The organism is Aeromicrobium panaciterrae (assembly GCF_039537165.1).
Classification (GTDB): Bacteria; Actinomycetota; Actinomycetes; order Propionibacteriales; family Nocardioidaceae; genus Aeromicrobium; species Aeromicrobium panaciterrae.
The window spans coordinates 1-49,591 of the sequence record NZ_BAAAZZ010000001.1 but is presented as its reverse complement, the minus strand read 5'-3'; the positions used below and the strand labels follow the sequence as shown (position 1 = coordinate 49,591).

Below are 49,591 nucleotides of genomic sequence, written 5' to 3'. Positions count from 1 at the left end.
TCTTGCTCCCCCGATTGGACTCGAACCAATAACCTGCCGATTAACAGTCAGACGGTTTACCGCTACCATGGGACCGGGAGATGTTCGCAGATCGCAGAGTTTCCACCCTGAAACCAGAGGAAATACTGGGACTTGACAGTACGAATATCTTCGCAGGTGCGTAGGATGTTCACGCACCTGCATGTGTGTACCTATGTGTGTACCTGACGAACGGAGAAGCCATGGAGACCCCGGCGCCGACGCTGACGTTGGCTGAGTTTCTGCTCGCACGCATCGCGGATGACGAGGAGGCTGCACAGAAAACGATCGCCGACTTCCGCTACGAGCCTGACGACCAGGCGTGGTTGGCGGGAGAAATGAGCGGCACCCCCATCGTCGCCGTGTCGGCCGAGCGCGCCCTCGCTGAGTGCAAGGCGAAGCGGGCAATCGTGGAGCTGCATGACGAGACGGGCCGGAGCCGCGCCGCACTTGATGACGCGCAGGGAGACCCCGACCTTGACGCGGTGATGGGCCCCCTTCGTGACGCTCTACGCGCTGTTGCAGGCGTCTATGCGGACCACCGTGACTACCAACCTGAGTGGTCGAAGCATGCCTAAAAAGCGTAGCCACGGCGACGGTGGCCTGTACTGGATCGCCAGCAAAGGATTGTGGCGTGGAACGATCGAGCTCGGCCGTGACGAGACAGGCAAGCGGATCACGAAGCACGTCCACTCCAAGTCACAGAAGGCGTGTCGCGAGAAGCTCGATGCCATCAAGGCTGAGATCGCTGCCCACGGTGCACCGCTCGACACGACGGCCACCGTCGGCGACTGGGCCGACAAGTGGTTGATCGAGTACAAGAAGCCGCACGTCGACCCTAAGACGTACACCGGGTACGCATCGTGCGTGAAGGTGTGGATCAAGCCCGAGATCGGCGAGAAGCGCGTCTCCGCTCTCAAGCCGTCTGACATTCTCGCCGTCCATGGTCGGGTCCGTGCTGCTGGCATGTCGTCGACTACCGCGCTCGGTGTGCACCGGGTGATGAACATGCTGCTCGAGGACGCCCGCAAGCAAGGACTATGCGCCCGCAATGTCGCCACTGACGTCACGAAGCCGCAGAAGGCCGCGTCGACCCGTGACTCCATTCCCCTCCCCCAGGCAACCGAACTGCTCACCGTCGCCGCCGGCCACGACCTCGGCGCGATGTGGTGGTTCAAGCTGCTCGGCGGTCCCCGCCAGGGCGAGATACTCGGCGCCACCCTCGAGAGCCTCGACCTCGTGAACAACCTCTACCGGGTCAACTGGTCCCTCGAGGAGGTCCCCAAGGAGCACGGGTGTGGACCGAAGACAGAGACCGGTTGGCCGTGCGGGAAGAAGCAGGGCGCGGCGTGCAGCGATTGGCGTTGGCGCATCCCCGACGGGTTCGAGATGATCCACCTGTTCGGCCGCTACTGCCTGACGCGCCCGAAGTCGATGACCGGTCGCGTCGTCCCGTTGTTCCCCCAGATGGCGGACATGATCGCCGACTACCTTGAGCGTCATGAAGACACCCCGAACCCGTACGGACTGATCTTCCGAAAAGACGACGGCACCCCGTACACCGCCACGGAGGATGCGCAGGCGTGGCGCGATCTACTGTTCGAGGCGGGGGTCATCGGCAAGGACGAATTGGCGCCGGGGAAATCCGAGATCACCGGGCACTGGGCACGGCACACCACGATCACATTGCTCGCGTCGCTGGGTGTCGACGCGCAACTGATCGGTGAGATCGTCGGCCACTCGTCAGAGGAAGTGACTCGGATCTACCGGCACGCGCACGCCGACGAGAAGGCTCACGCGATGGCCAAACTGGGCAACCTCATGCTGGCCTTGCCAGCCGGTTCTGCTTCCGCTCGTCCCTGATCCGGCGCAACCGGTTCACCGCGGTTGGCTTGTACGCGAGCGCAGCCTCGGTGTCGATGAGGCGGTTCACGATCTGTGTGGCGCCGGTCAAGGACAGGCCAGTGGCTTCACGGACCGCGGTCTCCTTCGGACCCATGTATCTCCACGTCTTCGAGAAGATGTCGATCAGCGCCTTGTCGCGATCAGACAGTTCGGTGGTCTCAGGCATGGCTTATACGGTATCGCCGGGGTCTGACAGCAGGTCCTTGAGTTGGTGGTATTCGGACGCGTGGAGCGAGTGCAGTCGCACCTCGAACATGTGCAAGGTCACCCACAACTCCTGGGCGGCGTGCCCGTTCGAGACGGTGCGCTTCATAGCCTCCGCCATGGTGTGCATGTCGGGGATGAGCCACCGTGCTGCGAGCCGGTCGGCCGCGAGCTCCTGGCGAAGTTCGGCCCGTTGGTCAACACACGGACCGTCGTGCCGGACGATATGAGCCAACTCGTGGGCCAGCGCGCACCGCTTCGACACCTGTCGGAGACGTGAGTCCATCACGATCTCTTTCGTGTCGGGAAACCACAGCGCGTCGGCACCATCGAGGTAGTCGTCGTCGGCGGTCCACAGCAGTTCGATTTCCGGATACCGGCGCAGTTCGCGCCACGGGTTGTACGTCATCGCCGAGCCCCCCTGCTACTCGTCGTCTTGCTGTTCTTCACGCTTCCCTCGGGGCCGGCGGCTCGCGACGTTCCCGAGTTCCTCGGTGGAGGGCAGTATACGGCCGTTCGCGTCGACCTGCCGTTTCGCGGAACGCTTTCGCTCGAGCTCGTCATCTTGGATGGAGGCTAGTGCGTCGGCCCGACGTTCTTGTTCGATCAGCGCGATCCAGTTGCTGGCGTCAGCACCCACGCCCTCAGCAATGAGGATCAGCTGCTCTACGTAGAGGTTGGCCCTCCCCTTCGAGATGTTGACCAACGTGGTGCGAGGCATACCCGCATCCGCTGCGATTTGAGTCAAAGACTTGGGAGAGCCTTCGATCGCGGCGGCAATGAGCTCGACTGCCCGTCGTGATGACGGACCGTCCTTCATGCTGCTTTGGGACATAGAACGGGAGCATATTCCATTTAGAACACGCCGGTCAATAGTGCTTGACATCGCGTTCCATTTGGAACTACGGTCGCCACATGTTCGATTTGGAACGTGTGAGGGAGTCCATCGCCGCCGAGGTTCGGGCCGCAATGGGACGACACAACATCACCGCAAAAGCCATCAGCGTCGCCACCGGGATTCCGCCGGCGACGCTCTCTCGCAAGATCAACGGGCTTGTCGGGTTCACCCTCGAGGAACTCTTCAAGGTCACCCAGGCGCTGAACATCTCGGCTGCTGACCTGATCCGCGAAGCCACCGCTGCAGCGAGCGCAGCATGAACGTCACGATCGGTTTCCCACCGAAGCTCATGGAGAAGCAGACAGCCGCGCTGTACCTGTCCACGTCGACTCGCAAGCTCGACGAACTGCAGTCACAGGGTGTCATCACGCCCCGCAAGTTGGGCAACAAGCGCGTCTACGTCCGCGACGAGCTCGACACCTACGCCGAGTCCCTGCCCGAGTGGGTCGGTGCCAAATGAGCGACTACCAGAGCGGCGTCTGCCTCGAGTCCGGGGTGCGCGTCGTGGACGGCATCCCCCATTACCCCTGCGAACTGGACGCGGTCACGACCGTCAACGGTCGCCCGTCCTGCGGAGGTCACCAGTGAACTACTTCCACTTCGCCATCCCCACCGGATCGACACGCAGCCCTCAGTCGTGCGCCGTCCACATCGAACGCCGCTTCGGCATCGAAGGCCGACCCGAGCTCGTGTCGATCCAACCGGCGTACCGGCTGTACCGGATCGGCTACCACCACACCGAGAAGCAACTCCCCCTGCGGCACTAACGATGCCGCCCGTTCACGACGGGCGCAGGGACGAAGCCAGTACCAGAGGCACACGCGGCGACATGCCAGAAGTGACCAAAGCCTCGAATCGAGTGGCACTCGAGAAGTAGATACAGCGATGAAGCGCAGATACCCCGAGCCGACCACGGTCCTATGCGGCAGGGAATCACGGTGACGGAGGCCCCAGGGACCTGGGGAGGTACACACCCGCACCAAGGGAACGGAACTTCGATCGCGGAGCACCCAGACAGGTATGTCCCTGGACGTGGGCGCAACAACACAACGAACGGAAGACCCAGTCTTCCAGCCATGCCCGGTTCAGGCCGGCAGTCCCATTCAAGTTGGGCCATGGCACGTCGCCCCGATGCCTACAGCGAGCCGTCGGGGCGCACCTACTTCTCACGACGGAGGTCCGGCCATGGCTCAGAAGCATCACCCGAAGCCACACTCGTCCGTACGTCACGTCGTGAAGGCGATCCTCGACACAGGTGAATGGGAGTACCACGGCCTCGACAGCAACGACCACGGTCTTCTCCTCCACACCGCGACAGGCAACACCGTCGGGTATCCGACGCACCGGTGCTCAGACAAGAACGCGTTCCGCAACGTGCTCCGCACTGCCGAACGGATCATGGGCCGGAAGATCCTCACTCTGGGAAACCGTAAGAAGTCGCGCAAGGCGCCTCAGTCGTCCGGGTTCAGCATCGAAGCTGCCCGTCGCGACTCACGCGACAACCTCACGTGGCAGGCACGGATCGACGAGCTCTGGCTACAGCGCCGTGAGCACATCGACCGGGTCGCGTCACTGGCGCAGCACCCGTCGTTCAACAGCGCCGAGCAGGCGAAGTCTTCGATCGCACGCATCCGCGCCATTGAGGCCGAACTCAACCGTGAATCACAGCGCGTCACGCCGTTCGACCTTGCCGACCTCAGCCGTTTGGACGCCGCCGTATGACGCTCACGAGCCCACGGAACAGAGACGCGTCCGAGATCGACAACCGCGCCCACTGGTTCCTCACCGAACTGGGCCGGTTCCCCACACGCAACGAGCTACGCCGTATCCGGCAATACCGCCGAGCGGTTCGCAAGCAAGGAGGCACACCGTGACGATCACCGATGAACCCCAGGTCAACATCCCGCTCCTTCGCAAGGCGGTCGAATGGGTCGAAGCGGAAGCCGACAAGCCCCTCGAGATCTGTCAGTGGTTGCAGGGCGACTGGATCAATCGGCCCAGCGACCGAGCCCGGATGGTCGAGCACTACAGGTCCGACGACGAGTTCGCAGTGAGCCTCCGAGCCAAGACCCCCGACTGTGGGACCTGCTACTGCATCGCCGGCTACGTCGACCAAGTCATACTCGGCAACCCCGAGCCGTTCACCGATAGCTACGTCGAGACGCGAGCGGCCGAAGCGCTCGGACTCTCCGACAACCAAGCCGACCGACTCTTTCACTCCGACAACACGGTCGAAGATGTCCGGGCGCTTGCCGAAGAGTTTGCCGGAGAACGGCTGTGAGCACCGTCGTCCAGCCCGCCGACTACGACGCGCCGCGGGCCGAGTTCGAGAAGCAGCTTGGGTTCACCCGGCTCGACTTCAACGACACCGACGAGTGGGAAAAGCGAGTAGTCGCACAGGCGATCAAGCACATCGCCGCGAACAATCTCGTCTTCACCACCGACCAAGTCCGCCCGCTCCTACCGGAGGTTCACCCAAACCGGATCGGCGCCGGGTTCGCCGCCGCCAGTGCTCGAGGCGAGATCGTCCACGTCGGCTACACAAAGTCGAAGAAGGTCTCGTCCCACGGCCGGGTTGTCGGCATGTGGCGCTCCACAACTTCCCCCAGGCACGGAGTCATCCGCACTCCTGGCCGAGTTGATCCCCTCCCATCCTGAAAGGCAAGCCCATGGCAGAAGGCAAGAGCGACAAGCCTGACCAGACCGAAGCAGATCCCACACCCGAAACCCCGGAAGCACCGTCGAAGGCTCTCGCCGATGTCGGCGACCTTTCGACCAAGGGCCTCGACAAGTCCTCGGTGGAGGGCCCTACCCGGCGGTACGCGTTCGGCAACGGGTACGGCGCCAAGGTGTGGGCCGGCGACGCCGCTGGTGAGTTCCGCATCGTGGCTCTCACACCCGACGGCAGAGTCACCCGTCATCTCGACGGCATCCCCCGCCTCCCGGCGTCAGTGCCCGTCGACAAGGTCAACGAGATCCTCACCACCCTCGAGGCCCTCTAAGAACTTGGCGGGCGCGTGGTGTCGGGAAGCCCACCGCCCGTCAAGCCGTCCCCCGTGACCCCTGCCGCACTTCCCCGCGGCAGGGGTCCGGTTCTTCCCAAGAACGGAGACCACCCATGGTCATCGACCTCGACAAGGTCATCGAGTCCATCGACTGGCTCGACGCCGAACGCGTCCTGTGGGTCTGGTCTAACGAGACCCTAGGCGCACACGACCCCACGATCCGTGAGGGCACCGAACCCGGCGACTTCTACAAGGGACTCATCCTCGCGGCGTTCCGCGCCGACCCAAACAACCGTGACCGGCTCCGCCTGGGGTTCGCGTCACTCATCGCAGCTGTGGAAGCGACCCAGATCATCGGGCCTGACCCCCTGCGCCAGATCGTACGGAGACACCGATGAACGCACGACACCGCGCACCAAAGACCAACCACGTCCCGTGGTGGTTGAAGATGACGCTCGCCGCCACGGTCACGTGGGCACTCCTGTGGATCGGTGCGTGGGCGTACCTGTACACCGTGTGGTCATTCGCATGATCGCCGGAGTGAACTCACCCCAGACGCCCGCCGAGCAACTTGCCGGATCTGGTGACGTCATCGGGTTCAAGGTCACTGTCGTGATCGTCGCCGTGGTCGTCATCCTCGGGTTCATTTCGATGGTCAGGTGGGATAACCGCGACGCCGCGGTCAAGGACTACATCGGCGACTTCAACGACGACCTCGCCATCGACGCCGAGCTCCTGCACGCCGACCCCGCCGAAGTGGCGGCGCTCGAAGCGGAACGTCCCATGATGACCCCGAGGGGTCGGACATGACGATCACCGACGACCAGACAGTCATCCTCGAAGACCTCGACTTCGACCCGGCATGCGCCGTAGTCGACCTGCCGGAGCGGACCGACTGCACGCGCCCCGCCGAGTGGATCGCCACGATGCGCGCCCACTGTTTCGCCGCCTCATGGCCAGTCCTTCTCTGCGATCACCACTGCGAGCAGTTCAAAAACGGCGCCACATGGCGATGCCACACATGCGACGCCGTCGTCAGCTGCCCCGACTACATCCTCGCCATCGAACGGATCAAGCCATGACCGATCAGCCAGACGGAGCAGCCCGAATCGCGGCCGAACGCCAACGCCAGATCGAGTCCGAAGGTTTCGACCCGGCGCACGACGCCCAGTACACGAAGGGTGAACTCGCCCGCGCCGCCGGTTGCTACGCCCGCCCACCAGAACTTCGCGGCGCACACGCATCACTGCATTGGCCATGGCTCCCCGAGTTCTGGAAGCCCACCCCACAAGACCGAATCCACGAGCTCGAGAAGGCCGGCGCTCTCTGCGCCGCCGAGATCGACCGTCTACTCGCATTGGAGACAGGCACATGAGCAACGAACCGAAGGCATTCCTCCTCGAAGGCCAAGGCGTCGTCGACATGCTGGTGCTCATCTGGCTCGACGGGTTCACGAGCGGTGCATCTACCGCCCTGCTGACTGCCCTCGAAGGCATCCCTGAAGAAGCGGCCGACGAGTTGGCCAACAGGATCAGCGACCGGATCCAGCAGGACCCGCTCGCGATGCTCGAAGTCGAACGTGAGGTCAAGGAACGTCTCACCGGCGACGCTGTCGACGGCTCAGGACGGACGATCACGGCGGTCAAACCATGAGCGATTTCTTCGACGCGTGGGTCCCGTTCTTCACTCTGCTGACAATCTCCGGATTGTTCGCATGGGTCACTAGCTCGCTCTGGATGCCGTTCGTCACGAGCGTGCTCGGTGGTGACGACGAGTGAGTACCCGGACCGCCGAACACCGTCCGGCCGTGCGTCGACGTACGTACAGCCACGATGACCCCACCTGCCTGGATCTCTTTTCAGGCTTTGGGGGGATGACGCAGGGCGCCGAGCACGCGGGTTTCCTCACGATCGTGGCCGCGAACCACAACCGCTACAAGGTCGAGGTCCACGAGGCTAATCACCCCGGCGCCGAGCACTTCATCGCCGACCTCGTGAATCCTGAGTCGTCGGACTATCACTCGGTTCGGGACCTACCCGCCGCCGATCTGCTGCTGGCCGGCGTCTCTTGCGTGAACCACTCGCAGGCCAACACCAAGAAGGCATACGCGCAAGGCCTCTCCCTGTTCGACCTCGAAGATCCAGACTTCGACGACGCCGTCACCCGCTCCGAGCGGGACCGGGCTACCGCCAACTGCGTCCTGCACTACGCGGCTCAACATCACCCGAAGCTGATGCTCGTCGAATGCACCACCGAGCTTCAGTCATGGGGACCAGCTGTTCCGGGAAAGCGGAAAGTCGGGGACGGGTCGACATACCGGTGGTGGCTGAAGGAGATCGGCAAGCTCGGATACGACCACCGTGTCCTGTTCCTGAATTCGCGATTCTTCGACGTCGACCAGTCACGCGATCGCGCCTACTGGGTCTTCTGGGACCGGAAGATTCCGGCGCCCGACCTCGACCATCGTCCCGTGTCATGGTGCGGTCGATGCTCGACCGCTGTGGAGGCGGTGTGGACGTGGAAGACCGGCCCCACGCCGACTGGATCGACCAGATACGGCAAGCAGTACGTCTACCGGTGCCCGTCGTGCCGGAACGAGGTCATTCCACCGTCGGGCTACTCGCTGCGGTCGATGGATCTGTCGAACCTGGGCACGCGGATTGGCGACATGCCTTTGAAGAAGATCAAAGACAAGACCACTGGTGAGTTCTACTCAAGCCCGCTGGCGAAGGCAACGATGGCTCGGGCGGACCGGTGCCGTCAGAAGTTCGCTGAATTCCCCGCTGTCCTGATGCCCGCCAAGGCCATTCGTGGATCGGAGAGGCACCCATGGCAGCCGATGGCCACCCAGACCAGTCAGCAGGAGACTGCGGTCCTTTCGACGGGCGCGATCATGCAAGCTGCCGGCAACACGTACGAGCGTCCGGGCTCGGAGTGCCGGTCTAGAAATCTGACCGATCCACTCTGGGCGCAGACAGCAACCAACGGCACAGGTCTTGTGACACCACCCGTCGCTATTGCGATCGACAACTTTCAGGGCGCACCACGTGGCGTGGACGAACCTCTGCCGACTCAAGCTGCATCGGAAACCATGGCGGTCCTGTCGAGCGGTGTGCTGCCGTATCGCAAGAACACTGAGCCGACGACCCACGCGGAGGCGATGCCGACGGTCACGTCTGATCAGATCCCAGGTCTCCTCACTGCGGCTGGCACGATCAAGCACAACGGCTCGATCGACGAGGCCAAGTACCGAGCTCACCCGGTCGATGAGCCTCTGGGAACGGTGGTCGGTTCTGCACTGACCCAAGGGATGTTGTTCTCCGGTTGGTACAAGCAGAACGGCTCTGAAGGCACTGAGACAGCACCACACCCAGTGACCGATCCGTTCGGAACACTGACATCGCGGGATACGACAGCGATGCTGCAAGCCGAGTGGACCGAAGCTCTCGCGGACCTCGCACTCGAGGACTGCTACTTCCGCATGATGATGGCCCACGAGATTGGGCGTGGCTGCGGATTCGACGTTGATTTCGGCGAGTACGAAGGCAGCTTCGAGGTCTGGGGATCGGCACGCGACCAGGTGGACGGGTTCGGCAACGCCGTCTCTCCGTCCGTCAGCCAGTGGATCTGTGGTCGCCTTCGGGCGGTCTGGCACAGCGAGGCGGTCGCTGCATGAGGCCCTTGTCTAACGAGGTGCTCGTATGACAGGTGCTACGGCGACCGTCCGAGAGCTCGTGTATGAGCGGGCGAACAAGTGCTGCGAGCGGTGCGGGATCTACGCCTACGGCGGATCGGTGCACCACCGACGTCCTCGAGGTATGGGCGGCTCGAAGCAAGCCGACACGAATCAGCCGTCGAACCTGATCCTGCTTTGCGGGTCGGGCACGACTGGTTGTCACGGCTGGGTTGAGTCCCACCGTAATGAAGCGATCGACACCGGCCTTGTCCTCCGTCAGGGCACCGACCCAACCGCCGAGCCCGTGACCCTCCGTTACGGGCGCGTGCTCCTCAAGGACAACGGGGACGTGATCTACGCATGAGCGACTTCATCCCCGAACGTTGCGGGCGCTGTGGCCACCTCACCGGTGTGATCGCCGACCTGTCCGTCGACCCCGTTCAGCGGGTCGTGTCCGACCCCGGTGCGTACAACGAGCACCAACTGTTCTGCCAGTTCCGAAGGAGATGGATCTCATGACCGACAAGCCGACCGTCCACGAAGCTCTCGCGAACGTGATGGGCGAGGTCTCGCACGTCGCGAAGCGGGACCACAACGAGTTCCAGAACTTCAACTTCCGCGGCATCGACGCCGTCGTCAACGCCGTCGGACCTGCGCTCCGCAAGCATGGCGTCATCATCACCCCGGTCGTCGCGGACGTCAGGTACGACACCGTCTCAACGTCGAACGGGAAGCCCTCAACGGCGTGCCGAGTGCTCGTCGACTACGTCTTCCATGGTCCTGCCGGCGACACCATGACGGCTCGGGTGATCGGTGAAGCGTGGGACACCGGCGACAAGGCCGCACCAAAGGCCATGTCTGTCGCGTTCCGCACCGCGCTCCTGCAGGCGCTCACTTTGCCAACCGACGACCCGGACCCCGATCACGCGATCTACGAGCGAGGCGACGGTCCAGCACGGCCGACCGAGTCGCAGATGGTTCGCATCGGCGGACTCATGCACGAGCGAGGCATCGTCGACGAAGGGCAACTGCCGTTCGTAGCTGAGGTGATCGGACGCCAGATCGGTCACCCAAACGAGCTCACCCTGGACGAAGCGACCGCGCTCGAGACCCATCTCCGGACCCTGCCCATCCCTGACGATGGCGAGCAGACGTGAAGAACGGACCGAAGCGCGGCCCGACACCTAGATCCCAACAAGAACGGCTTGCTGACCTGCCCACGCCGGTTGCTCGTTCCACCGAGGCTCTCGTCTCTGAGCAGCGAACCGCCAACCTGATCGCCGTTCTCGGACTCGGAATCGACTGCCTACAGGCGGGTCGACTCACCTCGAACCTCGCGTTCACACCAACACAACTCGTGAAGGTTCGCAACGAAATCAACGAACGATTGGGGCTCGACGATGTCTGACACCCGGACCGCTGCCGTGCGTGCAGCCGTCGCCAAGTTCCTCGAGGACCGCCTCAAGGAAGCCCGCAAGGTCGTGAACGCCGAGGTGTTGGCGGTGCTCGACAAGGGCGACCGGAAAGCTGCGACCCTCACCGACGGCACCGAGATCGCAACCGTGTCTGTCAGCAAGGGCCGACGGGAACTGCGAGTCGAGAACGAGGCCGAGTACATCGCCTGGGTCAAGGAACATTCCCCGCACAACGTCTACAAGCCCGAACCGCGGGAACAGGTGCACGGCGCCTACACCAAGGCCGTCACGTCGGCCGCGAAGGTCGTCGACGGGTTCTACGTCGACGAGACCACGGGCGAAGTGATCCCCGGACTCCGGCAGGTCCTCTCCGACCCGACCGTTTCGGTCCGTATCTCGGAAGACCAAGCGGACAACATGTTCGCCGCGTTCGACGACGGACGCCTGACCCTCCTCACCACCGAAGTCCTCACCGTTGAGGCGCCCGACGAGCTCGAAGAAGGATCTCCATGACCAGTTACCAGTTGACCGACCTCACCGACGCCGTACGAACGGCAGGCCAAGCGCTCGTCGGGGAAGACCTGAACATCAACAACCTCGACCCGATCGACCGTCGGAACGTACTGTCATCCGTCCTCAAGATCGTCCTGCCGGCGGCTCCGATCATCGCCGCCGACGTGCTCGGTGTCGCCGAAGGAGCCCTCCTCAGGGGTCTCGAGCACGATCCCTCATGTGCGTCCCTGTACGACGACGACACGGCGTGCGACTGCCACCAGGACATCCTGAACGTGCTTGCCGAAGTCCGCGCCAGCCTCGACGCATGACCACGCTCGACCTCCCACCCGGCAGGTGGGAACGGCACGGTCTGATCGACCGCTACGTCGTGACACCACCGGTCCCGAGAAAGCGTGGGCCGAAGCCGCGTCCCGAGCGGTACGTGTGGACGAACGAACAGGACGTGTGCGACGCCCACACGCGCTACCTCTACGGGGTGCGGGATGACTACGTGCGCGAGGGAGAACGCGTGTACCAGCGCAACAAGAAGCGTGAGGAGCGACGAGCTCGACGTGCCATGACAAGCCGGGAGGTGAGCAACTAATGGGCCGAAAGTTCGCACAGATCCAACTCAGCATTTGGTCCGACCCCGACTTCAAGTCGCTCGACCGAGACTTGCAGCACACGTTCTTTGTGCTGCTCAGCCAGCCCCGGATCAACCTCTGTGGTGTTCTCGACTACCGGCCGCGGCGCCTCGCTCAGTGCGCCGGCGACTGGCCCGTCGACGACGTGGAGCGGGACATCAAGGAGCTTGAGGCACGCCGGTACGTCGTGGTCGACCGCGACACCGACGAAATGCTCATCCGGTCATTCATCCGACACGACGGGTTGCTGACTCAACCGAACGTCGCCCAGGGCATGTCGGCCGACTACGGCGAGGTCATGTCAGACAAACTGCGTGACGTCATCGAAGCAGAGCTACGACGTGCGTACCTCGACGATCCCGACTTGAAGGGATGGGTCGGCGGCGACGGTCTCGGTGGAGTCAAGAAGGGCAACCCGATCTTGTATCGAAGGGTTGTTATGACTCCATGAGAAGGGTTCCCCAAAGGGTTACCGGAAGGGTTTAGGGAACGGCAAAAACTCGGTTCCGTACACACCTGTACCTGTACCTCTACCTTCACCCATACCTGCACCACCACCAGCACCCCGACTCGCGCAGCGAGTCGTAGGTGCTCTCCACGCGCAGATCCTTCTTCTCACCTACCGACACGTGCGCGAGAACGAAGACGAATTCATCACTCACTCACACAGGCACGGGCGCTTCGCGCACCGGCCAGAACGGTCACGCCCATGCTCACCATCACGAAGAAGGCCACCGACAAGACAAAGGGTCTGATACTCGGTGATCTCCGTCAGGTACTCACCGACTGCGACTTCGCCGGCCTGCCAATGACATCCCCTGTCAAGGTTCGGGTCGGGTTCCGAGGACAGATCACCGCCCTGGAGGTTCGGGAGGCCGACGATGCCTGAAACCAGATCCCCAGTCGAACGGACAACCCGGCTCGCCACCACCGTGAACGAGCTCGCCGACGCTTGGGCGTTTGTGATGGCCCACGTCGACTCGGTCGGACCCGATCCCAACATCGAAATCAAACCCATATGGGTCTACCGCGTCGCAGAAATGGACGACAACGACGACCCGCCCCGACATTTTTCGGTCGTCGTATCCGGCATGGTTCCGGACCCCGAGCCGTGAAGATCCGCCTCGCTCTGACCTTCGAGGTCACCCGCGACAAGCCCATCCGTGAAGACATCACCGTCGACATGGTCGGGCACCTGCAAGACCTCCCGGCCGCAACCAGCGGCATCGGGTTCATCCCCGACCCAGACGAGGGTCATCCGCGCAAAGGAGCAACACAATGACCGAAGGCACCCCCACCCCGGCGAAGAAGACCGCCGCTGCCCCACTCCCCAGTGCGCCGGCCGCGCCGCCCAAGAAGGAGCGCGTCGAGAAGCTGTTCGTGGCGTACAACGCCGAGAACGAGACCGAGTTCGACGCGGTCGTGTTCGGCCGCAAGCTCGACGCCCTCGAGCACGCATCCGACCAGGACACCCGCTGGAAGGTCGTTGAGATCGTCAAGGGTCAGTCCATTCGTGCGGCGATCGCGAACAAGAGCTGATGAACGCCACGCAATGGTGCGCCGTCAGCCAGATCCTTCTCACGATCATCGTGCTTCACCTGTGGTGGCGAACTCGTGATCGGGACCTGCACTGGCTCGTCAAGAACCACGACATCGTCTCCGTCTCGATCAGCAACGACATCCGTGACGGCACGACCGGGACGGTCCTGTTTCAGGACAAGTCACGTCGGCTCGTCCGCGAAGGCCACATCCGCAACCCGGAGCGAGTAGCGCGGAAGGCCCGCAAATTAGCGATCCGCCGTGCCGCGAAGGCCCGCCGTCAGGCGCAAGAGCGCCACTGAGACCCCGTGACCACCCGGTCACGCGAAGAAGGGAAGCACATGAAGAAGCTGATCGCGGTCATCGCGCTCGCCACGTCGACGTTGTTCGTCGCGGCGCCCGCGATGGCCACGGACACCGTCCCGGAGACGACAACTTCGGACACGTCCGCGGCAAACGGAGAGACCGCCAAGCACGACAAGCCGAAGCCCGTGTTCGAGGTGTACGAAGTCGACGCGTGTTGGCAGATGGCAACATCTGACGGCGTTGAAGGCACGTACGAGTGGCCTCAGACTCGCGTCTATGGGGAAGAGTGCGGCGCCACGCCGGCGTGCGGGGAGACCGTCGAGTTCCAGCACGACACGTACTGGATCCGCGACAAGGAGGACAAGCAGTACCTCAAGCACCTCAAGGTCCTGAACTCGCCCGCTGACGACGCCCAGCTTGAACCCCACGACTACTACTCGACTGTCGTGCATGGCGGTGAGTGCATCCAGGTTGCACCGCCGACGATCACCCAACCCACGTGCGAGAACCCCGACTACACCGTTGATTGGGTGTCGTCAGGTCCGCATTGGACCGGGGAGATCATCTACCCGCCGAACTCGTCCGCACCGAACGTCATCAACGTGACAGCCAACGCGGACGACGGCTACGAGATCGAGGGCGACTCGTACTGGGAGCTCGTGATCGTCCCTCTCAGTGACGACGACTGCGACACGTCGACGCCACCCACAACGCCGCCGTCTGACACACCGTCAGACGCCGGAGCGGTGCTGCCCGACACGGGCGCACCGAAGAACCTCGTCCTCGGTGTCATCGGAGCTCTGCTCACGATCGCCGGCGCCGGGATTCTCAGGGCACAGCGACGCCACGTCGCCTAGCCCACATCGGGGTGGGTCGTCACGCACGACCCACCCCATCATCCTCCCGGAAGGAAAACCATGAGCAACCGCCAGAAGCCCACCGACCCCGAACTCCGACGCTCACCACGCCCGCACGGTGTCGTGCACTCCGCCCGCTTCGGGCAGACCTTGTTCGCACCGCTGGCCTGGTTCAAGACCAACAAGATGCCAGAGTGCGTCGACGTTGCGGCGTGTGGCATCCGGTCAAACCCGAAGGCACCGCATTTCCACCCGTCGGTGGTTGACCGATGAGCTTGTACGAGATCAAACCTCTGGATGACCGGACAGGATTCAAGGGCAAGCCGAAGCGTTCCCAATTCACCCGCCCCGGTTCCGGGTGGTCCCGTGAAGCGATCCCGTTCTCTGCCACCCGCACGGTGCTCGAACGTGAGCTCCGGCAGCTGAGCGCCAAGAACGTGATCCTCGAGGTCGACGTACTGCCCGGTGCGATTCGGCTCGACGGAGAACTCTACGCCAACGCGAAGGTCAACACCCCCGCGGTGCGTCTGCACTTCGACTCCAAGCACGGACACCTGACGTACGCCACGGACGCGTTCACGACATGGCAGGACAACGTCCGGGCGATCGCTTAGGCGCTCGAGGCCCTCCGCAAGGTCGACCGGTACGAAGTCGGAATGGGCGGTGACCAGTACCGCGGCTACCTCGCCCTCGAGGCGGGCAGTGGCGCCACTGCTCTCGGGGCTGAACCTGCCATGACGCCAGCCGAAGCTCGGGCAACGATCGGCGAGCACGCCTACGGGATGGACTACGAACAGTCCAACCAACTCGACACCGAATCAGGGATTGCGAGTTCGTACAAGCGTGCCCAGGCCAACGTGCACCCGGACCGCAACGGCGGCGACCGCAAGGCGTGGGATCAGGTTGAGAAGGCCGCGAAAGTGCTGGGGCTTCTATGAGCTCCTTCGATCGCCGGGTTGGCGTCCTACGCGAAGCGTTGAAGGAGATTCGGGCCGAGTCCACGACTCACCCTGAACTGGCGGACGTCGAAGACGTTGCCCGCCGACTTCACCCCCACCTCTACGACGGCACGTTCGCCGCCAACCTCGGAAAGCTGGCGCTTTTCACCAGCGAGCAGGCGGAGACGTCCGCGGCGCGAAAGCGCGAAGAACACGAGCTCGAGGTCGAGCAGGTATTGCTCTACTTCCTCAATCCCAAGGACGTCTGATGGCTGACAAGACCGGAATCGAATGGACCGACGCGACATGGAACCCGACCACCGGTTGCGACAAGGTATCGGCCGGGTGTGACAACTGCTACGCGCTCACGCAGGCGAAGCGATTGAAGGCGATGGGCTCTGCCCGCTACCAGAACGACGGCGACCCGACGACAAGCGGTCCAGGGTTCGGGTTCACGATGCACCCCGACGCCCTCGACCAGCCACTCCGCTGGACGAAACCGCGGCGGATCTTCGTGAACAGCATGAGCGACCTGTTTCACGGCGACAACACTCAGGAGTTCTTGGCTGAGGTGTTCGCGGTGATGAGCATGGCTCCGCGACACACGTTCCAGGTGCTCACGAAGCGTCCGGCGATCATGAGGTCAGTTCTGAGCTCGCCGATGTTCAAGTTGCAGGTCAACGGCGCTCGGATGAAGCGTGGCGTGTCGGTCCTGCCGGATTCTCGTCGATCGGACGGGACTTACGCGTGGCCATTGCCGAACGTCTGGCTTGGGACATCGGTTGAGGACCAGAAGTGGGCCGACATCCGAATCCCGTTGCTTTTGGCGACTCCGGCAGCGGTCCGGTTCCTCAGCTGCGAACCGCTGCTCGGACCTGTCGACCTCACACCGCACATGCCACTGCTCGCATACCCAGATCCGCGGGAAACCGAAGACTGGGGCATCGACTGGGTGATTGTCGGTGGCGAGTCCGGCAAGGATGTACGTCCGATGCACCCGGATTGGGCGAGGTCGATCCGGGACGCCTGCGTGGAATCAGGCACCGCTTTCCTGTTCAAGCAGTGGGGTGAGTGGGCGCCGAGCAAGGTCTCCGGCGGTACTCACACGAACCCGAAGATGAGCAAGCAGCGGTTCATGTACGACTCAGTCCGCTTCGCCCCAGACGGCACGACGTACGCCGCCGATCCCGATCTCTACTCGTACCCCGGTATGGCGTCGATGCTGCGCGTCGGCAAACGAAACGCCGGCCGTCAGCTCGACGGACGCACCTGGGACGAATACCCCGAAGGAGCACCATCGTGACGTACAGCAACATGACACCCGGACCGATCCCGGACCAGATCGTCCAGGACAACCCTGACTGGCGGGCACTCCACATCGGCCCACCTCCGGGTGTGTCCGACGAGGACTGCGGCACTGTCGAAGCGTTCTATGGCCTCGTCGACGGAATGCCCTGTCTGGCTGACTTCTGGCGACCCACGCCCGAGCAGCTGGCGATTCTTAACGCCGGCGGGTTCCTCGAGCTCCGCCAGTACACGGGGCGGATGGTCATGCACTCGCTGATCGTCCACGCAGACCGGGACACCTGATGTTCGACCCAGAACCAGAGCCGTCGGCGGATCTCGAGGCACAGTGGCAGATCGCTCAAGCCGACAACGAAGACCGATACCAGGAGGGCAATATGGGCGCAGAGGACTTCAACCTCGGTGCGTGGACGTGGCGTGACGCCGCGTGGGTGCGATGGATCCAGATACGCGCTTGGTTCCGACGCTGCCCAGACTGCAAACAGCGTGGCCACTACCCGGACTCGCCGAGATGGGACGAGGACCACATAGCTCGCATGCTGGGCCTCCCGATCGAAGGTCACTGCCCGAATTGTGGCAAACGCTCGGAGGATGACCGATGAGCACGAAGACCGACGAGAAGGTTCACGCCCGCATGAACTTGGCGTGGCGCGACACTGTGACCATTGAGCGGCTCAGCACTGGTGACCGGTTGGACATTTCTGTAGCCGATGCACGTACCCTCGCGGCCGATTTACTGTCAGCTGCTGACGCTGTTGAGGAGGCCGACCGATGAGAGCGTCAGACCATGACCCCGCCGACTTCGGCGGAGTGACCCCACCCGACAAGGGCGAGGTTCAACGACTGGTGGATCGACTTTGGGTCGCGTTCGGGTGCGCGCCGAACCCAGACTCGTTCAAAGCTACACAACGCGAGTCGATGGTCGCTCGAATGTGCGAATGGGCCGCGAAAGCTGAGCGCGATGCTGCGGCTGACATCCCCGATAAGTCTGCGGCGATCCAACCGGTCGTGGAATCCGTCGTATGCGGATGCCCCAGGAATGAGGTGGGTGACATCTCGTGCAACCGGTGCGGCGAGAAGGTCAACATACAGTGCTGGAATTGCCGCACAATGCGCGGCGACGGCGTCTGCCCGAACCCTGTCACTGCCAGCGAGCGATTCGCGGCCAGTTTGTCGGCTGGACCGCTCACTCAACATCTGAGGTCGATCCACGCCCTCCTCCTTCATCTCGGTGCCGCCGGCGACGCTCTCACGCTTGGTGAGCACTCACTCCGAGAGATCGCCACGTACACGATGCACAGTCCCTACGAGCGTCGGCGATGAAGGGCCGGATTTGGGTCGGGCGAGTTGGCGGCACCGCAATCGGTTCGACCGACGACGGAGCGCCGATCATGCTGCACGACGACGGCATCGAGGTGATGGACGAGCTCAGCCACGGGTTCAGCACGATCAAATTTGATGACGAGGGAGACGAATGACCGAGCAGATCACCACGGTCCCGAACACGTGCATGAACGGGTGCGAGGAACGCAACGATGAGGACGAGCTCGAGCCCGTGTATACGTCCGACCGGTTCACGTTGTGCGACAACTGCATCCGCCGGCTGGACAAGTACATCGACAACATCCGCAAGAACTACCCGCGGTTGGTTGCTCACCTCATGCCCGGATCGGTCGAGAAAGACCCCGAGTCGAAGCAGACTAAGAAACCTGTCGCGCCGTTGCCCGTGCGGGTTGAGGTGATCGACCTCGCCGATGAACGGCACTACCTCATCGGCGGGTCGCTGCCGATCGAGAACGTACGCGGTGCCGTGGGTGTGATCCAGCGTTGGGCGATGACCGTCCGGACCCAACGACGCTTCACGACTCGTCCGAAGCGGTACACGATCGCGTCCGAATTGGCCGTACTCGAACGGTCTTGGGAATGGGTCTTGCAGCAGCCGTGGACACCGGCACTCATGAAGGACATGCGAAAGCTCAACTCCGAGCTCTCCAACGCCGTCGGTCTTTACCGGTTCCGTCCTACGGCTTGGTGCCCGACCGTCCTGCAGCCGGGTGACGCTGGCAACGAGTCCACGGAACCCGTCCTCTGCGAGGGACCGCTCCTCACGCTGTCGCGTGACCCGCTGGCGATCGTGTGCCTGAAATGCCGACGCAAGTACGACCGCGACGACGCCGACCGGCTCTGGCGCGAAAAGCTCGCACGGGAAGGAACGATGTGAGTGCTCCGAAGCGCGTCTTGCCGAAGCTGACGTGGGACCAAGCGACGATCATGCAACTCGCCACGGGCAAGGCTCTGGTGGCGCTCGGGTACAAGGACTACCAGCTGCGCCGGTGGTCCGCCGAGGGTCGAATTCATCCGGTTGGGACCGCTCCTGGCGGCGCTCACCTGTTCCACGTGCCCACGGTCAATCAGGCCGCGAAGTGGTACGCGTGGCGACACGGCAACCCAGAGGTTGAATAGCGTCTGACCTGCGTGCACAATGTGAGTGCACCTAGAACACGTGTTCCCAAAATCAGCCGCACCCGATTTGGGGCGGCCTTCGTGTTAGGTGGAGGTCTTCGCTTTCGCTGCCATGACAACATCCGCGAACGCCCGGAACTCGTCCTCACGACCCGATCGGTACATCACCGTGTACGGGTCGGCCATGGTCTGCTTCTTGTTCCGGATCACGGTGTGGAGGCTCGTACCGGCCACCATGACCCGCATAGCGCGTAGACCGATATCGGCACGGATGAACGTGAACCCTTCAACCTGCGCGATCGGTATAGCGGTGTTCCCGCCGAGCAGCTTCTTCCCGATCGTCACGTACTGGTCGTCGGCCTCGATCCAACCGAGATGACCTTTCAACCTCACGACTCGACTCCTTCAACGGGGGTGAAACTCGATGGTAGACCTGAACCCAGGCGATCGTGGAGGAAAGCAGTTCGAGCACTACTGGACGAAGGACCCTCGCGGTCTCGCGAAGTGGGCGACCCACCCGCACCCGTGGACGGCGCTCTACCGGCATCTAGTCAAGTACGTGCCAACGTTCGCGGCCGAGCTCACGGAGACGTACTTCCGGAAGGTGTTCCACATCAAATCCGGTTGGCGCAAGGGCAAGAACCCGCTCGGACCAGGCTAGACATAAGCGTGTCGTCCGGCCACGAACGGAGAGAACGGACCGGACGACACTGGTGCAGGGCACCGTTGGATGGTGGGCGATGCGACAACAACGCACACCCGGTAACCCAGCGGTAGGGATTCTAGCTGTTGAGGGCTTTCGCTTTCGCCCGACCAGCTGCGAGGTCCATACGACGTCCGCGACCGGGCCGGTTCTTCGCCCACGCCTCGATCTCGGTGCGCGAGTACACGCGGCGTCCGCCGATGCGCCCGACTTCCTTTGGCGCGTGGCCACGCTTCACGTAGGTCACGAATGTCGAGAGACCCACGCCAGCGATCTTCGCCGCTTCGGTGCCGTCGATCACGTCTTCGAGGTCCATTGCCTCCCCTTCGCGTAGTGACTTCGTATTGTAGTCGCCGCTCACAGATTTTCTCCGTTCGTTGTGGGGAATCGAGCCTCCGGGCTCACCGTGTCGTCGGGTCCGCGCCCCGACGACACAACATCGAGCTGGTGCGCCACGGCATGCCGCACGGCTTGCTCAAGGTGCCGTACCGGGAACACCGCCGGACAGACCAAGCAACGAACGCCGGCCACCTGCTGGCCACGTCGCCGGCGGATCTCCCGCCGGCGGTACGCCGCGAACTGTGCCCAGGTGCTCACAGTGCGTACATCCGCACATCGCGCAGCGTCTCGTCCCGGTCAGCTCTCGCCCTAATCCGCTCCGCATCCTCACGCGACAACGGCACCGGGGACCAGTTCAGCGTCGACAGGGTATGAGCGCCGAACCGTTCCTCGCTGAGATGAACCTGCTCACCCTTCCAAGTCGCGGCGACCGTGTAGGCGCTCATTCGACCGGTTCAATCAAGTCGGCCTGCGCGAGGAGCACGCCCGCGAGTTGACGAGCCTCGAACGGCGACAGCGGGTAGTCGCCGCGGGTTTCGTCCACGAGTTCGATGTACTGCATCCCGGCGAGTCCGGCGACACGCGCCGATATGAATGCTTCCGGGAGGCTTTCACCGAGCGCGTGACTCACCTTCACGGTCTTGCCGAACGCGTTGCCGAAACGTCTGGGCATCATTTCTTCAAGGTCGGCGGCGAAGATGTCGGCCTCTTCCCCAGCCATGTCAGGCACGGTGACGATGAACCGACGGGTTTTGATTTCGTTGCTCATGTTCACTCGCCCGCCTTCGTGGTGGGAAGGGTGAGCGTGTGCTCGTCGTACTCGTACATGCGGCACTTCCACCCGTTGGTTTCGATGAATCGGCACCAATCACCCACGCTGTTCTTGTCGAGCTCGCCTCCGAACTCGTCAGTTCCGAGACCGTCGCCCAGGTCAATCCCGTGACGCTCAGCGGCGTCGACGACATCCGACCAGATCATCGCCTTGACTTGCTCGAAGTCGGCGTAAACGAGCGTCCAAACCTCGCCGTCGTTGTTGCCGGTCACGGTCCACACGGTCACCGTGTTGTGTGTGTCTGTGGTCATTGTCTTGTCTCCGTTCGTCTGTTCCCGGTTGTCGCCGGGTTGAGTCGGTGTGACTCGTACCCTGCCCGTCGCCTAGGACGGGCAGGATGCGTTACGCACCGCGTCCTTGCATGTCGCGTTTTGCTGCCACGAGCGCCGGGAGACCGATCTCTAGGCAGTCCCGGCATGTGACCCGCTCCCAAGCGGTTTCCCAGTTGAAGACCATTCGGCGGACCCGTCGCGGCTCGCCCAGCGGGTCGATGCCGCACGCGAGGCCCATGGACGGCATGACCACGTGCCATATGTCGCCGGTGGGCGTTTCGATCTCCGCCAGTAGGTCGAGCATGTCGATCTGGCCGGGGACTTCCGCGGTCATCACAGCGACCCCAGGACCGGCAGGGTTTCAATCGTGAGCCACGCTGCCGTGGTCTCGTCGTGCCAGAGTGCGAGCCACTCGGCAACGCTCGCCGGGTCGGTCTCGTCCACGTCGGGAAGGTCGGACGGTGCTGGGAGGTCCGGGTCACCTTGTGACGCGAAGTCGAGCGTCTCGCGGTACGCCGCGAGCCTCACAACGTCGACCGTGGTGCCCACGATGATTTCCGGGTCCCGGTCGTCGTAGTTGCTGCCCCACTCGATCACGCCGACGACCACCGTGGGCTTGTCGTCGTCCTTATGGCACGGGCAGCACTCCACGCATGTCTCCCGATCGTTCGGGCAAGCCATCTCGTCAAGGTTCACCTGCGAGCAGTTCACGCATGTGAGGTCTGAGGGAATCTGGGTTGTCATCGTTCGTTCTCCGTTCGTTGTGTCGGCGTTGTCGCGCCGTGAGCCTCTAGGCGACTCACACGGTCACCCGTCGAGCGGGTGACCATGCGTTACGTCTAGGCGCGGTGTGTGGGCTCCTCGTCGGTGTAGTTGTACGGGCGTCCGTTGTCGACGGCGTAGCAGTCGGGCACGTGGCGCCCCTTGAACCCCGGTTCGGGCATGGGGAGCGCGTCCCACTCGATGCCGGTCAGGTCGATGTCCTGGAACGTCTTCCATCGAGCTGATGCGTAATCGGGTCCGTACCCACCGCTGAACGCTTCCGGTCCGCCGTGGGCGTCGATGTAGGCGTCCATCCATGCGATCGCTTCGGGCGTGTACTCGCGGGACCCGTTGACCCCTTTGCAGGAGAATCGGTGTTCACGGATCACGCCGTCAGGGTCGGCGTACATCGTCGCCGGGATGTGGTGGTTGCTGTCGTCCATGCCGTCGAAGTACGACGACTGAAAGCCGCCGGTGATCTCGCGGACCTGACCGGTTGTGGGTCCGTCGACCCACGAGAGCGAGAACCACCCGTAGCCGGTGCCGCGTGACCCGCGAAGCGAGAACTTCACGCCGGGGAACGCCGCTTTCAGGGCCTTTCGGATCTCCTGACCGGTCTCCTTCACGGTGTAGTCAATGCGTTCGTATTCGAGTTCCATGGCGCTCATCAGGAGACACTCCAGTCGCCGACACGGTTGCCGTTCATGTCGTGGACGGTGCCGCCGTCGGCAGTGGTGATCCAGCCGCCGTCGAGGTCGGCGACCTGTGCACGGACCTTGTCCAGTGCCCGTTCGAGGTCAACGGCGTCCTGCATGGCGTCGTTGCCGAGCGTGATACTGAGTGTGAATTGCATTGGTTTCTCCGTTCGTTGTGCGCCGTTGTCGCGGCGCGGAGTCGGGGCGACTCACACGGGGCACCGTTGCCGGTGCACCATGCGTTACGTCCCGGCTAGGCGACTTCCCTGCCCTGGAGATCCCGTTGGTCGGCGTAGTACGCGGTGAGGAAGTCCCGGTACACGGGCGCCGGGTGCGCGGCACGGTAGTCCCGTTCCTCATCGGTGTACTTCTCGCCGCGTGCGGGCTTGCCGTTGGCTCGTGCGCCTCGCATAGCGTCGGCCAGTCCGGCTTCCCATGTCTCACGGGCGAGCCGGTACGCTTCCCCGACTTCCTGCACGTGACGGGGCGCGGAACGCTTCACCTTGACCCGTTCGGGCTTCACCGGTGCCGGTTCTGCCATGGCCGCGTAGTCACGGAGGATCGTGTCCACGGGGATAGCGGCGTAGGTCTCCCACACCTCGCGCCACGTGAGCGCGTCCCCGGCGGTCTTCGCTTCCCTGTAGTCGGCATCCGTGAGGGCACGGCGGATAGCGTGCGCGGTCTTGTTGCGGGCCTTCCGCTCTGCACGCGTGATCATCGTGCACCGTCCTCGCAATAGTCATCTTGCGGACGGGCTGTGAAGTAGATGCACGCGGGTCCGGTGTCCGCCGTGGCAAGCGCCACGTATGACTGTCCCTGACCGTTGCCGCTCGTACCGGCGTCCCAGTAGCAGTTATTGGCGCTCTCGTCGGCACAGGGTGTGCTCATGGCGATAGCCACTGCGGCTAGGTGGGCGATGAGGTTGAACATGCTGTCTCCGTTCGTTGTGGGTAGTTGTCGCTACCCGGTGAGATGAACGTTACGCAGCAACTTCGCAACGTGTCAAGTCGAACCCGCAAAGTCATGGCAAGAATTTCCGGGACCTGGCCAACGAGCTCGACGACACGAGCCCACCCGGCAGGACGCCCCACGCGCACGCGTCACGCACGCGCACACGTACGCCGGCACACGCACGCGGACACACGCCCAGGCACACGCACAAGCGCGTACACGGGCACACACGCACGCGCCCCAGCCACCCGGTGCCGGAACCCTCCCCCCTCCCCCGCAACCCCGCACCGTCCCGTTCGGGTGATCGCTGTGCGCGTGGGTCTGGGGAAATACGAGCGCGGGCTTGGGACCGGCCCGGAGGGAGGCGTGTTCGATGACTGGTTGGCGTCCTGACCGCCCGCTCCCCAAGAACTGGAAGGGACTGCGGAAGCGTCGGCTCAACCGCGACGGCCACCGTTGTCAGCTGGCGTACGAGGACACGTGCACGGGTCGTGCGACTGAGGTCCACCACGCCGGCGACCCACACGATCATCGGATCGAGCAGTTGCTCTCCGTGTGCCACGAGTGCCATGAGGTCGAGACCCAGCGTCAGTCGGCCGAAGCGACTCGGGCCCTGTGGGCTCAGACAAAGCGCCGGCCGAAGCCGCACCCAGGTTTGCTGTGAGCGTCCGCCAGGGACGCTCCGAATCCCGACATGGGAGGAACGAAGATGGCTGCACCAGCTGGAGGTATCGAGCTCCCTCTGTACACGCGTCTCGACGACCGTGAGTACGAGCTCGGCACGATCACCATTCCGATCAGCACACGCCTCGAGGCCGACGAAGATGGCGGCGCTCTGATGGTCGTGCAGGTTGGTGGTGAGTGATGGCTGGCAACGGTCCTCCTCCCAAGGACAAGCGGTCCCGCGATCGCGACATGAAGCTGCTAACCGACCTCGTCTACAAGGGCGAGGTGTTCGGCGACCCGCTTCCGACCGGCGTGCTCGGCACCGAGAAGGTCGACGGGGAGGAGCGCGAGGTCGACTGGCATCCACAGACCTTGCTCTGGTGGGAGGCGCTGCGTGGGTGGCCGCTCATGGAGGGCGAGCCCGCGATCTCGTGGTCGTTCATGGTCGACACCGCGTTCATGCACCACAAGATGTGGACGAACGGCCGGTGGGACTTCGCTGCTGAGATCCGTCTCCGCGAGGCGAAGTACGGGATCATGCCCGACGATCGCAAGCGGCTCGGGTTCAAGTACAAGCCGGAGCCCGACGCGGTCGAGCCGACCGATCAGCCGGCCGCGGGTGGCAAGGCTTCTGTCACGTCGCTCGAGGCCCGCCGTCAGCGCCTCTCGAACGATGAGCCTGACGAGAAGACCGGGACCGACGAGGACTAATGCCTCGCCTGCTGGTGCAGGCACCCGATCACGACCGGAACTTCTCCCTCGGGTGGCTCGCCACCGCGTGGATGGAGGAGCTCGTCCTCCACGGCGACGGCGACGTGATCGGCGAACCTGTCGTACACGGTGACGAACTCACAGAACTCATCGTCGACGCGTACGCCCTGCACGCACCCGGCAAGACGTCCCCGCTCAAGGTTGGTCGTCGGCACTACGACTCGGTCTTCTACTCGAGGCCCAAGGGTGCCGACAAATCGGGCCAGGGCGGACGGTTCGGCCTGTTCGAGGCGCTCGGCCCTGCACGGTTCGCCGGCATCGCTGAGGGCGGCGAGGTGTACGAGGACCCGTACGGTCTCGGGTTTCGGTACGTCTACACCAAGGGCGAACCGATGGGTCGGCACGTGTCGACGCCGTTCATCCGGTGCATGGCCACGGAGGAGAACCAGACCGGCAACGTATACGACACGATCCACTTCAACCTCACCGAGGGTCCGCTCTCGTACGCGATGAACCGCAAGGACGATGCCGGCCTGTCCCGCATCATCCTTCCTGCTCGCGGCGAGATCACACCGTCAACCGCGTCTGCCGCGGCGAAAGACGGCGGCAAGGAAACGTGGGTCAACTTCGACGAGTCGCACCTGTACAACACGCCCGAACTTCGGCGCATGTTCGCGACCGTCACTCGTAACCTCCGCAAGCGCAAGAAGATCGCAGAGACGTGGTACTTCGAGTCGACGACGATGTTCGCCGAAGGTGAAGACTCCGTCGCCGAGAAGACGCTCAAGTTTGCCGAGCTCCTCATGGAGGGACGCACCCGCGCCAAGCCGAACGTGTTGCTCGACTGGCGATACGGAGAGTGCGACGACCTCGCCGATCTCGACAAGCTCAAGGCGGGAATCGAGGACGCGTTCGGTGATGCGATGTCGTACCAAGACATCGACTCGCTGGTCGACGAGTTCTTCGACCCGCGCAAAGATCCCGAGGATTCTCGCCGCTACTTCCTGAACGCCCGGACGTCACATGAACACTCGTACATCCGTGCTGAGGATTGGGCGGCGGTCGGTCCGAAACGTGACGCCGACGGAAAGATCACGACGGCGCGTGTCGTCGACCCCAAAGAACCGATCACTCTCGGTTTCGACGGTTCACGCAAACGCGCACGTGGCATCACCGACGCGACGGCGCTCATCGGTTGCTGCGTGTCCGACGGTCACCTGTTCGAGATCAAGGTCTGGGAACAGCCGGGACTTCGGCGCGGACCAGACGGCAAGCAGATCCCATGGGCGGTTCCCTTCATCGAGGTTGACCGCGAGGTCGCACAGACGTTCAAGAACTACAACGTCGTGGGGTTCTACGCCGACCCTGCGAAATGGGAGTCCTACATCGCCGCCTGGGAGGCGAAGTACGGGCCGAAGCTCAAGATCAAGTCATCGGCCAAGCACCCCATCGAGTGGTGGATGGTCGGCGCCACAGCGAAAGCCGTGCACGACATTCTCGTCACCTTCGAGGACGCCGTCATCGAACGGCAACTGTCACACGACGGATCAGGTGCGCTCACACGTCACGTGCTGAACGCCCGCCGGCGGTTCTCGAAGACCGGCTACGGCATCAACAAGGAGACGCCGGAGTCCCCCAACAAGATCGACGCCTGCGTTGCCGCGGTGCTCGCCTACCAAGCCCGACTGGAAGCCCTCGCGAAAGGCGTCACCCAGCCGGCCCGCAAGAGGAAAGCACCCACCCGAGTCAGATAGGACACCGCATGGAATCCAATGCTGCTGCCGTGCCGTACTCCGACGAGTGGTGGTTCAAGCAGCTGTACACAGTCATGCATCACAGCGAACGCCGACTCAACGACAAGAAGATGTCCAGGGTCGAGTGGTTCGACTTGCTCTGGCGCCACTACACCGGCGATGCCCCGCTGCCCGACTTCGCGCCGACCGAAAAGAAGAAGGCCGCACGCGAGGTCATGCGCATGGGTCGCGCCAACATCGCCCGACTCTCTGTCACGTCGCTTCTCGATCGCATTCGGCTCAAGGGTGTCCACATCATCTCGAATGACTCGGCCGACGTTTCTGGCGACGATGGCGACGACGGTGATGGGTCGGATGCTGCTCGCCGCCTCATGAAGGCAAACGCCCGCGCCCTGCAAGACACGTTCCGGTACGCAGCGGTCATGTCCGAAGGCATCCTCTGGATCTCGAACCCGACCGGTGACAAGGCGGTGGCCACGGCCGAAGACCCGCGTCAGTGCGTCACGATCAACGATCCGCTCGACCCCGACAAGGTCGTCGCGGCGATGAAGATCTACGCCGATGATCTGACGAAGTACGTCTACGCCCACGTCGCCCTCCCCGCTGACGAGAATGGCGAGCAGGTCGAGCGCGTCCGGGTGGCACGTCGCAAAGGGCGCTCCGCCGGCCTTGGGAACTCGTGGTCCGCCGGACCTTGGGAGTGGGTCGACACACTCTCAGACGAGGAGCAGAAGCGCGAGCCCAAGGGCGCGAACCTCCCGGTCTCCGGTCGCGGCGTGTTCGTACACCGCTTTCAGTTCACAGACGACATGGGCTTGTTCGAGCCGAACCTCGACCTGCTGAACCGGATCAACAACATGATCGTCGACCGGCTCTGGATCTCGAAGTTTCAGACGTTCCGTCAGCGTGCTTTGCAGGACGCCACCGAACCCGGCTCCGAAGTCGATCCCCTCCCTGACACGGACGAGGAGACCGGCGAAAAGATCGACTACGACGACCTGTTCGAGTCCGACCCTGATGCCATGTGGAAGCTCCCCCAGGGCGTGAAGATCTGGGAGTCCCAGACTACCGATCTGCAACCGGCGCTCTTGTCCGTACGCGACGACATCAAGGAATTCGCCGCCGTCACCCGCACACCGTTGACGCTGTTTGTCCCGGACGCCGTGGGTGGCTCTGCCGAGGGTGCCGCGCTTGCTCGTGAGTCGCAGGTGTTCCACGCTGACGCGATCATCGAACGCTGGAACCAGATCGTGTCCGACGTCGCGGCTAACCTTCTCGTCGCTGACGGTCAGGCTCTCGACCCCGAAGCCGAACTCGAGCCCATCTGGCTGCCCACCGAGCGGTATTCGCTCCTGCAGCGGTCACAGGCCGCGCTCGCCGCGAAGAACACGGGCATCCCCCAGGAGGGAATCTGGGCCGACTTCTGGCAGCTGGACCCGGCGACGATCGCCCGGTACAAGCGGATGCGGAACAAGGACCTCCTGTTCGGCGACACGCCCCCAGCGCCGCAGACCGAGTCCGAACCGGTGACGGAGCCGGCCGATGGCCCAGCTGACGCCTGAGCAGAAGGCCCAGCTCACCGCGCTCGTCATCGCCAACGGGTTGGCGTACGAGAAGCTCGAGGAACGGCTTGTCGACGCGGTGCTCAAGTTGCTGTCGCAGATCCGCGGTTTGTGGTTCACGAGGGGCGTCACCGAGCCGGTCGAGCGAGAGATCGCCGATCTAGTCCGAGATGCCCAAGAGGCTGTCGGCGACCTGACCGAGGAGTTCTCGAATCAGGTGTTCGAGGCATTGCGGATCAGGGTTCCCAAGCGCCAAGCGGACCTGCATGTGAAGATGCCGGCCAAGCTCCGCGGCCTTGACATTCTCAAGGAATGGGAACGTCCAGCCCGTGACGCCCGAGTCATACGGCTGCTTGGCGCCGATGAGTTCGAGGCGAACGAGAAGGCCCGCTGGCGTGCCGAGCAGCAGGCCCGCATGGATCTGGCACTCGCCCGCCGCGAAGCCGAGCGGCAGCGTTGGGGCCTGTCGGAAGACATCACCGGATATCGGCGCATCCTGCATCCCGAGCTCAGCCAGACAGGGCCGTGCGCGTTGTGCATCGTCGCTGCGACCCGTATCTACGGCAAGGCCGATCTCAAGCCACTCCACGGTGGGTGCGTCTGCACCACCCTCCCGGTCACGAAGTCGTTTGACCCCGGCCTCGAGCTCAACCGCGACGACCTTGACGCGATCTACGAAGCCGCCGGCGGCAACCGTCGCGAGAACCTGATCCGCGTTTACGGGCTCGACATCGCCGGACTCAAGCCCGAAGCCGTTGAAGGTGAACACGGCGAACTCGGCCCGTACCTGTATGACCCAAGGTTCCGTAATCGTGACGCGAAGCGCACCGAGGAACTGGCACGCAAGGGCATGGACCCGCAGCGCGTGTACGACGTCCAGCGAAAGCTCGTCGAGAAGTTCGAGAAGGACATCGCTGCCGGCAAGAAGGTGTCCGCCAAGACCCTCGAGTTCCACCGCCGCATGCGCGACGAGTGGCTCAAGAAGCTCAACGACGCCGCCTAGACCTCCCGTCCATCCGCAGACGGGGATCGCACACCACGCCACGTGGTGCTGCAACCAACCCTCCGACAGGGAGACACGCATGAACCGCAACACGCTGAACCGCCAGTCCCGGTTGCTGCTGGACCCGTTCGGGTTCCCCCTCGCAACGATCGGACGCCGTACTCCTGGACGTGACCCGGAGCCCACCGACCCGCCCGAAGGTGGCCCCACGGTCCCGCCGGCTGATCCTCCCAAGAAGGACGATCCGACAGACCCGCCGAAGAAGGACGATCCTCCCGAGGATCGCGGATACCCGGCGGACACTCCTGTCGCTGAGATGACCCTCGAGCAGCAGGTCGCCTACCACAAGTACCACTCCCAGAAGCACGAGAAGCGAGCCAAGAAGCTCGGTGATGTCACTCTCGAGAAGTACGCCGAGGACATGGCCGAACTCGAGCGGCTCCGTCAGGCCACGCTCTCCGATTCCGAGAAGGCGATCGAAGCCGCTCGAACTGAGGGTCGGCAGGCAGCACAGGCCGAGACCAACTTGAAGGTCATCAAGGCCCATGTGGACGCGTTCCTGGAAGCACGGAATGTGGACCGCACCACGATTTCGGACACCCTCGAGGCGCTGAACTTCGAGAAGTTCGTGAAGGACGGAGACGTCGACACCGACAAGCTCCACTCCGTTCTGACATCCCTCGTCCCCGACGCCGGCAAAGGCGGCGGACGTTGGCCCGACACGGGCCAGGGCAAGCGCGGTGGAACGGCGAAGACGAAGGGCGTGGCGGCAGGCCGCGACCTCTACGAGTCCGTCCACGGCACCAACAAGTAGCACCACTCACCCAACCCCGGAAGGAATCGACTATGCCCAAGCTGCGTAGCGAGACATACGGTGCGGGAGACCAGTCCTGGCTCGGTTCTTCGCACGGCATCAACGAGTGCCGTACGGAGATTCTGGACATCTCCGCGTTCACCGCGAACACCCACTACCCCAACGGGTACATCCCGTCGGGCACCCCTGTCGCGAAGGTCGGTGGCGTTCTCGTCCCCTACGACGTGACCGAGGCCACCACGACCAACGCGGGCGTGCTCGCAGGTCACATCTTCACCGACCAGCCGGTCATCGGCACGGACGACTTCGCCGTCCCGCTGCTCGACCACGGCCGCGTGAAGGCAGCGAAGATCGCTGCTCTCCCGTACGCATCGTTCGTCCGGCCCGCCGCGGCCGCGAAGAACGCCGCCCACAACATCGTCTACATCTGAGAGGGGCTGACATCAAATGAGTCTCTGGACTGATCTGATCGACCCGGCAACACTGACCGGGTACGCACGCAAGTCCCTCGAGGACTACGAGGCGGCGAAGGGTACGCTCGCTCGCTACCTGCCGAACCGCACCGTCGAAGACACCGTTGTTCGGTTCAACGTCACGCAGAACGGACTCGTCGAGACGGCGAAGTTCCGTGCGTTCGACGCTGAGCCGGAGATCGGCAAGGGCGAGGGCGGAAAGCGGGTCACGATCGAGCTTCCCGCGATCGGGCAGAACATCCCGATCACCGAGCTCGACCAGCTCCGCAACCGCAACGCCAGCGACGATCTCAAGGTTCGCGAGATCCTCAAGACCACGCGTCGCGTGGTCCGGGCTGTCGCTGACGCCATGGAGTACCAGCGCGGTGTCGCCCTGCTCACGGGCATCGGCACCATTGCGCAGGACAACTTCACCGCGGTCGACAACTTCGGCCGCTCGGGATCGCACACGGTCTCGGCCGGCACGGCGTGGTCGGACGTCACGGTGGATCGTCTCGCCGACCTGCAGGCGTGGGTCGACACGTACGAGGCCACCAACGGGGAACTCCCCGGCTCGATCGTCATGACCAAGCCGGTGTTCCGCGCCTTCGCCAAGGGCAACCAGTTCCAGACCCAGCTGGTCAACGGTGGCGCACGCCGCCCGACCGACGCCGAGGTCCGCGCCTTCGTCGAAGGACAGGACCTGCCGCCCATCGAGATCTACACCCGCAAGGTGAACCTCTCGGGCACCGGTACGACCTCGGTCCTCGGTGCGGACAAGCTGCTCCTCCTGCCGGCTCCGGTCGATCCCGACGACGCTGAGGGCACTGACCTCGGCGGCACGTTCTGGGGTCGCACCCTGACGTCCGACGATCCCGACTGGGACATCGAGGACACCGAAGGCGCCGGCATCGTTGCCGGTGTGTGGAAGAACGACAAGCCCCCGATGATCTCCCAGGTCATCTCGGACGCCATCGGTCTTCCCGTCCTGGCGAACGCCAACCTGTCGTTCTGCGCGGACGTCCTCTGATGTCGCGGGCTCTGGCAACCACGGTCATCCTCCCGGACCCGGACACCGGCGAAGCCCGCGTGTTCCTGGCCGGAACGGTGCCGGATGAGTGGGCCGCGGACCTCATCACCAACCCCAAGGCATGGGGTGAAGGTGTCAAGCCCGCGGTCGACGAGGAGTCCGATCAGGACGCCGACGACACGTACGAAGACGACTCGCAGGATGAGTCGGAACAGGACGAGTCCGACGACGAGAGCGACACCGACGAGGAGGAAGACGAGTCCGATCAGGACCCCGACGCCAATGAGTCGGACAAGGAGTCCGACGACTCCGAGGTTGAGCTCGTCGAGCCGCCCCGCACTGGTGAGGGTTCAGGCGTGAAGGCGTGGCGTGCATACGCCACCGCCAAGAACGTCTCGTTCCCCGAAGACGCCAAGCGGGACGAGATCATCGCGGCTGTCGACGCAGCCTCGAACAACTAAATACCGACATCAGGGAAGGGGATCGCTGGCCATGGAAACCATCACCGAGTTCGATCAGGTGCGAAACGGATTCAAGCCAGCGGTCCCCGACTCTGACGAGGAGTACGTGACCGACCTCATCGAGGAAGCCGAACTCGAGCTCGCACGCCGCCGCGGCGACCTCCGCACATGGATCGACGCCGGCACCTCGCAGGACATCCGCGACGACCGGGAGCACCGGATTGTCGTCGTTGTCCGCCGTGCCGTACGCCGCGTCCTCAAGAACCCGTCCGGGTACGCGTCCGAGACGGATGGCGACTACTCGTACACCCGGTCCCGCTCGGCCGCGTCCGGAGAGATCAGCATCACCTCCAAGGACTGGCAGCTGCTCGGTGTCAGCAATGGCATCAAGGCCGGAACGATCCGGTCCAAGCTCTCCCGCACTTCGCCGCGCTACCCGGACCAGGGGCGTTGTCGATGAGTCTGCTCGACGACGCTCGGCACGAGGTCACCCTCTACCCGGAGATCGAGATCATCGACGACCTTGGCAACAAGCGCCGGGTGCCCGACTTGGAGAACGGCGTGATCCTGTACGGCCGTGTCGGATCGCCTCAGTCATCGGAAAACACCTCGGTCGGCAACCAGACCGTCGCCACCCAGAAGGTGTTCCGGACCCGCTCATTCATTGGTGGGGCGTTCGCTGCTGCGTCGTACGCCGGCCGCATGTGGGACGTCATCGGCGAGCCCGACTTCCACGACGGCTCCGACGTGACCCGGCACTACTCCGTCACCCTGCAAGCACGCACAGCCAAGGCAGTCTGATGGCCCTCATCTACGAGAAGGTCAACGGCGTCGACCTCCACGACTACATCGCACACATGCCCGGTGTGAAGGACGCGGTCAACGAGAAAGGCCGTGAGACCCAGCATGTAGCGGAGGCGATCTTCGCAAAGCATGACCGTCCAGGCGGGCACCAGATCACCGGGGGCCCCGACGGCATCACCGACTACTACGTCTATCTCGAGGGCCCGGTCCCGCACATCATCGAGTACGGACGCGCCGCGTACGTCACGAAGAAGGCGCAACGGCTCGGCGACCGCATCATCCCCGCCGGCACACACGTCGGCGCGTGGGACGGAACACACGTGCTCCGCCGAACCTGGGAGGCGATGTAGATGGCCGTCCACGTCAACAAGCTGCTCAACGAAATCCTCCGCGACGAACTCGAAAGCAATGACCGGAATTTCGGCACATCACTCCCACCTGACCTCGCCGACCAGATCCCGTTTGTGCACGCAGTCCACAGCGCCGGATCGCTCATGGACCCAGAGTTCGCGGACTGGGCGTCCATCGTGATTGACGCGTACGGCGCGTCCGACACGGAAGCGTTTAACGCGGCGCAGTCAGCACGCACGCTCGTCGTCGACGCGTGGAAGAACCAGACCCAGTTTCCTGCCGGTTACATCAGCTTCTTCGACAAGGACAACGCTGTCCCACCATTCCCGGCGCCAGCCGCGGCGGTGCCTGACGGACTGTTCCGCTACACCGCCGAGTACCGGCTGCTGCTTCGCACACCGCTGGCCTGACGGCCACCCGATCTACCCCACCAATCGGTGGGGTCAACGTCCTGCCCTGACCGTCCGGTCTGGGAGGAATCCGCGCACCCACCACAACACCCGGAGGTATTTCTCATGGCACTCGATGATGGTGCGGTCGTCCTCCCCGGACGCGGCTACCTGTTCTGGAATGACACCGCCGGCGCTGCGCCTCCTGCTGACACGCAGGTGGAGATCGCCGCGCTCGACCTGACCGCGGCAACTCTCCCCACCGGTTGGCGCAACCTCGGCCACACGTCACGTGAGAACAACGTGGCGCTCGGCAAGGACGGCACCGAGGGCGAAACGAAGGGCTCGTGGCAGAGCTCAGCACTTCGCAAGCTCGCCGACGAGACGATCTGGTCGCTCACCGCTGCGTCGCTGCAGCTGTCGAACGACACGCTGGATCTCTACTTCGGTGAGGGCGACATCTCCGACCCGGACGTCTACCACGTCCTTCCGTCGGCCACACCGATGTCAGGCGCCCTCTACCTGGTGCTCGTCGACGGCTCTGTTCGTGTGCCGCTGTACCTCGCCAAGGTCTCGGCAACGTCCGACGACGCGCCCGAGTTCGATCCGACCGCGTTCCTCGAGTTCAGCATCAAGATGACCGTTCTCGAGCACAACGGCGCCGCGGGACTCATGTCCTGGTACGCCGCCGGTCTGGGCACGCCTGCCTGACCCCATCTCCCTGCCCGTCGCGTCCAGCGCGGATAGCGCGGCGGGCAGGGGCTTCACCACACATGTCCGCGCATATCCGCGAAAGAAGGAACACCCATGTCAGAATTCACATTCACTCTCGAGGACGTCAAGCAGTCCATCGAGGAGCAGTACGGACCGGTCGTGATCGGCCTCGGCGAGGCCGGCACCGCGACCCTGATCCAGGCCGTGCGTCTGCCCGACGCGACGCAGGACAAGCTGCTTGCGATGCAGGCCCGGTTCAACGAGATCCGCAAGACGGCATCTGAGGTGGCACAAACCAGCGACGGCGAAGATGACGAAGGCGCCTCAACTGCCGCCCGCGATGGCAAGAAGCAGTCAGTCGAACTGCTCGAGGAGATGCTGACCCTCGTCGCGAAGACCGACGCGGACGCCAAGCGCATCATCAAAGCCTGCAACCACGACCTGCTCGTCCTCGGCGGCGTCTTCCAGCGATACGGGAAGCGGTCCCAGCTGGGGGAAGCCTCAGCCTCGTCCGGCTCCTCCGAGAGCACGGCGGGGCAATCGCCTCAGACCTCTCCGAGTACCACCGCCTGAACCTGCGGGCCGTGATGTCGGACCTCATGTCCGACACGCCCACCGAGTTCGACCCTCGGTACATCCTCAACCTCATCGTGTGGATGACCGACACGTCGGCACTTAAAGCGTCCGTGTCCGGTGGGGTCCATCACCGCGGATGGGGCATGGACCGGTACCTCCTCCGAGCGATCCAGAACGGGATCTCCACCAACACGGTGGTCACCGCGAAGGCCGCTGCCGGCAAAAAGGCCCGGTCAGTCAAGAGCCCGAAGATGTGGCCCGGTCCGGACGAGATCCACAAGACCGCCACGACGCCGAAACCGAAGCTGTCGCTCGCTGACTTCGCACGCAACCTGACCCGACGACGTCGATAGGAGGTGACTCATGGTCGCCAGTCCTGGTGGTAAGGAAGTAGGGCGTCTAGCCCTCAAGGTTCTCCCAGACACCAGTGACTTCGTCCCTGAGTTGAAGGCGTTCGCGGAACGGGTCGAGTCCGAGATCAAGATCGAGATCCCGGTCCATCTGGACCGGGACAGCTTCGGCGCCGAACTCGAGATCCTCGAGGCACAGGTCAACGCGGCCGAACCAGTGCTCGACGTCGGCATCGACGTCGATGGCACTGGCGCGTTGGAGCATCTCGAGATCATCCTCGACGCCATGCAGGGCACCGCGTCCCTGCACGACATCGACGTCGCGGTGGACCTTGACGTGGGAGGCGCCACAGCGGAGCTCGCAGCCTTCACCGGGGCCACCGCAGCCGCCGGCGCCGGATCTGGGTTCATCGGCCGTCAGATCGCCCTGTGGGGTCCGCTCATCTTCGTCGCCGCGGTCGGCATCGCCGCGCTCGCCCCGGCGTTGGCGGTGATCTTCCCGTTGGTCGCAGGCATCGCCCTAGGGGTCGGTGCGATCGCCCTCGGGTGGGACTCCGTCAAGGACACCTTCAAGCCCATCACCAACGCGATCAAGGACATGAAGAAGGAGATCGGCGGCGTACTCACCGACGGCCTCGGACCGCTGATCTCGACGTTCGTGAAGAACTTCATCCCCGTTCTCACGCAGGGGCTGACGATCTTTGCCGGCTTGTTCAACACTGCCGCGAAGGGTCTCCTCGGGTTCCTCAACTCGGGTGAAGGTCTCGACCTCATGTCCCAGTTGGTCGTCGGACTGGGCAAGGCGTTTGCGCCCTTCGCGTCGCTGATCGGGCCGCTGGCTGAGGTCTTCCTCCGACTGTCCATCGCGGCCCTGCCGGCCCTGCAGATGATGGGCGACGCACTCCTCGAGGTCACGACCCAGTTCGCCGACTTCCTCACCGGTACGAGCGGTCCGTCCAACGCGATCACCGACTCGATGTCGGAGCTCGGTGACGTTCTCGGGATCATCGGCAAGCTCATCAAGGACCTGTTCCCCCCGCTGGTCGACGCCGCCCCCGGTGTCATCTCCATGCTCGAGGGAATCGGCGAGGTCATCGGTCAGGTGTTCAAGGCACTACAGCCGTTGTTCCAGTTCATGTCCGATCACACGACGACGATGAAGATCATCGGCGCCGTCCTCGCTGGTGTCGCGATCGCTCTGGGCCTTGTCGCTGCTGCAGCCCTCGTCGTCGGTCTCGTCACAGCATCCGCGGCCACCATCATCGCTGCAGCGATCGGCGCCGTCATCGGGTTCATCATCTACGCCTACAACGAGTGGGAGACCTTCCGCAACATCGTCGACGCCGTCATCTCTGCCGTGGTGTTCGGAGTCGCGTTCATGGTCGAGCTGATCAAGATCGCCTTCAACGCCATCGTCGCCTACATCCAGTGGGCAATCGGGTTCTGGATCGGTTTCGGCACCGCAGTCGGCAACGCCATCGGCACAGCGATCGACTGGGTGGTCGGACTTCCAGAGCAGATCCTTGACGCCGTGACCGGGTTCGGCGACCTACTTCTAGACGCAGGCCGAGACCTGATTCAGGGCCTCATCGACGGCGCCGAGGAAATGGTTGACGTCCTCATGGACACCGTCAGGAACATCGCTGGCGGGGCGGTCGACGCGGTCAAGGGCATCTTCCACATCCACTCGCCGTCGAAGGTTTTCCACCAGATCGGTGTGTACGTGATGCAGGGGCTCGTCGACGGTCTCGAGGCCGGCACACCTGAGGTCGAAGCGGCATTCGACCAACTCGCGGACATGGTCGACAAGTTCTCCACGATCGCACCCAGCGTCGACTTCTCCACCGAGAACATGTCACCGCTCACCCGTGCGGTCGACGCCGCCCTCATCTCGGGTGACGCACACGGCCCCACCGAGATGGTCATCCGTGATTGGTCCGCCGGCAAGGGATGGATGCAGAAGACCACCGACGAGAAGGCAGCACAGACCGAAAAGCTCAACTCGATCGACGACATCCTGGGAGGACCTGAGTGACCACGCTGACGATCCCCCGGACCTCATCCGCGACAAACTACGAAGGCTCGCCCACTGCGAAGTACGGCAGCACCCAGACGCTCCTGTACATGTCGAACCAGGCAACGAAGCGTCGGTTCGCGTACGTCGCCAGTGCGATGCCGGCGATCCTGCTGAACCCCAACACGGAGATCCAGTCCGCGAAACTCTACTTCCGCAACAAGGACGCGTGGGCGGGTTCCAATCAGGTCACCGCGACGATGCTGTCCGGTGCGTGGTCGGCAGCGAACCTGTCGTGGAACGTCAAGCCCGCCACGACGCTGCTCACCGCGTCCCAGACGAAAGTGGACGCTGCAGCGAACACGCTGTGGGAGCTCGACGTGTTGGCGCACCTCGAGGCGATGCAGGCCGGTGCACCGAACCGCGGGTGGCGCCTGTCGACCAACTCGAACACCATCCGGTCGATAAAAAACACCGGCGCAGACGCGGTCGCGTTGGTCGTCGAATACTACGTGCCGCCGAACAAGCCCACTGCCCTCTCACCCGCGGATGGGCAGGTCGTCTCGTTGGCCAAGCCGTCGTTGAAGGTCACCGATGTCGACCCAAGCCTGACGGCGCAGGTAGCGATCCAGGTGCAAATGAATTCGACAAACGTGTGGACGGCGCCGACGTACGATTCCGGCGAGCTCCCGTCGACGTCGTCCACGGTAGACCTGTCCACCGTTGTGGGTTCACCGACACTGTCACCCGGTGACACCCGTTGGTGGCGTGGCCGGGTCAAGGGCACAGGCAACATCTGGTCGCCGTGGTCGGACGGGGCGGAGTTCCAGTACCAACCGCTTGGCACGCTGGCCATCTTGGTGCCTGATGCGCCGCCGAACAACGAAGTCACCGACCCAACACCTCCGATCGGTTGGGACCCGTCGTTCGTGCAGACGGCGTACCGGATGTTCATCGTCGACCCCGACCTCCCCCCCGACTCGTGGGTGCTCTACGACACTGGCCTGATCGCCGGCGCCGCAGACACCGACGCGCCTGACGAGGGCGTCATCACCGTCGTTGGGAAGACGTACCGGACAATCGTTCGGTCGTGGGACGGCTACAACCGGGTCAGCAACGGCGGCGTCCCCGAGTACGTGGAAGCCTCACGTGACTTCACGTTCGAGCTCTCCGCAGGAGTGGACCCGGTCACGGCGCTGGCCGCGGTCGACCTCAACCCGTACCCGTTCGTGAAGCTGACGTGGTCCCGTACTACCGAACCCGACATGTTCCAGATCGTCCGCGATGGTGTGCAGATCGCGCTCGTGCAGGCTGTTGACGCCACGATCGGCGGCGACGACTACGAGTGGGTCGACTCCACAGCCGCACCCCGGCAAGAGCACACATGGATCGTCCGGGCGATCGTCAACGGTGAAACGTCCGCGACCAACCCCGACGTCACAGCCGAGATCAACCCTCGCGGCATCTGGTTGTGCGACCCCGAGAACGACGTCTACGTCACGGTCATCACCCAGGACGCGCAGTCGATGGTGCTGTCGGAATCAGGTGAGACCTTCACCGTCCTGAACGCCGAATACTCCGTCCGAACCGTGTCGTCGCTGCGCGGCTACACCGGCAGCATCACAGGAGAACTGTTCGCCACCGAACTCACCGGAAGCCTCACCGGCGCCCAGCTGCGCGACATGTTCCTCGACGTCCGCGACCGCTACGTCGGCCGGCAGATGACGCTCACCCTCGCCGACATGGCGTTGCGCGTCGTGCCGTTCAACATGACGGTGTCACCGACCCCACATCCGGGAAGGGATGGGGACTACCGGTACGTGTGCAGCTTCGACTTCATAGAGGTCGCCGCCTAGATGTACAACTACCTCGGACTCGACAACGAGAGCCTGCAGGCATACCTCGACCACATCGTCGCTTTCCCCGTCGTCAACTTCCGGGTGCAGGTGTGCGACCTCGAGCACCAGCCCGTGTCGAACATCAGCAACCGGGTGTTGGCCGGACAGATCACGTACGACTGGGACGGCGAGGAATCGACCCGCGTCCTGACGATGAGCGTGTTCGACCCCGACTACGACCTCGGATTCGACACCTCCGACATCGTCGACGGTGTCTGGTTCTTCGACCGCATGGTGCAGGTGTGGTCCGAGGTGTACGTCCCCGCATTGGGGTTCGTCGTCGAGTGCCCGATGTTCACTGGCCCGGTTCGCAAGTTCAAGCGACTCAACCAGGTCGTCACCCTCGACTGCTCCGGCAAAGACATCTTTGCCCGTCAATCGTGGCCCCGGTTCACCATCCCCAAGGGCACCAACAAGGCCACAGCGATCAGGCAGATCCTTACCGAGCTCGGTGAAACCAAGTTTCGGTTCGAGGCCACCACGGTCCAGAAGACCGGAGAGACCAAAGTCATTGACCGCAACATGACCCTTTCCCCGTGGGGGTACGCACGCCTACTCGCGTCGACATTTGACTGCCGTCTGTTCTATGACGGCGCCGGCTACGCAACCCTGCGAGCCAAAGACCCCACTCGCCCGGTGTTCACGTTCCGTGACCGCGACGGTGGGTCGGTGCTCACCGAGCCCGAGACGTCCGGCGACTTCTCCCGCATCGCGAACGTCGTACGCGCCGAAGGTCTCAAGACCCCCAACGGAGCCAACCCGTACTACGAGGCCATGGTCCCAACGACGTCAGTAATCCACCCCTCGAAGCTGTCCCGCGGTGGAAAGCCGTTCTACATGGGCGCCGTGGTGATCCGCGACTCGATCACAACCACCGCTCAGGCGAAGTCCGTCGCCCAGTCCGAGCTTGCCGACCGTCAGAACGCCGCGTACGACATCCAGTTCGACTCCCGGCCGATCTTCCCGCTCGAGGAGGGCGACCCGATCGCCACCAGCATCGCCGGCATCGGGTCGACCTCCACGCTGCTCAAGTTCGTGATCGGTTTCGCACCATCCGCAGTGATGCCCATCGGCTACAAGAAGCTCGTCGCCCCACAAGTCGCCAAAATCCGGAGGTACTAGTGCAGGTCCAAGGTGTTGTCGAGTCGGTCGACACAATCAAGGCGGGAGGGGCCCTCGAGGTCGCAGCCACCGCCGGCGACACAGTCATTCAGCTAGACAATCTGGTCGACTTCAACCCGGCTGGCGGTTCCTCTGTTCTGCTCAGCGCCGACGACACCGGCGACATCACTGAGACCGTGACCTACGACGCTGGCGGTCTCGACACCGACGCCAACACGCTCGCTCTCGCGGCACCGCTGGTGAACTCATACCCCGCCGGCGCCGCTGTCACCATCGACCCACCCTTGTCGCGCAAGATCGTGCAAGTTCTGACCGATGAAGACTCAGTTCCGTTGCCGGCAGGCGTGCTCCACTCGTTGAAGGGGTACTCGGTGATGGTCGACGGACCCCGTGACCCCGGCACAGGCGAGTCGGTCATCGTTGACGACGTGGGTGGCCGTCCCACCGTGGTGGAAGTGCTGGATCAGCAGCCGCTGATCGACGGCGGAAACATCGACCCAGAGTCGGCTATCCCCCCCGAGGCGATGACAGATGGACTCGCTCCGGCCGAATCCCCAGCAACGACTGTGACACCGTTCGCAATCGGCGCCGTGAAGGCCACATGGCCGGCGCAGGCCAATGCCGACCCCGTCATGTACGACGTCTACGCGTCACTCACCTCCCCGGTCACCACCGCCGACGAGTTGGTGACCTCCACGTCCGGGTTGTCAGCGGTCATCTCCCGTCTCGGCGGGAACCAAATCCCGATGACCGAACCAGGCACCGACATCCATGTGGCGGTCGTTGCTCGTGACGCAGACGGTGAAGCTGAGATTGGCGCCGAAGGGTCGGGGGCGGCACGGCTCGCTGACAACGAGTTCATCTCCGCTCTATACGCCTACTTCGGAGAGGTACAGGTCGCCCAGCTGACCTCAGGCGTTATTGACGCGCTAACTCAGATCGGTGTCGGCACGTCCATCGTCATCTCCACGCCCAGCGTGGGAGTCACCCCACTCACGGGCGGCATCGAAGTCCTCGACCCTGCCAACCCCACTGGTGAACCGCTGGTTCGTCTGCACCCCGAGGGTTGCACGTTTCGAGGGAAGGTCACCACCGACATCCTCACCGTGCTCCAGGACTTGATCATCAACGGCGACGCGACGCTTTCCTCCAGCGGCACGTTCACGCTTGAAAACGGTGTCTCTGACCCGCCAGCGGCCCCGGACCTTGCGCAGGGTCCGTTGACAGCGATGGCGTGGCCCTCGGCGCCAGCAGGGCACGCACGCAAAGGCATCTCGTGGGATGCGTCTGGTGGCCAGTGGGTCGAAATGTTCACCCGCACATCCGACAACGTGTCCCGCTACCGGACCGTATCGACAGCTGGTGTTGCCGGATCGCTGGTGACCTTCTCGTCGAGCCTCGCCGGCACAGGGATCACGGGTGTCAGCTTCTCCCGCATCGGCGGTCACACGGTCTTGGGAACGTCCATATATCTGACTGCCGTGTACGCCAACGCGTTCGGCGATGAATCCATCGTCCTGCACAAGTCCGTCTTCTCCACAGGTGCACGGCAAGGCGAGACGACACTGGTCTTTTCTTCCTTCGCGAGCAACGCCGATCCCGCAGTCGGCCACGACGGCACAGACCTCATCGCCGTCTACTACGACACCACCTTGGGTTTCCTCGCGTCCAAGTTGTCCACATCGTTTGTTCATGCCGGCACCACCGAACTCACCGGCCCATCGGAGGATTCCTTCTCTGCCGACTACCGGTTCGTGGGCATCGGCAACTTCGGTTACGGCGCATCCAAGCTCACTCTGGTCAGCGACACCCACGTCGATGTCTATCCCTTGCCCACGTTCTCTAGCGACTCGAAGGCCCGTGACGCAGCCCTCTCGTGGGTGCTGGACTCATCCGTATCAGCGGTTGCGGGCGGCATCGCCTACAAGACCAACGGCACCAACCAGGCGTTCTACTCGACGCACAGCGACGGCAAGTTGTCGCGATGGTCCTCCTACTATCCCGCTGCGTCAGAGAAATTCTGGGTGAAGTACGTCGACACCGGCGCAGGTGCGACTCACACCGCGCCGTCACCGACGTCGTCGATCGCCGTGGGCAAGCGACGGTTCGCCACGGCAACGCTGCGCGATGCACCGTCTGGCGTCACCGGTTCCGACACATACGTCGGCTACGGGTCCTCAACTCCGGCGACGTTCTACAAGCGGCCCGAGGTGCTGAGTGGGCGGGTCTTGGTGATGACGTCACTCAAAGACACCAGCGGGTCGACGTCCGTGCCCAGTACCAGCACGATGGGCGGGTCGCCAGCGCTCCTGAAATCCCAGGTCGGCGGTCTGCAGGCCGGCGGTGACGGATCGTTCACGGCACCCCTGCAGGACCAGCGGATCTCGCCCACGCTGCAGAACGGCACGGGTACAAGCGAGGTCATTGTCGCGCAATGGGACCTTCCTACGGACTACCTCATCGACGACGTCATGTACCAGATCGCCATGCTCGCCGACGTTTCGAGCACTGCCACGCTGACATGGAGGATCAGATGCGGCACGGCCGGCACCACCGCCGACGCGACCATCAAGACGTTCGCCACAACGGGTGCTGGCGCTGCGAACGTGCTCGCCTCCAACGACTTCAAGCTCTCCTGTCTCGCCGACGGTATCTCCGGCCTACTGGCCGCGGCGGGCTACGCCATGTTGGGCAACGCGATCGTGGGCCCGACGTCCGGTGGCGGCGCCGGTGTGGCGGTGAACACCACGGTTCCGCTCAAGCTGAGTGTCACCCTGACGCAGTCCGCCGCCCAGACCACGACGATCCGATCTGCCGTGCTCAACCGATTGAGGGGTTGACGTGAACAGGAGCGTGAACTGATGACCGCCGAGTCCGATCTGCAGCGTGCGGTTGATCGCCTGACGAAGACGGTCGAGGACCTCCGAGCGACGCTCGTGAACAAGGAGGTCTACCAGTCCGACCAGCGTGGTGTTGCCGCTGAGATCAGGAACTTGAAAGACGACGTCGAGGAGATGAAGGACGGTCAAGCTCGCAGGGACACAGAGCGCAACGCCGACCGGCGCCTCCTCATCGCGGCGTTCGTGTCGCCGCTGCTCCTCCTGGTTGTCCAGCTGTATCTCGCTTCACAAGGGGTGACGTGAAATGGTGCCGACTTCGATGACACCGAGGTTCCGCAGGATCGCATGGTTGTTCATCGCAGTGATGACGCTCTCGACCCTGTACATGATGTACACGCCGATCGTCGACCGGCTTGACAAGTCGGAGGCCAACCAGTCCAAGACGGTCGCCGCGCTCGACAAGGCCAACGCCAAGGTCGCCGCGCTCGGGTCTCAAGTCCGACGGCTCGGCGAGGAGCCCGTCGTCTCGGTGAAACCTGTACCGGCACCCGCGCCGGTGCGAGGTGCAACCGGTCCGGCTGGTCCGGCCGGTCAGAACGCCACAGACTCGCAGGTCGCCGCGGCGATCGCGACGTATTGCATCTCACACGGGGGATGTCGGGGGCCCGTTGGTCCAGCCGGCGCGGCAGGTGCAGCTGGCACGAACGGAACCAACGGCGCCGATGGCAAGGACGGCGCTGACGGCGCTGATGGCAAGGACGGGCGCGGCATCGCGTCGGTCACCTGCCAAGGTCTCGGCACCTTGACCCTCACGATCACCTACTCCGACGGAACGTCAGAACAGGTGCCCTGCGGCGCCTGACGCACATCGCCGCTTGACCCCGCCTCTCGGCGGGGGTCTCAACCATCCCCTCACGGAGGAGTCCGCGCATGGCTGCACCCACCACAAAACCGATCGGCACACCGTACGGCAAGAAGGGCGACTGGGCCGCTGGGTACCACCCCGGCGTCGACTTCCTCTGCCCTGTTGGCACCCCTCTTAAGGCGCCGGCGGATTCGACGATCATCTACGCAGGCACTCGCTCCCCGTGGGGCACGGCGTACGGCACATGCGTCATCGGTGAGACCAAGGTCAACGGTGCGAGGTACCGCTGGATCACGGCCCACATGTCGTCGACGTCGGTCAAGGCTGGGCAGAGGGTGAAGCTCGGCGCGGCGCTCGGTAAGTCCGGCAACACGGGCCGCACCACAGGACCTCATTGCCACTTCGAGGTGCGCCATTCACCGTTCGGCTACTGGGATCACCTGAACCCGAAGGTCGTGCTCGACGTCAAGGCAGCGCCGTCCGTCCCGGTCACCCCCGAGGACCAGATCTACATCGTGACCGCAAAGACAGAGCTTCTCGGCCGTGAGTGGCCCGTCGACGGACCGGTCCGATCGAGCGCCGCCAACGGCCACATCGTGACGTCCGTCGGCCGCACCGCCAAGCAGAAGGACGGCGAGGTTTGGGTCAAGAATGTCTCCGGGTTCTACTGGTCGACGAAGTACCTCGAGAAGAAGGCGACCCCGCCACCTACGCCGAAGATGACGATCCGTCCGCTCTGGTACAACATCCCCGGCCCCGACAAGATCAAGAACGACAGCACCCGAGCGAAGGCCGGCGCCGCGCTCATCAAATCAGGCCGGCCGTCGGTATTCGGTCTGAACGAGCTAGTCGGCACAGGCAAGAACACCGCCAACCCGACCGTCCCGTCACCCTTTGCCAAGAAGGTCTCGACCGCATTGGGCCTCGAGTACGGCATGGTCATCCCGACCACGGCAGCCAACGAGAACTACCTGTTCTGGGAGAAGGACAGCACCGGCCTCGTCAAGCGATACCCGGACCTCAAGGTGTACGCGAAGGTAGACGGCAAAGCGGTCCCTGGACGGCACCTCACTGTCGCGGTGTTCGAGGACATCAAGTCCGGCCAGGAGTTCGTGTTCGGCGTGACGCATCTCGTTGACGGCAAGCAGTGGGGCGCCGGACGGACGGCGCAGGCGGTCCTCATCCGCAAGGAGCTTGACCGGATTTCCGCACTGCACGGCAACGCGCCCATCTTCATCGGTGGCGACATGAACCGCTCCGACGATCTTCCGGCGTTCACAGAGCGTGGACAGTGCAACCTCCGCAAGAACCCGAAGGCGAGCACGAACGCGATGTACGCCACGTACACCAACATCGCCAACGACGTCATGGGGAAGAACCCCGAGTGGATCATCGACCACGGATACGGTCCCGCGAACTTCGTCCGCAACGGGTACACCGTGCTGCTCGGCTACGACGCGTCCGGCACCTTCCCGCCGATCCGGCCCTCGGACCACGTTCCGATCCTGTTCTCCGTCACCGCACCGTAAAGGAGTCACACATGTTCCTCACCAAGAAGAAGCTCAACGCGGCCGTTCTCGCCCGGTACTGGAAGGCCTTTGCCGGGTTCTTCGCCGGCGCGGTCGTCCCACTCGTGGGACCTCTCACGCAGGGCGAGTGGCCCGTTGCCGCCGACTATCGCATGTCGCTCGGCTTCGCGCTGTCGGCGGCGTTCCTTGTCGGGATCTCGCCGAAGAATGCTGAGTAGTCGCTGTGAACCGCGAGCAGGTTGTTGCCGTCGGTGCTGGCGTGGGGCTGCTGTCCCTCGTTGCGGTCGCCGTCTTCGGCGTGCTCGCGTTGGACGCCTGGTTGATCTGGCAGGTCGTTCAGCGATGAAGTTCGTCATCGGAATGGTCCAGCTCTACTACGAGCTCGGTGCCTGCCTGTTCGACACGATCCGCACACGATGGAAGGACCACCATGCCACTCCCCGGTGATGTCCCGAAGGTCACGCTGACCTACGGTTCCCACATCGACTCAGCCGCCACCCCCATCGTCTCAGGCGTCATGCTCATCACCCCGGAGATGACCCGCACCCACATCGCGTCCGGCACGTACGTCGACCGGTCACCGATCGAAGTGCCGATCGCCAACGGTGTCGGGACGTCAAACCCCGTCATCGCGTCCGACGCTCCGGGATTCAATGTCGACGGACTTGTGCTGTACACCATCTCGTTCCTGAAACTGATCGACGAGAGCGGCAAGGTCGTCAAGCGACACCCCATCAAGAACGTTTCCCTGCCGCTCGCGACACCCACGGTCGATGTCGACCTTCTCGACGCAAGCACCCAGCCCGGTGCGAAATTCACCTACCCGTCGGTCACCAGCATCGACGAGCTCACCGGTCCAATCACCGCATCCCAGCTGCTCGAAGTTCTCGGCCTCGAGGACGTCGTCATCGACGTCTCTGGACTCACGAGTTCTCTCGCCAGCGAGATCACAGACCGGCTCACGGGCGATCAGGACAACGCTGACGCGATCGCCACTGAAACCGCGGCTCGCACGGGCGCCGTTGCAGCGATCAACGACGCCCTCACCGACAAAGCCGATCTCGTCGGTGGGCAGGTCCCTGGCGCCCAGCTGCCGTCGTATGTCGACGATGTGCTGCCGTACGCCAACCTTGCGGCGTTCCCGAATCCGGGTGAGGCTGGCAAGATCTACATCGCCGAAGACTCCAACAAGCAGTACCGGTGGGCAGGTGTCGGACCCGGCTATCAGGTCATCTCCGACACGATCGCCCTCGGCGAGAACGCGTCGACCGCCTACCGCGGGGACCGCGGCAAGACCGCGTACGAGCACTCTCAGTCGACGGGCAACCCGCACGGAACCGCGGCCGACGTAGTCCCGTTCAACCCGTCAGGGAGCATCGGGGCCAACACCGTCGCCGGCGCACTCGCCGAACTCGACTCCGAGAAGGCCAGCGTTGTCGTCGTTGCTGGCAAGGTCGATGCCACGCCCGCCGGCAAGGAACGTCTCGCGATCGTCGACAACTCCAAGCTGTGGCCGTTCCGTGCCGCACTCGGCAAACGGGACACTCGCCTGGTCAACGTGGGCATCCTCGGTGCGTCGTCCACGGAGGGTGCGTTCGTTGGCTCATTCGACCGGACCCTGAGCCAGCAGTTGGTCAAGCTTCTCCGCAATCGCTACCCCACGGCCGGGCTCGCTGCCGGCGCTGGCGGTCGCGGATTCATCGGCATCCCCTCTAGGGAACTGACAACGTCCCCTCAGTACGCCGCGGGCATGTGGCCGCAGGCGTTCACAGGTGGAGCGTACGACCCGCCGTCATCCGGCGCCGCCTCGGCGTTTGACGCTGGCGCCAAGCACATGAGTTGGTACTCCAACGTCGTCGGCAGCAAGTACGTTCACTCGCTCGCGACACCAGTCACCTCGTATGAGGTCCACCACGCCAAAGGCACGAGCGGCACTGCCACGTCTGGGTACCACAAGCCCGACGCTGGATCGAGCACCGTTTTCAGCACCGGTCCAACGGTCGGTCTCGCCAAGGAAACAGGCGGCGCGGCGACGTCAACGATTGAGGTGGGGGTGAACGCTGCCGGCTATCTGGTCGCCACCGGCATCCGCGAGTACGCCGGCGACGAGACCAAGGGCATCCAGGTCCACAACTTCGGGCACTCCGGAATGAAGATCGCGGACTGGCAGGACGGGTACGCGATCGCCAACTCGTGGCGCGAGCATCTCGCATCGTTCAACCTCGATCTGCTGATCCTCCACGACCTCGGCGCCAACGACGCGTTCGGCGGCATGACACCTGCACAGGTCAAGACCGCCATCGTTAACTTCATCGTCATCCTCCGCGCCGGCGGAATCACCTGCCCCATCGTGGTCTCGGCGCTGTTCGACCCGTCGGGTGGTGCAGCCCTGGGGTCGCCGTGGTCTTCGTACGCGACTGTCATGCGCGAGATCGCCGACGCCGACGCCACGGTCCTGTTCGTCGACCATTCGGTGCGCATGCCATCGACCGCAGTGACTGACACACTCGGCCTCTACTCAACCGTCGATCACGTGCACGCTCGCGCTGACGGTGCGATCAACAAGTGGCAGGCGTCAACGTACGACGCGTTCCTTGCCGCAGCCTGAACACCCCGCCCTCCCCGATTGGCCCCCATCTCCTTCGGGAGGTGGGGGCCGCTTTAGTCGTTGGTGCTGCCTCCCAGCCCTTCGGGGGTGAAGCGTGGGAGGCAGCAGACCGCGATCGTAGGACCTGTCGCCGGCGCCCGCTACCGTCTGTCCACATGCAGGCGTCCGAGTACCCATCGCACGCGACCAACGTTCAGCCCGCGAAGCAGTGGGTGAAGGTGCTCAACGAGTCGTGGCCGCCGCTCGAGGTGTCGCGCCGAATCCGCGACGTCGAACCCCAGGATGAGATCCCGGTCATCGTTCGTGTGCAGTTCGAGACTGGCGAGGAGTACCTCGAGGGCAAAGCGGTGTGGTGGGTCAACCGCCAGACACGGCACGTGCGGATCGCCGTCAACGACTCTCGCTTGCAGACAGGCGGGGTGACTGTCGACCCAGCGGACGTACGCCGGCGCTAGTGGACGTCGTCGGAGCTATCGACCCATCCGCGGTGGATGCACCGCTCCCAGACTTCGGGGTCGATCAGGTGGTCGCCGCGCATGAGCTCGGAAAGCTCACGCTCAACGAGACGAGCGGCCTCGAGGTACGGGCGCACGTCAGTGGCCGGAAGGGCGGGGCTCGCGGCGCCTGTCGACAGGATCGTTCCGTCGCGGTCGACGACAGCACTGATCGACCCGAAGTCCGGGTCGATCACGGCGTGCAGCGTGCTTGTGCTCATGTGAAAAGCATATCGCTGCTCGAGCACCGCGAGAAGTATTGGAGGTCGCACACATCAGCATGTGTGTACTAATGTGTGGACCTACCCCGGATTCTTGCTCCCCCGATTGGACTCGAACCAATAACCTGCCGATTAACAGTC

The 49,591-nt window shown here is 63.8% G+C and carries 82 protein-coding genes; 67 read left to right on the top strand and 15 right to left on the bottom strand.

Annotation, left to right across the window (positions count from 1 at the left end; all coding sequences use genetic code 11):
• The first annotated feature begins 221 nt into the window (after window positions 1-221).
• Together ABD683_RS00410 and ABD683_RS00405 are read left to right on the top strand one after the other, a co-directional pair.
• Entirely contained in the window at window positions 222-596 is a 375-nt protein-coding gene (locus ABD683_RS00410) for a DUF6221 family protein (protein ID WP_344766309.1), read from the top strand.
• On the top strand, window positions 589-1,881 hold the full coding sequence (locus tag ABD683_RS00405; protein WP_344766307.1) for a tyrosine-type recombinase/integrase: 1,293 nt from the start codon (window positions 589-591) through the stop codon (window positions 1,879-1,881). The genes ABD683_RS00410 and ABD683_RS00405 overlap by 8 nt, the downstream gene beginning before the upstream one ends.
• Here the strand turns inward: ABD683_RS00405 and ABD683_RS00400 are convergent.
• Genes ABD683_RS00400 through ABD683_RS00390 form a run of 3 tightly spaced genes read right to left on the bottom strand, consistent with a single transcriptional unit; the run spans window position 1,838 to window position 2,962 of the window.
• Window positions 1,838-2,089: a DUF3263 domain-containing protein gene (locus ABD683_RS00400; protein ID WP_344766305.1), complete on the bottom strand. Its 252-nt coding sequence runs from the start codon at window positions 2,087-2,089 to the stop codon at window positions 1,838-1,840. The genes ABD683_RS00405 and ABD683_RS00400 overlap by 44 nt on opposite strands.
• A gap of 3 nt (window positions 2,090-2,092) precedes the next feature.
• Complete coding sequence (locus ABD683_RS00395) at window positions 2,093-2,536, bottom strand: ImmA/IrrE family metallo-endopeptidase (protein WP_344766303.1); 444 nt, start codon at window positions 2,534-2,536, stop codon at window positions 2,093-2,095.
• Window positions 2,537-2,551: 15 nt separating this feature from the next.
• Entirely contained in the window at window positions 2,552-2,962 is a 411-nt protein-coding gene (locus ABD683_RS00390) for a hypothetical protein (protein WP_344766301.1), read from the bottom strand.
• Window positions 2,963-3,042: 80 nt separating this feature from the next.
• Here ABD683_RS00390 and ABD683_RS00385 point away from each other — a divergent pair, with 80 nt between their 5' ends.
• The 37 genes from ABD683_RS00385 (at window position 3,043) to ABD683_RS00205 (ending at window position 19,668) form a co-directional block, all read left to right on the top strand.
• Window positions 3,043-3,285: a helix-turn-helix domain-containing protein gene (locus ABD683_RS00385; protein WP_344766299.1), complete on the top strand. Its 243-nt coding sequence runs from the start codon at window positions 3,043-3,045 to the stop codon at window positions 3,283-3,285.
• Window positions 3,282-3,485 (top strand): hypothetical protein, encoded by a 204-nt coding sequence (locus tag ABD683_RS00380; protein ID WP_344766297.1) that lies wholly within the window; start codon window positions 3,282-3,284, stop codon window positions 3,483-3,485. The genes ABD683_RS00385 and ABD683_RS00380 overlap by 4 nt, the downstream gene beginning before the upstream one ends.
• Window positions 3,482-3,613: a hypothetical protein gene (locus ABD683_RS00375; protein WP_344766295.1), complete on the top strand. Its 132-nt coding sequence runs from the start codon at window positions 3,482-3,484 to the stop codon at window positions 3,611-3,613. Before ABD683_RS00380 ends, ABD683_RS00375 begins: the two co-directional genes overlap by 4 nt.
• A complete protein-coding gene (locus ABD683_RS00370; protein ID WP_344766293.1) occupies window positions 3,610-3,792 on the top strand; it encodes a hypothetical protein in 183 nt (60 codons plus the stop codon). The genes ABD683_RS00375 and ABD683_RS00370 overlap by 4 nt, the downstream gene beginning before the upstream one ends.
• 418 nt (window positions 3,793-4,210) lie before the next feature.
• Entirely contained in the window at window positions 4,211-4,747 is a 537-nt protein-coding gene (locus ABD683_RS00365; RefSeq protein ID WP_344766291.1) for a hypothetical protein, read from the top strand.
• 148 nt (window positions 4,748-4,895) lie between these two features.
• Window positions 4,896-5,306, top strand: a complete 411-nt coding sequence (locus ABD683_RS00360; protein ID WP_344766290.1) for a hypothetical protein — start codon at window positions 4,896-4,898, stop codon at window positions 5,304-5,306.
• Window positions 5,303-5,683, top strand: coding sequence for a hypothetical protein (locus ABD683_RS00355; protein ID WP_344766288.1), 381 nt, complete (start codon window positions 5,303-5,305; stop codon window positions 5,681-5,683). Before ABD683_RS00360 ends, ABD683_RS00355 begins: the two co-directional genes overlap by 4 nt.
• A gap of 11 nt (window positions 5,684-5,694) precedes the next feature.
• The gene (locus ABD683_RS00350) at window positions 5,695-6,027 is read left to right on the top strand and encodes a hypothetical protein (RefSeq protein ID WP_344766286.1); all 333 of its coding nucleotides are present in this window, start codon (window positions 5,695-5,697) and stop codon (window positions 6,025-6,027) included.
• Window positions 6,028-6,143: 116 nt separating this feature from the next.
• Window positions 6,144-6,428, top strand: a complete 285-nt coding sequence (locus ABD683_RS00345) for a hypothetical protein (RefSeq protein WP_344766284.1) — start codon at window positions 6,144-6,146, stop codon at window positions 6,426-6,428.
• Entirely contained in the window at window positions 6,425-6,562 is a 138-nt protein-coding gene (locus ABD683_RS00340; protein ID WP_344766282.1) for a hypothetical protein, read from the top strand. The genes ABD683_RS00345 and ABD683_RS00340 overlap by 4 nt, the downstream gene beginning before the upstream one ends.
• A gap of 8 nt (window positions 6,563-6,570) precedes the next feature.
• Window positions 6,571-6,840, top strand: coding sequence for a hypothetical protein (locus ABD683_RS00335; RefSeq protein WP_344766280.1), 270 nt, complete (start codon window positions 6,571-6,573; stop codon window positions 6,838-6,840).
• Complete coding sequence (locus tag ABD683_RS00330; protein ID WP_344766278.1) at window positions 6,837-7,112, top strand: hypothetical protein; 276 nt, start codon at window positions 6,837-6,839, stop codon at window positions 7,110-7,112. Before ABD683_RS00335 ends, ABD683_RS00330 begins: the two co-directional genes overlap by 4 nt.
• Window positions 7,109-7,405, top strand: coding sequence for a hypothetical protein (locus tag ABD683_RS00325; protein WP_344766276.1), 297 nt, complete (start codon window positions 7,109-7,111; stop codon window positions 7,403-7,405). Before ABD683_RS00330 ends, ABD683_RS00325 begins: the two co-directional genes overlap by 4 nt.
• Window positions 7,402-7,683, top strand: coding sequence for a hypothetical protein (locus ABD683_RS00320; protein ID WP_344766274.1), 282 nt, complete (start codon window positions 7,402-7,404; stop codon window positions 7,681-7,683). The genes ABD683_RS00325 and ABD683_RS00320 overlap by 4 nt, the downstream gene beginning before the upstream one ends.
• A complete protein-coding gene (locus tag ABD683_RS00315; RefSeq protein WP_344766272.1) occupies window positions 7,680-7,808 on the top strand; it encodes a hypothetical protein in 129 nt (42 codons plus the stop codon). The genes ABD683_RS00320 and ABD683_RS00315 overlap by 4 nt, the downstream gene beginning before the upstream one ends.
• A gap of 29 nt (window positions 7,809-7,837) precedes the next feature.
• Window positions 7,838-9,706: a DNA cytosine methyltransferase gene (locus ABD683_RS00310; protein WP_344766271.1), complete on the top strand. Its 1,869-nt coding sequence runs from the start codon at window positions 7,838-7,840 to the stop codon at window positions 9,704-9,706.
• Window positions 9,707-10,221: 515 nt separating this feature from the next.
• A complete protein-coding gene (locus ABD683_RS00305) occupies window positions 10,222-10,863 on the top strand; it encodes an ERF family protein (protein ID WP_344766269.1) in 642 nt (213 codons plus the stop codon).
• Entirely contained in the window at window positions 10,860-11,114 is a 255-nt protein-coding gene (locus ABD683_RS00300) for a hypothetical protein (RefSeq protein WP_344766267.1), read from the top strand. Before ABD683_RS00305 ends, ABD683_RS00300 begins: the two co-directional genes overlap by 4 nt.
• Window positions 11,107-11,634, top strand: coding sequence for a hypothetical protein (locus ABD683_RS00295; protein WP_344766265.1), 528 nt, complete (start codon window positions 11,107-11,109; stop codon window positions 11,632-11,634). The genes ABD683_RS00300 and ABD683_RS00295 overlap by 8 nt, the downstream gene beginning before the upstream one ends.
• On the top strand, window positions 11,631-11,945 hold the full coding sequence (locus ABD683_RS00290; protein ID WP_344766263.1) for a hypothetical protein: 315 nt from the start codon (window positions 11,631-11,633) through the stop codon (window positions 11,943-11,945). Before ABD683_RS00295 ends, ABD683_RS00290 begins: the two co-directional genes overlap by 4 nt.
• Window positions 11,942-12,220 carry a hypothetical protein gene (locus ABD683_RS00285; RefSeq protein ID WP_344766261.1) on the top strand — a complete coding sequence of 93 codons (279 nt, stop codon included), beginning with the start codon at window positions 11,942-11,944 and terminating at the stop codon, window positions 12,218-12,220. The genes ABD683_RS00290 and ABD683_RS00285 overlap by 4 nt, the downstream gene beginning before the upstream one ends.
• Window positions 12,220-12,711: a hypothetical protein gene (locus ABD683_RS00280; protein WP_344766259.1), complete on the top strand. Its 492-nt coding sequence runs from the start codon at window positions 12,220-12,222 to the stop codon at window positions 12,709-12,711. Before ABD683_RS00285 ends, ABD683_RS00280 begins: the two co-directional genes overlap by 1 nt.
• A 258-nt stretch (window positions 12,712-12,969) precedes the next feature.
• A complete protein-coding gene (locus ABD683_RS00275; protein ID WP_344766257.1) occupies window positions 12,970-13,149 on the top strand; it encodes a hypothetical protein in 180 nt (59 codons plus the stop codon).
• Between the two features lie 43 nt (window positions 13,150-13,192).
• Window positions 13,193-13,375, top strand: coding sequence for a hypothetical protein (locus ABD683_RS00270; protein WP_344766256.1), 183 nt, complete (start codon window positions 13,193-13,195; stop codon window positions 13,373-13,375).
• Window positions 13,372-13,542 (top strand): hypothetical protein, encoded by a 171-nt coding sequence (locus tag ABD683_RS00265; RefSeq protein WP_344766255.1) that lies wholly within the window; start codon window positions 13,372-13,374, stop codon window positions 13,540-13,542. Before ABD683_RS00270 ends, ABD683_RS00265 begins: the two co-directional genes overlap by 4 nt.
• The gene (locus ABD683_RS00260; RefSeq protein ID WP_344766253.1) at window positions 13,539-13,799 is read left to right on the top strand and encodes a hypothetical protein; all 261 of its coding nucleotides are present in this window, start codon (window positions 13,539-13,541) and stop codon (window positions 13,797-13,799) included. Before ABD683_RS00265 ends, ABD683_RS00260 begins: the two co-directional genes overlap by 4 nt.
• A complete protein-coding gene (locus tag ABD683_RS00255) occupies window positions 13,799-14,101 on the top strand; it encodes a hypothetical protein (RefSeq protein WP_344766251.1) in 303 nt (100 codons plus the stop codon). Before ABD683_RS00260 ends, ABD683_RS00255 begins: the two co-directional genes overlap by 1 nt.
• Before the next feature lie 39 nt (window positions 14,102-14,140).
• The gene (locus ABD683_RS00250) at window positions 14,141-14,962 is read left to right on the top strand and encodes a hypothetical protein (RefSeq protein WP_344766250.1); all 822 of its coding nucleotides are present in this window, start codon (window positions 14,141-14,143) and stop codon (window positions 14,960-14,962) included.
• A 269-nt stretch (window positions 14,963-15,231) separates the two neighbouring features.
• The gene (locus tag ABD683_RS00245) at window positions 15,232-15,576 is read left to right on the top strand and encodes a hypothetical protein (protein ID WP_344766248.1); all 345 of its coding nucleotides are present in this window, start codon (window positions 15,232-15,234) and stop codon (window positions 15,574-15,576) included.
• Between the two features lie 42 nt (window positions 15,577-15,618).
• The gene (locus tag ABD683_RS00240; protein WP_344766247.1) at window positions 15,619-15,900 is read left to right on the top strand and encodes a hypothetical protein; all 282 of its coding nucleotides are present in this window, start codon (window positions 15,619-15,621) and stop codon (window positions 15,898-15,900) included.
• Entirely contained in the window at window positions 15,897-16,169 is a 273-nt protein-coding gene (locus ABD683_RS00235; protein WP_344766246.1) for a hypothetical protein, read from the top strand. The genes ABD683_RS00240 and ABD683_RS00235 overlap by 4 nt, the downstream gene beginning before the upstream one ends.
• Window positions 16,169-17,203 carry a DUF5131 family protein gene (locus ABD683_RS00230; protein ID WP_344766245.1) on the top strand — a complete coding sequence of 345 codons (1,035 nt, stop codon included), beginning with the start codon at window positions 16,169-16,171 and terminating at the stop codon, window positions 17,201-17,203. Before ABD683_RS00235 ends, ABD683_RS00230 begins: the two co-directional genes overlap by 1 nt.
• Window positions 17,200-17,490, top strand: a complete 291-nt coding sequence (locus ABD683_RS00225) for a hypothetical protein (RefSeq protein ID WP_344766243.1) — start codon at window positions 17,200-17,202, stop codon at window positions 17,488-17,490. Before ABD683_RS00230 ends, ABD683_RS00225 begins: the two co-directional genes overlap by 4 nt.
• 313 nt (window positions 17,491-17,803) lie before the next feature.
• Window positions 17,804-17,980, top strand: a complete 177-nt coding sequence (locus ABD683_RS00220) for a hypothetical protein (RefSeq protein ID WP_344766242.1) — start codon at window positions 17,804-17,806, stop codon at window positions 17,978-17,980.
• A gap of 544 nt (window positions 17,981-18,524) precedes the next feature.
• The gene (locus tag ABD683_RS00215) at window positions 18,525-18,683 is read left to right on the top strand and encodes a hypothetical protein (protein WP_344766241.1); all 159 of its coding nucleotides are present in this window, start codon (window positions 18,525-18,527) and stop codon (window positions 18,681-18,683) included.
• Window positions 18,680-19,426 carry a hypothetical protein gene (locus ABD683_RS00210; RefSeq protein WP_344766240.1) on the top strand — a complete coding sequence of 249 codons (747 nt, stop codon included), beginning with the start codon at window positions 18,680-18,682 and terminating at the stop codon, window positions 19,424-19,426. The genes ABD683_RS00215 and ABD683_RS00210 overlap by 4 nt, the downstream gene beginning before the upstream one ends.
• A 50-nt stretch (window positions 19,427-19,476) precedes the next feature.
• On the top strand, window positions 19,477-19,668 hold the full coding sequence (locus tag ABD683_RS00205; RefSeq protein ID WP_344766238.1) for a hypothetical protein: 192 nt from the start codon (window positions 19,477-19,479) through the stop codon (window positions 19,666-19,668).
• 84 nt (window positions 19,669-19,752) lie between these two features.
• On the opposite strand, the gene ABD683_RS00200 is transcribed toward ABD683_RS00205, so the two are convergent.
• A complete protein-coding gene (locus tag ABD683_RS00200) occupies window positions 19,753-20,061 on the bottom strand; it encodes a hypothetical protein (protein ID WP_344766236.1) in 309 nt (102 codons plus the stop codon).
• A 31-nt stretch (window positions 20,062-20,092) separates the two neighbouring features.
• On the opposite strand from ABD683_RS00200, the gene ABD683_RS00195 reads away from it, so the two are divergent.
• A complete protein-coding gene (locus ABD683_RS00195; RefSeq protein WP_344766234.1) occupies window positions 20,093-20,329 on the top strand; it encodes a hypothetical protein in 237 nt (78 codons plus the stop codon).
• Window positions 20,330-20,450: 121 nt separating this feature from the next.
• On the opposite strand, the gene ABD683_RS00190 is transcribed toward ABD683_RS00195, so the two are convergent.
• The 10 genes from ABD683_RS00190 to ABD683_RS00145 all read right to left on the bottom strand — a co-directional run bounded on the left by ABD683_RS00190 (window position 20,451) and on the right by ABD683_RS00145 (window position 24,159).
• On the bottom strand, window positions 20,451-20,687 hold the full coding sequence (locus ABD683_RS00190; RefSeq protein WP_344766232.1) for a helix-turn-helix transcriptional regulator: 237 nt from the start codon (window positions 20,685-20,687) through the stop codon (window positions 20,451-20,453).
• A gap of 277 nt (window positions 20,688-20,964) precedes the next feature.
• The gene (locus tag ABD683_RS00185) at window positions 20,965-21,156 is read right to left on the bottom strand and encodes a hypothetical protein (protein WP_344766230.1); all 192 of its coding nucleotides are present in this window, start codon (window positions 21,154-21,156) and stop codon (window positions 20,965-20,967) included.
• Entirely contained in the window at window positions 21,153-21,479 is a 327-nt protein-coding gene (locus ABD683_RS00180) for a hypothetical protein (protein WP_344766228.1), read from the bottom strand. The genes ABD683_RS00185 and ABD683_RS00180 overlap by 4 nt, the downstream gene beginning before the upstream one ends.
• A gap of 2 nt (window positions 21,480-21,481) precedes the next feature.
• The gene (locus tag ABD683_RS00175) at window positions 21,482-21,793 is read right to left on the bottom strand and encodes a hypothetical protein (protein WP_344766227.1); all 312 of its coding nucleotides are present in this window, start codon (window positions 21,791-21,793) and stop codon (window positions 21,482-21,484) included.
• Between the two features lie 91 nt (window positions 21,794-21,884).
• Window positions 21,885-22,148, bottom strand: coding sequence for a hypothetical protein (locus tag ABD683_RS00170; protein ID WP_344766225.1), 264 nt, complete (start codon window positions 22,146-22,148; stop codon window positions 21,885-21,887).
• Complete coding sequence (locus ABD683_RS00165) at window positions 22,148-22,558, bottom strand: hypothetical protein (RefSeq protein ID WP_344766223.1); 411 nt, start codon at window positions 22,556-22,558, stop codon at window positions 22,148-22,150. Before ABD683_RS00165 ends, ABD683_RS00170 begins: the two co-directional genes overlap by 1 nt.
• A gap of 95 nt (window positions 22,559-22,653) precedes the next feature.
• A complete protein-coding gene (locus ABD683_RS00160) occupies window positions 22,654-23,244 on the bottom strand; it encodes an LPD29 domain-containing protein (protein WP_344766221.1) in 591 nt (196 codons plus the stop codon).
• Window positions 23,244-23,429, bottom strand: a complete 186-nt coding sequence (locus ABD683_RS00155) for a hypothetical protein (protein ID WP_344766219.1) — start codon at window positions 23,427-23,429, stop codon at window positions 23,244-23,246. Before ABD683_RS00155 ends, ABD683_RS00160 begins: the two co-directional genes overlap by 1 nt.
• Before the next feature lie 95 nt (window positions 23,430-23,524).
• A complete protein-coding gene (locus ABD683_RS00150; protein WP_344766217.1) occupies window positions 23,525-23,989 on the bottom strand; it encodes a hypothetical protein in 465 nt (154 codons plus the stop codon).
• Window positions 23,986-24,159, bottom strand: a complete 174-nt coding sequence (locus tag ABD683_RS00145; RefSeq protein WP_344766215.1) for a hypothetical protein — start codon at window positions 24,157-24,159, stop codon at window positions 23,986-23,988. The genes ABD683_RS00150 and ABD683_RS00145 overlap by 4 nt, the downstream gene beginning before the upstream one ends.
• 772 nt (window positions 24,160-24,931) lie before the next feature.
• Here ABD683_RS00145 and ABD683_RS00140 point away from each other — a divergent pair.
• The 27 genes from ABD683_RS00140 to ABD683_RS00010 all read left to right on the top strand — a co-directional run bounded on the left by ABD683_RS00140 (window position 24,932) and on the right by ABD683_RS00010 (window position 49,190).
• Window positions 24,932-25,087, top strand: a complete 156-nt coding sequence (locus tag ABD683_RS00140; RefSeq protein WP_344766213.1) for a hypothetical protein — start codon at window positions 24,932-24,934, stop codon at window positions 25,085-25,087.
• Window positions 25,087-25,599, top strand: coding sequence for a phage terminase small subunit (locus tag ABD683_RS00135; RefSeq protein WP_344766211.1), 513 nt, complete (start codon window positions 25,087-25,089; stop codon window positions 25,597-25,599). The genes ABD683_RS00140 and ABD683_RS00135 overlap by 1 nt, the downstream gene beginning before the upstream one ends.
• Window positions 25,599-27,353: a hypothetical protein gene (locus ABD683_RS00130; RefSeq protein ID WP_344766209.1), complete on the top strand. Its 1,755-nt coding sequence runs from the start codon at window positions 25,599-25,601 to the stop codon at window positions 27,351-27,353. Before ABD683_RS00135 ends, ABD683_RS00130 begins: the two co-directional genes overlap by 1 nt.
• An 8-nt stretch (window positions 27,354-27,361) precedes the next feature.
• Window positions 27,362-28,915, top strand: coding sequence for a hypothetical protein (locus ABD683_RS00125; protein ID WP_344766207.1), 1,554 nt, complete (start codon window positions 27,362-27,364; stop codon window positions 28,913-28,915).
• On the top strand, window positions 28,896-29,918 hold the full coding sequence (locus tag ABD683_RS00120; protein WP_344766205.1) for a hypothetical protein: 1,023 nt from the start codon (window positions 28,896-28,898) through the stop codon (window positions 29,916-29,918). Before ABD683_RS00125 ends, ABD683_RS00120 begins: the two co-directional genes overlap by 20 nt.
• 79 nt (window positions 29,919-29,997) lie before the next feature.
• Window positions 29,998-30,732: a hypothetical protein gene (locus tag ABD683_RS00115; protein ID WP_344766203.1), complete on the top strand. Its 735-nt coding sequence runs from the start codon at window positions 29,998-30,000 to the stop codon at window positions 30,730-30,732.
• 32 nt (window positions 30,733-30,764) lie between these two features.
• Entirely contained in the window at window positions 30,765-31,163 is a 399-nt protein-coding gene (locus ABD683_RS00110) for a hypothetical protein (protein WP_344766201.1), read from the top strand.
• Between the two features lie 16 nt (window positions 31,164-31,179).
• Window positions 31,180-32,214, top strand: coding sequence for a major capsid protein (locus tag ABD683_RS00105; protein WP_344766200.1), 1,035 nt, complete (start codon window positions 31,180-31,182; stop codon window positions 32,212-32,214).
• On the top strand, window positions 32,214-32,675 hold the full coding sequence (locus ABD683_RS00100) for a hypothetical protein (protein WP_344766199.1): 462 nt from the start codon (window positions 32,214-32,216) through the stop codon (window positions 32,673-32,675). Before ABD683_RS00105 ends, ABD683_RS00100 begins: the two co-directional genes overlap by 1 nt.
• Window positions 32,676-32,706: 31 nt before the next feature.
• Entirely contained in the window at window positions 32,707-33,135 is a 429-nt protein-coding gene (locus tag ABD683_RS00095) for a Gp19/Gp15/Gp42 family protein (protein WP_344766197.1), read from the top strand.
• Window positions 33,132-33,476 carry a hypothetical protein gene (locus ABD683_RS00090; protein WP_344766195.1) on the top strand — a complete coding sequence of 115 codons (345 nt, stop codon included), beginning with the start codon at window positions 33,132-33,134 and terminating at the stop codon, window positions 33,474-33,476. The genes ABD683_RS00095 and ABD683_RS00090 overlap by 4 nt, the downstream gene beginning before the upstream one ends.
• Window positions 33,476-33,829 carry a DUF5403 family protein gene (locus ABD683_RS00085; RefSeq protein WP_344766193.1) on the top strand — a complete coding sequence of 118 codons (354 nt, stop codon included), beginning with the start codon at window positions 33,476-33,478 and terminating at the stop codon, window positions 33,827-33,829. The genes ABD683_RS00090 and ABD683_RS00085 overlap by 1 nt, the downstream gene beginning before the upstream one ends.
• Window positions 33,830-34,240 carry a hypothetical protein gene (locus ABD683_RS00080; protein ID WP_344766191.1) on the top strand — a complete coding sequence of 137 codons (411 nt, stop codon included), beginning with the start codon at window positions 33,830-33,832 and terminating at the stop codon, window positions 34,238-34,240.
• Window positions 34,241-34,345: 105 nt separating this feature from the next.
• Window positions 34,346-34,930: a phage tail tube protein gene (locus ABD683_RS00075; RefSeq protein ID WP_344766189.1), complete on the top strand. Its 585-nt coding sequence runs from the start codon at window positions 34,346-34,348 to the stop codon at window positions 34,928-34,930.
• Between the two features lie 96 nt (window positions 34,931-35,026).
• Entirely contained in the window at window positions 35,027-35,506 is a 480-nt protein-coding gene (locus ABD683_RS00070; RefSeq protein ID WP_344766187.1) for a phage tail assembly protein, read from the top strand.
• Between the two features lie 11 nt (window positions 35,507-35,517).
• Window positions 35,518-35,862: a hypothetical protein gene (locus ABD683_RS00065; RefSeq protein WP_344766185.1), complete on the top strand. Its 345-nt coding sequence runs from the start codon at window positions 35,518-35,520 to the stop codon at window positions 35,860-35,862.
• Window positions 35,863-35,953: 91 nt separating this feature from the next.
• Entirely contained in the window at window positions 35,954-37,894 is a 1,941-nt protein-coding gene (locus tag ABD683_RS00060) for a phage tail protein (protein WP_344766183.1), read from the top strand.
• Window positions 37,891-39,729: a DNRLRE domain-containing protein gene (locus ABD683_RS00055; protein WP_344766181.1), complete on the top strand. Its 1,839-nt coding sequence runs from the start codon at window positions 37,891-37,893 to the stop codon at window positions 39,727-39,729. Before ABD683_RS00060 ends, ABD683_RS00055 begins: the two co-directional genes overlap by 4 nt.
• A complete protein-coding gene (locus ABD683_RS00050) occupies window positions 39,730-40,893 on the top strand; it encodes a hypothetical protein (RefSeq protein WP_344766180.1) in 1,164 nt (387 codons plus the stop codon).
• Window positions 40,893-43,733 carry a hypothetical protein gene (locus ABD683_RS00045; RefSeq protein ID WP_344766178.1) on the top strand — a complete coding sequence of 947 codons (2,841 nt, stop codon included), beginning with the start codon at window positions 40,893-40,895 and terminating at the stop codon, window positions 43,731-43,733. Before ABD683_RS00050 ends, ABD683_RS00045 begins: the two co-directional genes overlap by 1 nt.
• Before the next feature lie 21 nt (window positions 43,734-43,754).
• The gene (locus tag ABD683_RS00040; RefSeq protein ID WP_344766176.1) at window positions 43,755-44,036 is read left to right on the top strand and encodes a hypothetical protein; all 282 of its coding nucleotides are present in this window, start codon (window positions 43,755-43,757) and stop codon (window positions 44,034-44,036) included.
• Window positions 44,037-44,082: 46 nt separating this feature from the next.
• On the top strand, window positions 44,083-44,595 hold the full coding sequence (locus tag ABD683_RS00035; RefSeq protein WP_344766174.1) for a hypothetical protein: 513 nt from the start codon (window positions 44,083-44,085) through the stop codon (window positions 44,593-44,595).
• A gap of 68 nt (window positions 44,596-44,663) precedes the next feature.
• Window positions 44,664-46,127: a peptidoglycan DD-metalloendopeptidase family protein gene (locus ABD683_RS00030; RefSeq protein ID WP_344766172.1), complete on the top strand. Its 1,464-nt coding sequence runs from the start codon at window positions 44,664-44,666 to the stop codon at window positions 46,125-46,127.
• A gap of 11 nt (window positions 46,128-46,138) precedes the next feature.
• A complete protein-coding gene (locus ABD683_RS00025; protein WP_344766171.1) occupies window positions 46,139-46,345 on the top strand; it encodes a hypothetical protein in 207 nt (68 codons plus the stop codon).
• Between the two features lie 5 nt (window positions 46,346-46,350).
• Window positions 46,351-46,473: a hypothetical protein gene (locus ABD683_RS00020; RefSeq protein ID WP_344766170.1), complete on the top strand. Its 123-nt coding sequence runs from the start codon at window positions 46,351-46,353 to the stop codon at window positions 46,471-46,473.
• A gap of 84 nt (window positions 46,474-46,557) precedes the next feature.
• On the top strand, window positions 46,558-48,735 hold the full coding sequence (locus ABD683_RS00015) for an SGNH/GDSL hydrolase family protein (protein WP_344766169.1): 2,178 nt from the start codon (window positions 46,558-46,560) through the stop codon (window positions 48,733-48,735).
• Window positions 48,736-48,890: 155 nt separating this feature from the next.
• Window positions 48,891-49,190 carry a hypothetical protein gene (locus tag ABD683_RS00010; RefSeq protein ID WP_344766168.1) on the top strand — a complete coding sequence of 100 codons (300 nt, stop codon included), beginning with the start codon at window positions 48,891-48,893 and terminating at the stop codon, window positions 49,188-49,190.
• Here the strand turns inward: ABD683_RS00010 and ABD683_RS00005 are convergent.
• The gene (locus ABD683_RS00005) at window positions 49,187-49,450 is read right to left on the bottom strand and encodes an inosine/xanthosine triphosphatase (RefSeq protein WP_344766166.1); all 264 of its coding nucleotides are present in this window, start codon (window positions 49,448-49,450) and stop codon (window positions 49,187-49,189) included. The two genes, ABD683_RS00010 and ABD683_RS00005, sit on opposite strands and share 4 nt — an antisense overlap.
• Between the last annotated feature and the right edge of the window lie 141 nt (window positions 49,451-49,591).

Excerpts from the sequence above, each read along its gene's own strand:
- ABD683_RS00125 (WP_344766207.1), top strand. The coding sequence starts at position 27,362 with ATGGAATCCAATGCTGCTGCCGTGCCGTACTCCGACGAGTGGTGGTTC.
- ABD683_RS00345 (WP_344766284.1), top strand. The coding sequence starts at position 6,144 with ATGGTCATCGACCTCGACAAGGTCATCGAGTCCATCGACTGGCTCGAC.
- ABD683_RS00100 (WP_344766199.1), top strand. The coding sequence starts at position 32,214 with ATGTCGCGGGCTCTGGCAACCACGGTCATCCTCCCGGACCCGGACACC.
- ABD683_RS00395 (WP_344766303.1), bottom strand. The coding sequence starts at position 2,536 with ATGACGTACAACCCGTGGCGCGAACTGCGCCGGTATCCGGAAATCGAA.
- ABD683_RS00305 (WP_344766269.1), top strand. The coding sequence starts at position 10,222 with ATGACCGACAAGCCGACCGTCCACGAAGCTCTCGCGAACGTGATGGGC.
- ABD683_RS00250 (WP_344766250.1), top strand. The coding sequence starts at position 14,141 with ATGAAGAAGCTGATCGCGGTCATCGCGCTCGCCACGTCGACGTTGTTC.
- ABD683_RS00190 (WP_344766232.1), bottom strand. The coding sequence starts at position 20,687 with ATGGACCTCGAAGACGTGATCGACGGCACCGAAGCGGCGAAGATCGCT.
- ABD683_RS00220 (WP_344766242.1), top strand. The coding sequence starts at position 17,804 with ATGAGCACGAAGACCGACGAGAAGGTTCACGCCCGCATGAACTTGGCG.
- ABD683_RS00240 (WP_344766247.1), top strand. The coding sequence starts at position 15,619 with ATGGGCGGTGACCAGTACCGCGGCTACCTCGCCCTCGAGGCGGGCAGT.
- ABD683_RS00165 (WP_344766223.1), bottom strand. The coding sequence starts at position 22,558 with ATGACAACCCAGATTCCCTCAGACCTCACATGCGTGAACTGCTCGCAG.
- ABD683_RS00160 (WP_344766221.1), bottom strand. The coding sequence starts at position 23,244 with ATGAGCGCCATGGAACTCGAATACGAACGCATTGACTACACCGTGAAG.
- ABD683_RS00070 (WP_344766187.1), top strand. The coding sequence starts at position 35,027 with ATGTCAGAATTCACATTCACTCTCGAGGACGTCAAGCAGTCCATCGAG.
- ABD683_RS00030 (WP_344766172.1), top strand. The coding sequence starts at position 44,664 with ATGGCTGCACCCACCACAAAACCGATCGGCACACCGTACGGCAAGAAG.
- ABD683_RS00115 (WP_344766203.1), top strand. The coding sequence starts at position 29,998 with ATGAACCGCAACACGCTGAACCGCCAGTCCCGGTTGCTGCTGGACCCG.
- ABD683_RS00140 (WP_344766213.1), top strand. The coding sequence starts at position 24,932 with ATGGCTGCACCAGCTGGAGGTATCGAGCTCCCTCTGTACACGCGTCTC.
- ABD683_RS00410 (WP_344766309.1), top strand. The coding sequence starts at position 222 with ATGGAGACCCCGGCGCCGACGCTGACGTTGGCTGAGTTTCTGCTCGCA.
- ABD683_RS00400 (WP_344766305.1), bottom strand. The coding sequence starts at position 2,089 with ATGCCTGAGACCACCGAACTGTCTGATCGCGACAAGGCGCTGATCGAC.
- ABD683_RS00155 (WP_344766219.1), bottom strand. The coding sequence starts at position 23,429 with ATGCAATTCACACTCAGTATCACGCTCGGCAACGACGCCATGCAGGAC.
- ABD683_RS00025 (WP_344766171.1), top strand. The coding sequence starts at position 46,139 with ATGTTCCTCACCAAGAAGAAGCTCAACGCGGCCGTTCTCGCCCGGTAC.
- ABD683_RS00275 (WP_344766257.1), top strand. The coding sequence starts at position 12,970 with ATGCTCACCATCACGAAGAAGGCCACCGACAAGACAAAGGGTCTGATA.
- ABD683_RS00390 (WP_344766301.1), bottom strand. The coding sequence starts at position 2,962 with ATGTCCCAAAGCAGCATGAAGGACGGTCCGTCATCACGACGGGCAGTC.
- ABD683_RS00405 (WP_344766307.1), top strand. The coding sequence starts at position 589 with ATGCCTAAAAAGCGTAGCCACGGCGACGGTGGCCTGTACTGGATCGCC.
- ABD683_RS00350 (WP_344766286.1), top strand. The coding sequence starts at position 5,695 with ATGGCAGAAGGCAAGAGCGACAAGCCTGACCAGACCGAAGCAGATCCC.
- ABD683_RS00185 (WP_344766230.1), bottom strand. The coding sequence starts at position 21,156 with ATGAGCGCCTACACGGTCGCCGCGACTTGGAAGGGTGAGCAGGTTCAT.
- ABD683_RS00280 (WP_344766259.1), top strand. The coding sequence starts at position 12,220 with ATGGGCCGAAAGTTCGCACAGATCCAACTCAGCATTTGGTCCGACCCC.
- ABD683_RS00285 (WP_344766261.1), top strand. The coding sequence starts at position 11,942 with ATGACCACGCTCGACCTCCCACCCGGCAGGTGGGAACGGCACGGTCTG.
- ABD683_RS00105 (WP_344766200.1), top strand. The coding sequence starts at position 31,180 with ATGAGTCTCTGGACTGATCTGATCGACCCGGCAACACTGACCGGGTAC.
- ABD683_RS00080 (WP_344766191.1), top strand. The coding sequence starts at position 33,830 with ATGGCCGTCCACGTCAACAAGCTGCTCAACGAAATCCTCCGCGACGAA.
- ABD683_RS00095 (WP_344766197.1), top strand. The coding sequence starts at position 32,707 with ATGGAAACCATCACCGAGTTCGATCAGGTGCGAAACGGATTCAAGCCA.
- ABD683_RS00375 (WP_344766295.1), top strand. The coding sequence starts at position 3,482 with ATGAGCGACTACCAGAGCGGCGTCTGCCTCGAGTCCGGGGTGCGCGTC.
- ABD683_RS00385 (WP_344766299.1), top strand. The coding sequence starts at position 3,043 with ATGTTCGATTTGGAACGTGTGAGGGAGTCCATCGCCGCCGAGGTTCGG.
- ABD683_RS00015 (WP_344766169.1), top strand. The coding sequence starts at position 46,558 with ATGCCACTCCCCGGTGATGTCCCGAAGGTCACGCTGACCTACGGTTCC.
- ABD683_RS00110 (WP_344766201.1), top strand. The coding sequence starts at position 30,765 with ATGCCCAAGCTGCGTAGCGAGACATACGGTGCGGGAGACCAGTCCTGG.
- ABD683_RS00075 (WP_344766189.1), top strand. The coding sequence starts at position 34,346 with ATGGCACTCGATGATGGTGCGGTCGTCCTCCCCGGACGCGGCTACCTG.
- ABD683_RS00245 (WP_344766248.1), top strand. The coding sequence starts at position 15,232 with ATGAGCTTGTACGAGATCAAACCTCTGGATGACCGGACAGGATTCAAG.
- ABD683_RS00260 (WP_344766253.1), top strand. The coding sequence starts at position 13,539 with ATGACCGAAGGCACCCCCACCCCGGCGAAGAAGACCGCCGCTGCCCCA.
- ABD683_RS00135 (WP_344766211.1), top strand. The coding sequence starts at position 25,087 with ATGGCTGGCAACGGTCCTCCTCCCAAGGACAAGCGGTCCCGCGATCGC.
- ABD683_RS00180 (WP_344766228.1), bottom strand. The coding sequence starts at position 21,479 with ATGAGCAACGAAATCAAAACCCGTCGGTTCATCGTCACCGTGCCTGAC.
- ABD683_RS00150 (WP_344766217.1), bottom strand. The coding sequence starts at position 23,989 with ATGATCACGCGTGCAGAGCGGAAGGCCCGCAACAAGACCGCGCACGCT.
- ABD683_RS00175 (WP_344766227.1), bottom strand. The coding sequence starts at position 21,793 with ATGACCACAGACACACACAACACGGTGACCGTGTGGACCGTGACCGGC.
- ABD683_RS00090 (WP_344766195.1), top strand. The coding sequence starts at position 33,132 with ATGAGTCTGCTCGACGACGCTCGGCACGAGGTCACCCTCTACCCGGAG.
- ABD683_RS00255 (WP_344766251.1), top strand. The coding sequence starts at position 13,799 with ATGAACGCCACGCAATGGTGCGCCGTCAGCCAGATCCTTCTCACGATC.
- ABD683_RS00130 (WP_344766209.1), top strand. The coding sequence starts at position 25,599 with ATGCCTCGCCTGCTGGTGCAGGCACCCGATCACGACCGGAACTTCTCC.
- ABD683_RS00145 (WP_344766215.1), bottom strand. The coding sequence starts at position 24,159 with ATGAGCACACCCTGTGCCGACGAGAGCGCCAATAACTGCTACTGGGAC.
- ABD683_RS00120 (WP_344766205.1), top strand. The coding sequence starts at position 28,896 with ATGGCCCAGCTGACGCCTGAGCAGAAGGCCCAGCTCACCGCGCTCGTC.
- ABD683_RS00235 (WP_344766246.1), top strand. The coding sequence starts at position 15,897 with ATGAGCTCCTTCGATCGCCGGGTTGGCGTCCTACGCGAAGCGTTGAAG.
- ABD683_RS00325 (WP_344766276.1), top strand. The coding sequence starts at position 7,109 with ATGACCGATCAGCCAGACGGAGCAGCCCGAATCGCGGCCGAACGCCAA.
- ABD683_RS00085 (WP_344766193.1), top strand. The coding sequence starts at position 33,476 with ATGGCCCTCATCTACGAGAAGGTCAACGGCGTCGACCTCCACGACTAC.
- ABD683_RS00315 (WP_344766272.1), top strand. The coding sequence starts at position 7,680 with ATGAGCGATTTCTTCGACGCGTGGGTCCCGTTCTTCACTCTGCTGACA.
- ABD683_RS00365 (WP_344766291.1), top strand. The coding sequence starts at position 4,211 with ATGGCTCAGAAGCATCACCCGAAGCCACACTCGTCCGTACGTCACGTC.
- ABD683_RS00215 (WP_344766241.1), top strand. The coding sequence starts at position 18,525 with ATGAAGGGCCGGATTTGGGTCGGGCGAGTTGGCGGCACCGCAATCGGT.
- ABD683_RS00210 (WP_344766240.1), top strand. The coding sequence starts at position 18,680 with ATGACCGAGCAGATCACCACGGTCCCGAACACGTGCATGAACGGGTGC.
- ABD683_RS00205 (WP_344766238.1), top strand. The coding sequence starts at position 19,477 with ATGCAACTCGCCACGGGCAAGGCTCTGGTGGCGCTCGGGTACAAGGAC.
- ABD683_RS00330 (WP_344766278.1), top strand. The coding sequence starts at position 6,837 with ATGACGATCACCGACGACCAGACAGTCATCCTCGAAGACCTCGACTTC.
- ABD683_RS00290 (WP_344766263.1), top strand. The coding sequence starts at position 11,631 with ATGACCAGTTACCAGTTGACCGACCTCACCGACGCCGTACGAACGGCA.
- ABD683_RS00340 (WP_344766282.1), top strand. The coding sequence starts at position 6,425 with ATGAACGCACGACACCGCGCACCAAAGACCAACCACGTCCCGTGGTGG.
- ABD683_RS00320 (WP_344766274.1), top strand. The coding sequence starts at position 7,402 with ATGAGCAACGAACCGAAGGCATTCCTCCTCGAAGGCCAAGGCGTCGTC.
- ABD683_RS00380 (WP_344766297.1), top strand. The coding sequence starts at position 3,282 with ATGAACGTCACGATCGGTTTCCCACCGAAGCTCATGGAGAAGCAGACA.
- ABD683_RS00005 (WP_344766166.1), bottom strand. The coding sequence starts at position 49,450 with ATGAGCACAAGCACGCTGCACGCCGTGATCGACCCGGACTTCGGGTCG.
- ABD683_RS00195 (WP_344766234.1), top strand. The coding sequence starts at position 20,093 with ATGGTAGACCTGAACCCAGGCGATCGTGGAGGAAAGCAGTTCGAGCAC.
- ABD683_RS00040 (WP_344766176.1), top strand. The coding sequence starts at position 43,755 with ATGACCGCCGAGTCCGATCTGCAGCGTGCGGTTGATCGCCTGACGAAG.
- ABD683_RS00050 (WP_344766180.1), top strand. The coding sequence starts at position 39,730 with ATGTACAACTACCTCGGACTCGACAACGAGAGCCTGCAGGCATACCTC.
- ABD683_RS00010 (WP_344766168.1), top strand. The coding sequence starts at position 48,891 with ATGCAGGCGTCCGAGTACCCATCGCACGCGACCAACGTTCAGCCCGCG.
- ABD683_RS00170 (WP_344766225.1), bottom strand. The coding sequence starts at position 22,148 with ATGACCGCGGAAGTCCCCGGCCAGATCGACATGCTCGACCTACTGGCG.
- ABD683_RS00295 (WP_344766265.1), top strand. The coding sequence starts at position 11,107 with ATGTCTGACACCCGGACCGCTGCCGTGCGTGCAGCCGTCGCCAAGTTC.
- ABD683_RS00230 (WP_344766245.1), top strand. The coding sequence starts at position 16,169 with ATGGCTGACAAGACCGGAATCGAATGGACCGACGCGACATGGAACCCG.